This is a genomic window from Pseudomonas sp. LBUM1652 (assembly GCF_059716105.1).
In genome coordinates this window covers 3829245-3883688 of sequence record NZ_CP166804.1, presented here as the reverse complement: position 1 = coordinate 3883688, position 54444 = coordinate 3829245, and the positions used below count along the sequence as shown (strand labels likewise).

Here is a 54444-nt window from a genome sequence, read left to right as displayed (position 1 = left end):
AACGCCGACCCGCGTGCGCTGAGCCTGTGTCTGGCAGCGTGGGAAGTGCAGGAGCGCCTCGGCAGCCCGGAAGGCGAGTTGGCCGTGGCGCAGGCCATCACGTATCTGGCCTGCGCGCCAAAAAGCAACGCGGTGTACATGGGGTTCAAGACTGCATTGCGCGCCGCCGCAGAAAATGGCTCGCTAGAAGTCCCGCTGCACCTTCGCAACGCGCCGACCAAACTGATGAAACAACTGGGTTACGGCGACGAATACCGTTATGCCCACGATGAGCCGGATGCTTATGCTGCCGGCGAAGACTATTTCCCGGAAGAGCTCGAGCCGATTCCGTTCTATCAACCAGTGCCGCGCGGCCTGGAATTGAAGATCGGCGAGAAACTCAACCACCTCGCCCAACTTGACCGTTTAAGCCCTCGGCAGCGGAGAAAATAGTGATTCCATTGATCGTTGCGGTCTCCGTCGGCGGGATCGCCGGCACCTTGTTGCGCTTCGCCACCGGCAATTGGGTCAACGCCAATTGGCCTCGGCACTTCTATACGGCGACGCTGGCCGTTAATATCGTGGGCTGTCTGCTGATTGGCGTGTTGTACGGCCTGTTTTTGATACGCCCGGAAGTACCGATCGAGGTGCGTGCCGGGTTGATGGTCGGCTTCCTCGGGGGGCTGACAACTTTTTCATCCTTTTCACTGGATACGGTGCGTCTGCTGGAAAGCGGGCAAGTGTTGCTGGCCCTGGGCTATGCGGCACTCAGCGTATTCGGCGGGCTGCTCGCGACGTGGGCCGGCCTGTCCTTGACCAAACTTTGATAACGAGAAACCGACATGCTCGATTCCAAACTGTTACGTAGCAACCTTCAGGACGTAGCGGACCGCCTGGCTTCCCGTGGCTTTGCCCTGGATACCGCGCGCATCGAAGCGCTGGAAGAACAGCGCAAGACCGTCCAGACCCGCACCGAAGCACTGCAGGCTGAGCGTAACGCGCGTTCCAAATCCATCGGTCAGGCCAAGCAGCGCGGCGAAGACATCGCGCCGCTGATGGCGGACGTCGAGCGCATGGCGGGCGAATTGAGCGCCGGCAAAGTCGAGCTGGACGCGATCCAGACCGAACTGGACTCGATCCTGCTCGGCATCCCGAACCTGCCGCACGAATCCGTTCCGGTCGGCAAGGACGAAGATGACAACGTCGAAGTACGCCGCTGGGGCACGCCGACTGCTTTCGATTTCCCGGTACAGGATCACGTTGCACTGGGCGAGAAGTTCGGCTGGCTGGATTTTGAAACCGCCGCCAAGCTGTCCGGCGCACGTTTTGCCCTGCTGCGTGGCCCGATCGCCCGTCTGCACCGCGCCCTGGCGCAGTTCATGATCAACCTGCACGTCAACGAGCACGGTTACGAAGAGGCTTACACGCCTTATCTGGTTCAGGCGCCAGCACTGCAAGGCACCGGTCAACTGCCGAAGTTCGAAGAAGACCTGTTCAAGATCGCTCGCGAAGGCGAAGCCGATCTGTACCTGATCCCGACCGCTGAAGTGTCGCTGACCAACATCGTCGCTGGCGAAATCGTCGATTCGAAACTGCTGCCGATCAAGTTCGTTGCGCACACCCCGTGCTTCCGCAGTGAAGCCGGCGCGTCGGGTCGCGATACTCGCGGCATGATCCGCCAGCACCAGTTCGACAAGGTTGAAATGGTCCAGATCGTTGAGCCATCGACCTCGATGGAAGCGCTGGAAGGTCTGACCGCCAACGCCGAGAAAGTTCTGCAACTGCTTGGCCTGCCTTACCGCACCCTGGCACTGTGCACCGGCGACATGGGCTTCAGTGCGGTCAAGACTTACGACCTCGAAGTGTGGATTCCGAGCCAGGACAAATACCGCGAAATCTCGTCGTGCTCCAACTGTGGCGACTTCCAGGCCCGCCGCATGCAGGCGCGTTTCCGCAACCCGGAAACCGGCAAGCCTGAGTTGGTACACACCTTGAACGGTTCCGGCCTGGCGGTCGGTCGTACTCTGGTTGCGGTGCTGGAAAACTACCAGCAGGCGGACGGTTCGATCCGTGTGCCGGACGTGCTGAAGCCGTACATGGGTGGCCTTGAGGTCATCGGCTAAATGAAATATCTGCCGCTGTTTCACAACCTGCGCGGCAGTCGTGTGTTGGTCGTCGGTGGGGGGGAAATTGCCTTGCGCAAATCCCGCCTGCTGGCCGAAGCCGGTGCGCTGCTGCGGGTGGTCGCACCTGAAATCGAAACGCAACTGCGTGAATTGGTTGTCGCGAGTGGCGGCGAGTGCCTGTTGCGTGGTTACGTTGAGGCGGATATGGATGGTTGCGGGCTGATCATTGCCGCCACCGATGACGAAACGCTTAACGCACAAGTGTCCACCGATGCCCATCGGCGTTGCGTGCCGGTCAACGTGGTCGACGCACCTGCCCTGTGCAGCGTGATCTTCCCGGCGATCGTCGATCGCTCGCCTCTGATCGTCGCAATCTCCAGCGGCGGCGATGCGCCGGTGCTGGCGCGCTTGATTCGCGCCAAGATTGAAACCTGGATTCCTTCCACCTATGGCCAACTGGCTGGGCTGGCCGCGCGTTTCCGTAATCAGGTGAAAAGCCTGTTTCCGGATGTGCAGCAGCGTCGCGGGTTTTGGGAAGACGTCTTTCAAGGGCCGATTGCCGATCGACAACTGGCCGGGCAGGGCGCCGAGGCTGAGCGTCTGTTGCAAGCGAAGATTGATGGCGAAGCCGACATCACCACGGGTGAGGTGTATCTGGTGGGAGCAGGGCCGGGTGACCCGGATCTGCTGACCTTCCGTGCGCTGCGTCTGATGCAACAGGCCGATGTGGTGCTGTACGACCGTTTGGTCGCGCCGGCTATTCTTGACCTGTGCCGTCGCGACGCCGAGCGGGTTTACGTCGGCAAGCGTCGCGCCGATCACGCGGTGCCTCAGGATCAGATCAACCAGCAACTGGTCGATCTGGCCAAGGCCGGCAAGCGTGTGGTGCGGTTGAAGGGCGGTGATCCGTTCATCTTCGGCCGGGGCGGCGAAGAGATCGAAGAGCTGGCAGCCCACGGAATTCCATTCCAGGTGGTGCCGGGTATTACGGCAGCCAGCGGTTGTGCGGCGTATGCCGGGATTCCGCTGACCCACCGTGATTACGCGCAGTCAGTGCGCTTTGTCACCGGGCACTTGAAGGACGGTTCCACCGATCTGCCATGGGCCGACCTTGTCGCTCCGGCGCAGACGCTGGTGTTCTACATGGGACTGGTGGGTTTGCCGGTGATCTGTGAGCAGTTGATCAAGCATGGCCGTTCGGCGGATACCCCGGCGGCACTGATTCAGCAGGGCACCACGGTCAATCAGCGGGTCTTCACTGGCACGCTGGCCGATTTGCCGCGAATGGTGGCGGAGCATGAAGTGCATGCCCCGACGCTGGTGATCGTCGGCGAAGTGGTGAAACTGCGCGAGAAACTGGCGTGGTTTGAAGGGGCTCAGGCGCAGGTCTGAGCTAAATCAAAAGATCGTCCGATCGCGGCCCGAGCCTTCGGACGATCTTTTGCTTTTAGCTGTTAACTCCTCTGCCAAACTCCTTTGCCGCCCAGCCGCGCCCGATCATGAGCCACAGTGAAATCCTGCTCCGGCCCCTTCGGCACAACCCCCGTCGGATTGATGGTCTTGTGGCTGCCGTAGTAGTGATTTTTGATGTGCTGGAAATCCACCGTCTCGGCAATCCCCGGCCACTGATACAACTCACGCAGCCAGTTCGACAAGTTCGGATAATCGGCAATGCGCCGCAGGTTGCACTTGAAGTGCCCGTGATACACCGCGTCGAAGCGAATAATCGTGGTGAAAAGGCGAATATCCGCTTCAGTCAGGTATTCACCACTCAGATAACGGTTGGCACCCAGCATCCGCTCCAGATGATCCAGCTCGGCAAACACCTCATCGAACGCTTCCTCATACGCTTGTTGTGACGTGGCGAACCCGGCGCGATAGACGCCGTTGTTTACGGCTGGATAGATTCGCTCGTTCAGCGCATCAATCTCACCACGCAGCGGAGCAGGATAGAAGTCCAGATCATTGCCAGTCAGATCATCAAACGCGCTGTTGAACATGCGGATGATCTCCGCCGATTCGTTGCTGACAATGCGCTTGAGCTTTTTGTCCCACAGCACCGGGACGGTGACGCGGCCGGTGTAGTCGGGCGTGTCGGCGGTGTAGCGCTGGTGCATGAAGTCGAAGTGATCGAGCTTGTCGCCGGTCGAGCCGAGAGCCTTGTCGAAGGTCCAGCCGTTTTCCAGCATCAACCAACTGACCACGGAAACGTCGATCAGACTTTCCAGGCCTTTGAGTTTGCGCAGGATCAGCGTGCGATGCGCCCACGGACAGGCAAGCGAAACGTAGAGGTGATAGCGCCCGGCTTCGGCGGTAAAACCGCCTTCACCGCTAGAGCCAGGTTGGCCGTCAGCGGTGACCCAGTTGCGGCGTTGCGCCTGTTCGCGCTGGAACGCACCGTCCTTGCTGCTTTCGTACCACTTGTCCTGCCAGTGGCCATCGACTAACAAACCCATGTTCAAGACTCCTGAAACCAATAATCGTTGGAGTCGAGTCTATTCCGATGAGTTCGAACAAAAAGCGCAAAGATCGGGCGCGAATGATCGGTTAAATCGATTTATTCCGCGCGACCCAGTATTGTTCGGCGGTTTCGAAAGCCTGCTCGCGGCTCTGGCCGAGACCGCGCAGCGCCAGGGCCATGGTCGAAATCAGCGCCATTTGCGGGTAGCTGTCGACCACGTCGCCGCGCCAAACGGCTTTCAAGTGCTCGACGTCCAGCGAGGCCGGTTTGACGTGGCGCTGTGCCGACAACTGCGGCCATTCCTCGTCCCAACTCTCGCCGCCGCTGGTGCCGTAAAGATGGCTGTCGGCATCGGGGTTGATCTCGATTTCACCGCCGTCACCCTTGACCACAATCGCCGTGTCGCCGAGCAAACCGCTGGCATCGCGGTGTACGGCCTGATAGCCGGGGTGGAAGATGCTTTGCAACCCGCAACGCGCGCCCAGTGGATTGAGAATCCGCGCCAGCGAGTGGATCGGCGAGCGCAGGCCCATGGTATTGCGCAGGTCGATCATCTTTTGCAGTTGTGGCGCCCAGTCGATCAGCGGCATGAATGCCAGGCCACCGTTGTCCAGCGCCGTGCCGACCTGCTGCCAGTTACGGCACAGCGGGATATTAAGCTCGGCCAACAGCTGTTCGGTATACAAGCGCCCGGCGGTGTGTGCGCCGCCGCCGTGCATGAAGATGCGCACACCGTTTTGCGACAGACACTTGGCCGCCAGCAGATACCACGGCAGATGGCGCTTCTTGCCGGCATAGGTCGGCCAGTCCAGATCGACGTTCAAGGCTGGCGCCTGCAAACGTTCGCGCAGGGCTTCGGTGAAACCGGCCATCTCTTCGGCGCTTTCTTCTTTATGCCGCAGCAACATCAGAAAGGCGCCGAGTTGGGTGTCTTCGACTTCGTCGTCCAGCACCATGCCCATGGCTTGCCGGGCTTCTTCGCGAGTCAGATCGCGGGCGCCGCGCTTGCCTTTGCCGAGGATCCGGACGAATTGAGCGAACGGGTGCTCGGCAGGTGTTTCGAGGGTCAGCGCTGGGAAATCGGTCATAAGCAATTCGTCGGTTTGGGCAGGCCCGCCAGTTTCGCGGCGAGTTTGGCAGGGGTGCCTTTGAACAGTCGGTTCAGGTGCAGGCTGTTGCCTTTGTCCGGGCCGAGTTTCAGCGCGGTGTATTTGATCAGCGGTCGAGTGGCCGGGGACAGTTGGAACTCATCGTAGAAACTGCGCAGCAGTTCGAGCACCTCCCAGTGTTCGGGGGTCAACTCGATATCTTCGGCGGCGGCCAGGGCACTGGCGACGTCGTGTGACCAGTCGCTGAGGTCGACGAGGAAGCCGTCCTTGTCCAGTTCGATGGCGCGGGCGCCGACGGTCATGCAATTCATAGCCAGCTGTTGACCTTGTCGTGTTGGATCGACAGTTCGACGAAGGCCGGGTAGTCGATGGTTTCTGCCCAGTCTGGAACCAGTACAGCGCGGGCCTCTGCATCTTCGGCCAGCACGTACAGTTTCACCCGCCGAGTTTGCAGCGCGGTGAACGGCGCGGTGCCCGGTTGCAGGGCATATACGGCGTCGCCGGATAGCAGCAAAGCGTCGGCATGGCCGATCACTCGCAGGCAACTGGTCAGGCGATCGTCGCCGAACGGGGAATGAGACAACACATGCAAAGTCGACATCAGAGGGTGATCACCTGGTCGTAACGGTCAATAAGGGCGGTGATTTGCTCGGCGGCGAGCGGTTGTGCTTCGTCCAGCGACAGCGTGTTCAGGCCACGGCTGGTGGCGCTGTCGATGCAATAAAACAGCTCTTCAACGCCGAACATTGGCAGCGCTTGCAGGTTGGCGCTCAGGTCTTTCTGTTGCAGGGCCTTGGCCTTTTGCCCGGCGGCCAGTTGCAGCACGCCGTCATCGAGAAACAGCAGACCGATCGGCAGATCGAAGGCACCGCCGGCCAGCACGATGTCCAGCGCTTCGCGGGCACCGGGGCCGGACCATGGCGATTGGCGACTGATGATCAACAGGGATTTGGCCATGTCACGCGCCTCCGAAACAGATCAGGCGGTCAGCGTCTTGCACCGCGTCATGTAACTGGCCGAGGCCGGACAACTCCCACGGCGCGCTGACGGACACGGCGTCACGCTGATAGCGCTTGGCTTCTTCGCCATTCAGCACGCCCCTGCGCAGAGCGGCGGCGATGCACACCACGCCATCCAGTTGCTGTTCGTTGATGAAGGTCCGCCATTGCTTGGGCAGATCCAGTTCGTCCTGCGGAGTAACCACCGCGTCAGAGGCGTTGTAGACGCCATCCTGATAGAAAAACAGCCGGACAATCTCATGCCCACCGGCCAGTGCAGCCTGCGCAAACAGCAGGGCACGGCGCGAGGAGGGCGCATGGGCGGCGGAAAACAGTGCGATGGCGAACTTCATGACGGACTCGGTCAGCAAAACTGCGGCCATGATAAAGCTTTATCGAGGCGGTCGCGAAACCCAAGTTGCGTACCCGCCCACGGGGAGGCAGACATCGGTCAGCGCGGCATGTAACCCAACTGCCAGCGTCGGGGGATTTTAAGCGAGAGCAGCCCGATCAATGCCGCCAGCAAACCGCTGACAAACATCGCCTTCAGTCCCAGATGATGCTCCAGCACTGCGCCCAGAATGGCGCCGACGAACATCCCGCTCCACGGCACCAGTTGCACGCGCCAGCCACTGCGCCGCTCGCCGAGCATCCAGCGGCCCAGTCCTCGGCCGAACCGCGACAGTGCGCCAGTGACATACGTCAGCCCGACCGGCAGACCATTCACTTCCTCGACCGACGCGTTGAGCATGCCCATCGCAATGATCGCCGCCAGCAGTGCCGGCAGTTGCGAGTCATACGGCCAGGCTGCCGCCGCGCAGAGCAGGGTGGCGATACACAGGAGAAGCGGCAGCGCCCGTCGTCCGCCGAGACGCGCGACGAGAACGCCCAAGGCATTCCCGACAATAAAGGTTGCGACGAGAATCACCAGGCGCACGGTCAGCCCAAGATCGCCGTTACTGATCGCCACCGCCAGCCTCGTGGTGTTGCCGCTCATGAACGAGACGAAGTCGCCGCTGGCCATGAAACCGATGGCGTCCGTCATCCCCGCCAGCACCGAAAGGCTGGCCACCAGCGCCAGTCCCACGCGCCCACGCCATTTTTTCGAATGCAGATGGCCGGGACTGGCGCGGTGAGTCGAGGCGGAAGGCAGCATCGTCGATTGTTTCCTTGAGCGGCGGTTAAGGTTTTATTCCATACAAGTCGCAATACTCCAGCCAGTCCATGCCGGCCATTTCCGCCACCTCGCGATGAACGTTCAGACGCTGGGCCTGATATTCATCAGGCGTTGCTGCCGTCAGTTGCAAGGTCAGTTCCCAAGCAAACAACCCTAGGCTTTCCGCCTCGGCCTCGAACGCTTCATGCAGGCGTTCTTCGCGATACTGTGCCTGGGTTTCACCCTTGGCCTGAGCCAACAGCGGATTGAGATGGTCGAGGGTTTCGCGCAGTTCGGGGCGTGCGTCGAGAAACAGTTTCAGGGCGTGTTCATGTCGCTGCTCGGTAGGCGCCATGTGTTTTCCTTGTGAGGCTGATGACCTTAGGTTGCCGCAGCGGCTCGCGCGTGTCGCGCTATAAATGCAGTAAAGCAGAACGATTCGGGCTGCTGCGGTGATACAGTCCGCTTTTTTCTGAATGAGCGAATGCAATGCGAATTCTGATGGTGGCGCTGGCCGCGACGGTGCTGGCCGGTTGCGCGGGTTCGATGATGGACGATGCTCGCACTAAAACGCCCTACAAAACCCTGACCTCGAACAAGCCCGAGAAAGTCGTCGCCCAGTGTGTGCAATTTGCCTGGCAGGACGAAGCGGTGTTCGGAGTGGACGCCGGGGCTTATCTGCAACCGGGCAAAAAGTCCGGTTCGACGGTCTACACGCGTTCGGCAGAATCGTTTGTCGATGTCAGCACGGAGGCGTCGGGCACGGCATTGAGTTACTACGCGCAGAAGGACGATTTCGTGGCCAAGCGCCGGTTGGCGGCGTTGGCGACCTGTCTCTGATCATGTATTGAGGCGAGTGCCCCTTCGCGTGCAAGCTCGCTCCCACATTGGAATGCATTTCAAATGTGGGAGCGAGGCTGCTCGGGAAGGGGCTATCAAATTCAATCAATCAAGCGCTTCTGGAAAAAATGCCGCTTGTGCCCCAGCGGATAATCCAAAATCTCGCCACACTCGCTATAGCCGACTTTCCGGTAAAACTCAGGCGCCTGAAAAGAGAAGGTGTCGAGCCAAATCCCGACGCAATCTTTCTTGCGCGCAAACTCTTCGGCCATCTGCATCAATTTCGAGCCGATGCCCTGACCGCGCCCCTGCTCTGGTACCGCCAACAACTCAATGAACAACCACCGATAGAACGTGTGGCCGTACAGGCCGCCGAGGATCGCGTCGTGCTCGTCGCGAACCAAAAGGGCAATCGGCTCCAATGTCGAGGGGCCTGCTTTGGCTGCGTTGTGGGCACGCAGTGGCGCCAGAATGGCGTTGCGTTGTTCTTCGTTGGGGTTCTGCGATAACTCGATACGCAAGTTCATGGATGACTTCCTTGTGGTCTGAGGCGCCAGATTATCCTGCCCGGTGGTCGTGTTCCAAGCCCTGAAGCAACGCTGGTGGAACCGCCGTTCACGCGCTGCGGTCTAGCCTTAACAGCGTCATTCCAGCACGCGGTTGATGAGGACACCCCATGAACATTTTTGAAGCCCTTCGCGAAAGCCACGACCGCCAGCGCACCTACGCCAAAGCCCTGATCGAAACCAGTGGCGATACGCCGGAGCGCGTCGAGGCCTACAAGCAGCTCAAAGCCGAGCTGAAAGCCCACGAAACCGCCGAAGAGCGCCACTTCTATATCCCGCTGATGAAGTTCGACGACGGTGTCGACCTCAGCCGACATGCCATTTCCGAACATCACGAAATGGACGAAATGATGGAAGAGCTCGACGAGACCGAGATGTCCAGCCCGGCATGGCTGGCAACTGCGAAAAAGCTCTCGGACAAGGTTCATCACCACCTCAAGGAAGAGGAGCACAAATTCTTCCAGATGGCCGGCAAGTTACTCGACGAAAACCAGAAAGAACAGCTCGCCGGACAGTACGAAAAGGAGTTTCAGGCGCAGTTACCGTGAGTCACCCATGCGGGATTTCGTAACTTCGACGTGTACGCCTTTGGCTATGCGTCGAGTGCGATTCGCCACAATATACTGTGTTTATATCCAGTGTTTTCGCTGTTTTACTGATTGTGTCGGACAGATCTGCGACAAAACCGCCGATGGACAAAAAAATCACCTCCGTTAGCTTGAAGGCCTCTCCTCGGAAAGGAGAGTTCTTAAATCAACGGAGTGAAAAACATGAATCAACCACAAGCACAAACCCAACTGCGACACGGTCGCGTCACCTCCCCGGCGAGTCGTGGTGCGGTCGCTATTGAGCAAGGATTGCTCGGTGCCTGGCAGGTCAACGAAATGGAAGGCGGCAAGAATTTCCCGGCGCTGGTGGCCGGGCCGTTTCCAGCGCCCTACGAATCCGACTCTGCCAGTGTCGCGCCGCCGGCCGACGGCTACATTCTCAGTGGCGGCAAAACCGATCCGCGTGATTGCGTGAACTTCACCAATGAGGAGATGAGCCAAAAGCTCGGTCGTTCGTTCACCTGGCCGCTGCTCAATGTCACCCCGGGTCAGACCCTCGAAGTCAAATGGGAATACACCGCGCCGCACACCACCCGCGGCTATCGCTGGCTGATCACCAAGGATGGCTGGGACCCGAAACAACGCATCACCCGTGCGCAACTGGAAGCGCAGCCGTTCTTCGAGGACTTCTACACTCAGGTGCCTTACTACAGCCATTCAGCGGAGCTGAAGGCCAAGGTCAATCACTCGGTGAAACTTCCGGCGAACAAGCAAGGTCATCACGTTATCGTCTTGATGTGGATCGTCGCCAACACCGGCAACGCGTTCTATCAGGCCTTCGACGTCGACTTCAAATAACGACGCAGCGTCGTCAAAACCCACACGTTCTGAAGGATTAGAACATGTCAAATATCGACTTCTCTTTAATGCAAAACGCGGCGAGCGATGCGGCGTCATTGATGCCGAGCATTGCCGACAAAAAGATCCTCATGGGCTTCTGGCACAACTGGCCGGCGGGACCGAGCGACGGATATCGCCAAGGCCGCTTTGCCAACATCGCGCTGGAAGAGGTGCCCAAGGAGTACAACGTGGTCGCCGTGGCCTTCATGAAGGGCAGCGGGATTCCGACCTTTAAGCCGTTCAACGTGACCGATGCCGAGTTCCGCCGTCAGGTCGGCGTGCTCAACAGTCAGGGGCGGGCGGTGTTGATTTCCCTGGGTGGCGCGGATGCGCACATCGAGTTGCACAGCGGCCAGGAACAACCACTGGCCAATGAAATCATCCGTCTGGTGGAAACCTACGGCTTCGACGGCCTGGACATCGATCTTGAACAGAGCGCGATTGATTTCGCTGCCAACAAGACCGTCCTGCCGGCTGCGCTGAAACTGGTCAAGGATCACTACGCGGGCCAGGGCAAGCACTTCATCATCAGCATGGCCCCGGAGTTTCCGTACCTCACCAGCAGCGGCAAGTACGTCGGTTACTTGCAGGCACTGGAAGGCTACTACGACTTCATCGCCCCGCAGTTCTACAACCAGGGTGGCGACGGGGTCTGGGTGCCGGAGGCCAACAATGGTGCCGGCGCGTGGATCGCGCAGAACAACGATGAGCTGAAAGAGGATTTCCTCTATTACCTGACGGAAAGTCTGGTGACCGGCACGCGTGGTTTCACGAAGATCGCGGCGGACAAGTTCGTCATTGGTTTGCCCGCCAACGTCGACGCGGCTGCTACCGGTTATGTGATCGACAAGACCGTTGTAGGCAATGTGCTCAAACGGTTGGCGATCAAAGGACACCCGATCAAGGGCCTGATGACATGGTCGGTGAACTGGGACAACGGCGTCAGCAAGGATCGTGTGCCATACAACTGGGAGTTCAGTCGGCGTTATGGGCCGCTGATCACCGGAGTGCAGGCAAGCGCACAAGAGGTGGATGAAACGGTGCTGCACGTCGCCCGTTAGTTGTGAATAAAAAAGCCCGGTAGCGCTGCCGGGCTTTTTTTGTCGGTTCGATTAATCGACTATGAACGCTTTCTGATGACAAAAGGATGAGGCGTCATGGCTAACACAGCCGAACGGGTCAATATCATCGAGACTCAGGTGTTGTCCCACGACTGGTATCTCTTGAAGAAAATCACTTTTGACTACCACCGCAATAACGGCGAGTGGCAGCGCCAGACGCGCGAAGTGTATGACCGCGGCAATGGCGCGGCGATTCTGCTTTTCAATCGCGAGAAGCGCTCTGTGGTGCTGACCCGTCAGTTCCGCTTGCCGGTGTTCGTCAATGGTCATGACGGTCTGCTGATCGAAGTGGCGGCGGGGTTGTTGGAGGGGGCGGCGCCCGAGCAGCGCATTCGCGACGAAGCCGAAGAGGAAACCGGCTATCGCGTGCATGACGTGAAGAAAGTCTTCGAGGCCTATATGAGCCCCGGTTCGGTCACCGAGAAGCTGCACTTCTTTATTGCCGAGTACGACGCGGCGTCGAAGGTCAGCGAAGGCGGCGGTCTGGAAGAAGAGACCGAAGAGCTGGAAGTGTTGGAGTGGTCATTCGATGAAGCCTTGGCGGCCTTCCTGCGCGGCGAGATCTGCGACGCCAAGACCATCATGCTGTTGCAGTATGCGGCGATGAATAACCTGTTCGATCGATAAGGCTGCGATCTTTTGATCTTTAAAATAGCTCACCAGTTTTGCCAACCTCTGACCAGTCACCACCTTCCAACGTCAACAATCGCTCTTTAGCCTCAAGCCCCCCGGCAAACCCGGTCAATTTCCCCGATGCGCCAATCACCCGATGACACGGCGCAACGATTGAGATCGGGTTCCGCCCATTTGCCGCGCCCACCGCCCGCACGGCACTTGGATTGCCGATCTGCAGAGCGATCTGGCTATACGTGCGAGTCTCGCCGAACGGTATCGTCAGCAGCGCCGCCCAGACCTTTTTCTGAAAATCCGTGCCGGCAAAATCCAGCTCCAGGTCGAAGCGATCTCGCGTCCCGGCAAAATATTCTTCAAGTTGCCGCGCGGTTTTCAGCAGGATCGGATTGTCCGGCGCTTCACTCATCGGCCCAAGGCGCACCCGGTCGGGTTTATCGTTTTCCCAGAGGATGGCCGCCAGTCGTGAATCGTTCGCGACCAGCTTCAACTCGCCGACCGGCGAGGGCAGGGTGATGAACGTGTAGGGCATGGGGAAGAACTCCGGATCAGCACGGCAACAGCGCCCAGCATACTGCCTGACCGGGGAGGCGCAAACCGCAAACCCGACCATACTGCTTGTTGCTTTTGAAGCGTTCGCCTCTGTTTTGCACAGACCCTGAAAACAAAAAAGAGATCGACTCATGAAGTACGAACCTTTGGCCAAATCGCTGATAGCGACCTCACTGGCACTCAGCTGCCTTATGGCTCACGCCGCCTCGGTGGCGCCGGTTGCCGCAGAAAACGGCATGGTGGTCACCGCGCAACATCTGGCCACTCATGTCGGTGTCGATGTGTTGAAAAGCGGTGGTAACGCCGTCGACGCGGCGGTCGCGGTGGGTTATGCGCTGGCGGTGGTCTATCCCGCAGCGGGCAACCTGGGTGGCGGCGGCTTCATGACCATTCAACTGGCGGACGGGCGCAAGACTTTCCTGGATTTCCGCGAAAAGGCCCCTCTGGCCGCGACCGCCAACATGTACCTCGACAAGGATGGCAACGTCATTCCGGATCTGAGTACCCGTGGCCACTTGGCGGTCGGCGTGCCGGGCACTGTGTCCGGCATGGAGCTGGCGCTTAGCAAGTACGGCACCAAGCAGCGCAAGGAGATGATCGCCCCGGCGATCAAACTGGCTGAAGACGGATTCGAGTTGCAGCAGGGTGACGTGGAGTTGCTGGAGTACGCCACGGACGTGTTCAAGAAGGACATGCGCGATTCCGGTTCGATCTTCCTCAGCAACGGCGAGCCGATGCAGGTCGGGCAAAAACTGGTGCAGAAAGATCTCGGCAAAACCCTGCGGACCATTTCCGAAAAGGGCGCCGACGGTTTCTATAAAGGCTGGGTCGCCGATGCCATCGTCACCTCCAGTCAGGCCAACAAGGGCATCATCACCCAGGCCGACCTCGACAAATACAAGACCCGCGAACTGGCTCCGGTGGAGTGCGATTACCGTGGCTACCATGTCGTTTCGGCGCCACCACCAAGCTCCGGCGGGGTGGTGATCTGCCAGATCATGAACATTCTTGAAGGCTATCCGATGAAGGATCTGGGCTTCCATTCGGCCCAGGGCATGCACTACCAGATCGAAGCGATGCGCCACGGCTACGTTGATCGCAACAGTTACCTCGGCGACCCGGACTTCGTGAAGAACCCGATCGAGCACCTGCTGGACAAGAACTACGCGACCAAACTGCGTAACGCCATCCAGCCGCAAAAGGCTGGCGTCTCCGCTGAACTGAAACCCGGCGTTGCGCCCCATGAAGGCAGCAACACCACCCATTATTCGATTGTCGACAAGTGGGGCAACGCGGTCTCGGTTACCTACACGCTCAACGACTGGTTCGGTGCGGGTGTGATGGCGAGCAAGACCGGGGTGATTCTCAACGACGAAATGGATGACTTCACTTCGAAAGTTGGCGTGCCGAACATGTACGGTCTGGTGCAGGGCGAAGCCAACGCCATCGCGCCGGGCAAGGCGCCGCTGTCGTCGATGAGTCCGACCATCGTCACCAAGGACGGCAAAGTGGTGATGGTGGTCGGCACGCCGGGTGGCAGCCGGATTATCACGGCCACCTTGCTGACCATGCTCAACGTCATCGACTACGGCATGGGCTTGCAGGAAGCGGTGGATGCGCCGCGTTTTCACCAGCAGTGGATGCCGGAAGAAACCAATCTCGAAGACTTCGCCGCCAGCCCGGACACGAAGAAGCTCCTCGAGAGCTGGGGCCACAAGTTTGCCGGCCCGCAGGACGCCAACCATATCGCCGCGATTCTGGTCGGTGCGCCATCACTGGAGGGTAAGCCGGTAGGCAAAAACCGCTTCTACGGTGCCAACGATCCACGGCGCAACACCGGGTTGTCATTGGGTTACTGAGAGGCGTAAAAAGGGGGCGGGCGCACGTCCGCCCCTGTCTCAAGGATCGATCAAGGAAGGCCCACCATGACCACCGCATTACTGATCATCGACGTCCAACGCGCACTTTGCTCGGGCGAATACCAGTGCCACGACATCCAGCGCGTGATCGGCACCATCAACGACCTCAGCACCCGCGCCCGAAAGGCCGGGGTTCCGGTGGTTCTGATTCAGCATGAGGAAAAGGACAGCCCGCTGGCCCACGGCGCTGAAGGCTGGCAACTGGCCGAAGGGCTTGAGACGTCCGCCAAAGATCTTCGCGTACGCAAAACCACCCCGGACTCGTTCTACCAGACCGACCTGCGCAAACTGCTGCCGAGCGAAGACTTTGAAAAACTGGTGATCTGCGGCCTGCAAACCGACTATTGCGTCAACGCTACCGTGCGCCAGGCCCATCAACTGGGCTACGACGTGGTGCTCGTGTCAGATGCACATTCCACCGTCGACAACGGCAACATGAGCGCCGAAGACATCATTGCCGAACACAACAAGGATCTGGCACACCTGACCGGTTCCGTGGCGCGGATCGATGTAAAACCTGCCGCCGATATCGTGTTCTGATCACAAATCCTACAGGGGTCGCGTTTTGTGTGCACCGAGGATTTCCGGCAGCAGCACTGGCATACTGCCCGTCGCCTGAAGAATGGAATCTCTCGATGCTCGCTTTCACTCACCGTCATGCCCTGGCGCTGACCGTCCTCGCGTTTACCTCCGTTACCCACGCCAGCAGTTTTGATTGCGCCAGTGCCATCAGCAAGACTGAAAAAGCCATCTGTGGCAATCCGGATATTTCAGTCCTTGACGAGAAACTCGCAGAGCGTTGGCGCTCGACCCTGGCCAAAGTCCCCGATCCCAAAGCCCTAAAGACAGATCAACGGCAGTGGCTGAAAAGTCGCAACGCCTGTGGTGACTCGGCTGCCTGTCTACGCCGGGAGTATTTGATGCGTCTGTCCGAGCTCGAACACGCCACTCAGCCCTTCAGTTGGAATGCGACTTGGCAACTGATTCCGCCAAGTTCTTCGACATCGGCCACGGTGATGACTAAACGTATTGATGCCACGCACATCAACTTCGACATCACGGCGGGTGAAGGAGCCAACTCCGGTGATCTGGATGGAGTCGCCACACTCAATGGCAGTGAAGCCCTATATGAAGAAGGCGAGTGCAGGCTGAGTTTCACGCCCATCAATGGCGTGCTCGATATCTCGAACGTGAGTTCGGGTGGCGATTGCGGAGGTGGTATGGGCGTGTATTACACCGGCCGTTTTATTGCTTCGCAGCAACCGTTGGCACTGGATTACGACATGCTCAGCCTTGGCCTGGCACGAACGCCAGAGGAAAACCAGGCACTGCACACACTGCTCAAAGACGATTATCAGAGGCTGGTGGAAGTGTCCGGTTCTTTGATGACGGGCGAGCCTTCAACCGACGTGCCAGGTAGCGAGGTCGCGGAGATGTGGATGCGTGGTCTGGGCGGCACTGGCGTCGTGATGCGGGCAAGCGACGCGCGCTTCTGGGTATTGTTGGTGACTTACAATACAGGCCATGCGCGCCTGCGCTATTACACCAACGTGCGGCAATGGAAAAATGGTCTACCTGACGCATTGCAAGCCTGGAATGAGCGCATGAAAAACCAGCTCGAACTCCCCGTGGACTTCATGCCCTGAACTGCGACACAAATCACAAACAAACCCCCACTAATCTCTCCCATCTACCCGCCGGTGGTGGTCTAGGTGCGGTTTGCCGATCAGGCGAAAGCATCAAATGCTCAGGATCCACCGGGGCATATTCGACGGGCAGCGCTATGCTGGTTCGAGCATCGATGTGAAAGCAGGGTGTTGAAATGACTATTCATGTATCAAGAGCCAATGCCACGCATCTGGACGCGGTGGCAAAACTGTTCGACGCCTATCGCGGTTTCTATGAACAACCGTCGAACCTTGAGCAATCGCGAGCGTTCATTGCCGAGCGCATGGCCGGCAACGAATCAGCGATTTTTCTTGCTCAGGATGAGAGCAGCGAGGCGTTGGGTTTCGTCCAGTTGTACCCGACCTTTTCGTCCATCGACGCTCACCGCACCTGGCTGCTCAGCGATCTGTTCACTGTGCCGGCCGCCCGTGGACATGGTGTTGGCAGATTGCTGATGAACACTGCACGCGATTTCGCCGTGGAGACAGGCGCGAAAAGTCTGGTGCTGGAAACAGCAACGGATAACTTCACCGCACAAGGTTTGTACGAGTCACTGGGGTATGTGCGAGATACGGGTTACTACACCTATCTCCTCGATTTACGGCAGGGCTGAGCAAATATTTTTGTCATTTTCCCGAATTCGGTCTTTCCCCAGACGGTCACTGTCTCTAGAATCCGCCCGGCTTTCGACATGAAGGCTCATTGCCATCATTTGGCATTGTTCATATAGGGACGGACATCATGCAATTCGGGAAAATTCTGGCGCTGGGCCTGGTGCTCGCGCTGGGCGGTTGTGCCAGTTTCACCAAAGACGAAGTGGCGCCGGTGACATTGCCTTCGATGGCCAACTACGCCAACAAGCCAAACGTCTATGTCGATTTCGACTTCTATCAGGGCGAGCCGAAAAGTGCTTCCGCTGTGGAAGTACCGCAAGCGCGCGATCAACTGAAGCCACAGCTACAAAAAATACTCGCTGATTCCGGCCTGTTCGGCCGTGTCACCCTGGATGAATTCCAGAAGCAGCCGGGCGATTACAGCCTGCGCCTGAAGATGTACAACCATCCGCCGAACGCCGGCTCCATGGTGTTGGCGTTCATCAGTGGTTTCAGCATGGGGGTGATCCCGGCCTATGGCACCGATCAGTACACCCTGAGCCTGGAAAGCGTGGATGGACAAGGGCAGGCCCTGCCCACCGCAAGCAATCACGACGCGGTCGGTACCTGGATCGGCATCTGGTTTATCCCGCTGATGGCCAACACACCAAAAGAGGCGGTGAATGACACGTTCACCCGTCAGGTCAATGCGCTGCTCAAACAAATGGTTGATAACAAAAACCTGAAGTACTCGGCACTCGAAAGCCTTACTCCACGGGCCTGAAGCCAAAAAAAGAGCCGCGATTGCGGCTCTTTTTTTGTCTGTTACTTCAATGCCTGGATGAACTGCGGGTCGCTGTACAGATCCTTCAGCAGATCGCGCAACATCGGGTTGTAAGCGTTGACCGCGTTGGGGATCGCAATGAAACCGAAGAAGCTGCTGCTCCACTGGCTGCTGACATCCTTGGTCGCGTCGTACACGACATCGTTGCCATTAAGTAGGGTGAAACGCGCCGCCAGCTTGCCGGTACCCGTGCCCATTCCAGCGGTGAGTTCATTCTTCACCACCAGCACTTTCAGCTGACGCTGGGCTTGCGGATCGAGCAGGCCGGCCTTGCGCAATTCTTCGGTTATCGCGTCCTGAATGTGCGCCGGGATACTGCCGGACGGCGAACGGACAGGGTTGGCACGTACCACCAGCGAACCTTCACCGAATTCGGCGGTGACCTGAGGATTGCTGATCGCATGCAGTGGCGGAGTTTGCTTTAGCTTCTGGACGTTCTCAAAGCTCGGCTCGTAGCGGGTCATGGTCATGCCACAGCCTTGCAGCAACAGCGCCAACATCGGGATCAACAACAGCGACTTCTTCACGGCAGTTCCTTGCGTGGGAATAGAGGGGGGCGAATTATGGGCAGAGTGCCATCATTGATCAACCGTCTTTATTATCCCCGCCAATAACCTCTCCATCTGCGTCAATTCCCAAGTGCTCAGCAAACTCACCGGATCGGTGCCATAACGCTGCCACGTCTCAAGCGCACCCTCATGGCCATCGGGGCTGCGGGCGTATTCACAGTGATGCAACCGTTCACCCTCAAAATCCAGCAGTAGATGCCAGCCTTCGATATCCACTGCGACCAGCCCGGGCTCGGTGGATGTCTCGCAACGTTTGAATGCGAGCACGCCCAGTGCAGCCTCGCGCAAACGCTGGCAAACCTCACGGGCGGTCAGCAATGAAGACATGTTCGAACTCGATGAGTGCAGGAGCGCGCCAGCATAATGCGCGAGTCGATCGGTGTCAGCGATCACTGGCCCGATCCCGGACAATTCCGTAACATCCGCAGCCCTCTTTTTCCGCAAAACATTGCGGCCACACTCTTCGGCCGCTCAGTCAGGTACACCATGAAACCGATTCGTCTGCGCGCCGATGTCCTGGCCGGACTCACCACCTCGTTTGCCCTGTTGCCCGAATGCATTGCGTTTGCGCTGGTGGCCCACCTCAATCCGCTGATGGGCCTGTACGGCGCCTTCATCATTTGTACGCTGACCGCGCTGTTCGGTGGCCGGCCTGGGATGGTCTCCGGTGCGGCGGGTTCGATGGCGGTGGTGATCGTCGCGCTGGTGGTGCAACACGGTGTGCAATACCTGCTGGCGACCGTGTTGCTGGGCGGTTTGATCATGATGGCGTTCGGGTTGTTGCGTCTGGGCAAACTGGTGCGCATGGTGCCGCACCCGGTGATGCTCGGGTTCGTCAACGGTCTGGCGATTATTATTGCGCTGGCGCAACTGGAGCATTTCAAGAACGGTGAAGACTGGCTCAGCGGCACGCCGCTGTACCTGATGACCGGGCTGGTGCTGCTGACCATGGCCATCGTCTACATCCTGCCGCGCCTGACCCGCGCGGTGCCGCCGGCACTGGTGGCGATTCTTGGCGTGGGTCTGCTGGTCTACCTGTTCGGCCTGCCGACCCGCACCCTTGGCGACATGGCGCACATTGCCGGCGGCTTGCCGACTTTCGCCTTGCCGGACATTCCGTGGACGTTGGAAACCCTCGGCATCATCGCGCCTTACGCGATTCTGATGGCGCTGGTCGGTCTGCTGGAAACCCTGCTGACCCTCAACCTCACCGACGAAATCACCGAAACCCGTGGCTACCCTGATCGCGAGTGCGTGGCGCTCGGCGCGGCAAACATGGTCTGCGGCGCATTCGGCGGCATGGGCGGTTGCGCAATGATCGGCCAGACCGTGATCAACCTGAGTTCCGGCGGGCGCGGGCGTCTGTCCGGCGTGGTGGCTGGCGTGCTGATTCTGCTGTTCATCCTGTTTCTGTCACCGCTGATCGAGCGGATTCCGCTGGCGGCGCTGGTGGGTGTGATGTTTGTAGTGTCGCAACAGACCTTCGCCTGGGCCTCGTTGCGCGTGGTGAACAAAGTGCCGCTCAACGATGTGCTGGTGATCATCGCTGTGACCACCATCACCGTGTTCACCGATCTGGCCACCGCTGTGCTGTGCGGGATCATCATCGCTGCGTTGAATTTTGCCTGGCAACAGGCGCGTGAACTGTATGCCGATGAGCATCTGGAAGCCGACGGCAGCAAGCTCTATCGCCTGCACGGCACGTTGTTCTTCGCCTCGACCACGCCGTTTCTCAACCGGTTCGACCCGGCCAATGACCCGGCGCGGGTGACGTTGGATTGCCGGCATCTGAGCTTTGTCGATTATTCGGCGATTGCCGCGCTGAAAACCTTGCGTGAACGCTATGAGAAGGCTGGCAAGCATTTGCAGGTGTTTCATCTGTCGGAACGTTGCAAGAAGTTGTTAAAACGCGCGGGCGTTGATCACGATTAAACGCCTTTGCAGTAGCAACCTAATTCCTGTGGGAGCTGGCTTGCCAGCGATGAGGTTGGATCAGTCGACATCGATGTCGATTGACCTCCGCTATCGCTGGCAAGCCAGCTCCCACATTGGTTTTGTGTGTGGCCAGGTTTCAAATCGCCGGAAAGTCGATATCGGTCAGCGCCGCGTTGTTCAGGTAGTTGGTCAGCGACTGCACCGCCACCAGCGCTATCACCTCAATAATCTTCGTGTCATCGATCCCGGCAGCACGGGCGGCGGCGATCTGCTCGTCGCTCAAGTGGCCGCGGCTTTGGGTGATTTGCTGGGCAAGGGCGGCGTAGGCGTTGAGTTCGCCCTCACGTGCCGCGACGATGTCCTGCGCTGACAGCCCGGCCTTGCTTGCGAAGAACGTGTGGGCCGACAGGCAATAATCGCAACCGTTGACCTGCGACGTGGCGAGGTAAACCGCTTCTTTCTCCTTGGCGCTCAGCGACGTTTTGCCGAGTATCGTCGAGGCTTGCAGGTAGGTTTCAAGGGCGACCGGTGCCTTGGCCAGTGTGCTGAACACGTTCGGCAGGAAGCCGATTTTCTTCTTCACGCCTTCCAGCGCTGGGCGGGTGGCGTCGGTGGCGGATTCGAGGCTGATAGCGTTGATGCGGCTCATGGTGATTCTCCGAAAGACGGGCGCGAAGTGCGCCGGCGATGGAGTTGATGTTAATCAGCGCGTCTGGTGCTTTGGCTGCGGATCGTCGAGGATATGCGACAGATCGTCCAGATATTCGCTCGGGAGTCGCCCATGGATCGCCTTTCCACCTTGCTCAGCCATTTCGCTGTACATGCAGGCACTTTTCACAGCGGCGACTTTTGCGGCGTCAGCGTTCATGAGGGCGAGCAGAATGGTCATGTGCATCTGTTGCAAGCTGGCGAGTTGCTGCTCAAGCCGGGCAATCAGCGCGAGATCCGACTTGATGAGCCCGCACTGATTTTCTTCCCCAGACCCTTTGCCCATCGCATGGTGGCCGATGAGGCCATGAAGACGAAACTGGTCTGCGCATCGCTGACGTTTGATGGCGGTTCGGGCAATGCTCTGGCGGCGGCGCTGCCGGATTATCTGGTGCTCAAACTCAGCGAAATCCCGGAATTGAACAGCACGCTGGAATGGCTGTTCAAGGAAGCTTTCGAAGGTCATTGCGGGCGCGTGGCGGTGATGGATCGGCTGTTCGAATTGCTGGTGATTCTGCTGTTGCGTCACCTCATCAGCCGTCGTGATCAACAACCGGGAATGATGGCCGGGCTGGCCGATCCACGCCTGTCTCGCGCCTTGAATCTGATGCATGAACAACCGGCGAAAGCGTGGAGCGTGGCCGATCTGGCGACAGTGGCCAACCTTTCACGTGCCGGATTTGCCGAACAGTTTCGTCGCGTCGTCGGCCAGCCCCCGGCGGATTATCTGCTGAGCTGGCGGGTCAGCCTCGCGCAAAAACGCCTGCGCGAGGGCAAGCCGATTGCGCTGATCGCCGAAGAAGTCGGTTACGAAAGCCCTTCGGCGCTGGCCCGGGCATTTCGGCGCAAGACCGGGCTCAGTCCTCGGGAGTGGAAGGCAGGAGCCTGAGTTTTATTTGGCGAATTTCTTCGCTCCCGCCACACACAGAATTACCCCCAGCGTTACCGCGAGCATGCCGACGCTGACCTGTTCATGCAGCAACGTCGCCGCCAGTGCCAGGCCGAAAAACGGTTGCAGCAACTGCAGTTGCCCAACCGCCGCGATCCCGCCCTGCGCCAGCCCGCGATACCAGAACACAAACCCGATGAGCATGCTGAACAGCGACACATAAGCCAGGCACAGCCATGCCGACAGGCTGATGTGGCTGAACGAGGCGGGCGCCAGCCACAGGCTGAGCAGCGCCATCAGCGGCAGCGACAACACCAGCGCCCAGCAGATCACCTGCCAGCCACCAAGAGTGCGCGACAGTTTTGCGCCTTCGGCATAACCGAGGCCGCAGGCCACAATCGCCGCGAGCATCAGCAAGTCGCCGGTGGGCGAAGCGGTCAGCCCCTGCGACAAGGCGAACCCAACCACCAAAGCGCTACCCAGCACCGAAAAAAACCAGAACACCGCTCGCGGACGTTCACCGCCACGCAACACGCCAAAAATCGCCGTCGCCAGTGGCAGCAATCCTACAAACACAATCGAATGTGCCGACGTCACGTGTTGCAGCGCCAACGCCGTCAGCAATGGAAAACCCAGCACCACACCCATCGCGACGATGAACAACGACAGCCACTGGCCGCGCGCCGGACGCCGCTCACGAAACAGCCCTAACAGAATCACTGCCAACACCCCAGCGATGGCCGCGCGCGCAACGGTGAGAAACACCGGGTCGAACTCCAGCACCGCCAAGCGCGTGGCCGGCAGCGAGCCGCTGAAGATCACCACACCGATAAAGCCGTTGATCCAGCCGCTGGTTTTTTCGAGAGCCGGGTTTGTCAGGTTTGATGTCCGTTCCATACGAGGTCACGCTCAAAGGTGGGGTTGCGTTGCCGCCATCCTGCGGCCGAAAATCAGCACAATCAAAAAATTGTCATGGATACATACCGACATGCCTCGCTCCCGCTATAAGACCCTCGTTGATGCCTATGCGGCGGGCATTCGCTCTGGACGCCTGGCCCCCGGCACGCGACTGCCGACTCATCGAGAACTGGCAGCAAGGGAAGGGCTGGCGCTGGTCACCGCCTCGCGGGTGTACGCCGAGCTGGAGGCGATGGGCCTGGTCAGCGGCGAAACCGGGCGCGGCACGTTTGTGCGGGAAACCTCGTTGTCGCCAGGGCAGGGCATTGATCAGAAGGACGTGGCGGTCGGCATGATCGATCTCAATTTCAACTACCCGTCATTGCCCGGTCAGGCTGATCTATTGCGTACGGCGTTGCGGCAATTGGCGTTGTCCGGGGACCTGGAATCGCTGCTGCGTTATCAGCCCCACGCCGGCCGCCAGCATGAACGCGCTTCGGTCGCGCGTCATTTGCTGAGCCGCGGCGTTAGCGTCGAGGCCGAGCAAGTGCTCATCGTCAACGGCGCCCAGCAAGGGCTGGCGGTTGCGTTGATGGCGCTGCTCAAACCGGGTGATGTGATTGCGGCGGATGCGCTGACCTATTCCGGGTTCAAAGTGCTGGCCGAAGCGCTGCATCTGGAAGTGGTGGCGATCCCGATCAACGAGCAAGGGCCTGATCTGGCGGCGTTGGACAAACTCTGCTGCAGCCGCTCGGTGCGCGCCGTGTACAGCATGCCGACTCTGCACAATCCGCTGGGCTGGGTCATGCCTCTTGAGCAGCGCGAGCAACTGGTCTCGATTGCCCGTCGGCATGATCTGACGATTATCGAGGATGCGGCCTACGCCTTTCTGGTGGAAAACCCACCGCGAACGTTGGTCGACCTGGCGCCGGAGCGCACGGTTTACGTGTCGGGACTTTCCAAGAATATCGCCACTGGTCTGCGCGTCGGTTTCATCGCGGCGCCTGCGCCCATGGTGCCTGCGCTGGAGCGCATCATCCGCGCCACCACCTGGAACACTCCCGGAATAATGACGGCGATTGCTTGCGGTTGGCTCGATGATGGCACCGTCACTCAGCTTGAGGAGCAAAAACGTAATGATGCGCGAGCCCGTCAGACAATGGCCGCCGAATTGCTCCACGGATTGCCCTGCATCACTCACCCGTCCTCGTACTTTTTGTGGCTGCCGCTGCCGGAAGACGTACGCGCCGATCAGATTGTCGTGGAGTTGATGCAGCAACAGATTTCAGTCACCACCGCCGAACCGTTTTCGGTGGCGACGCACGTACCGCATGCGATTCGGCTGGCGCTGGGGTCGGTGGACATGGAGGTATTGCGCCAGGCCTTGATCACCGTCAGAAAGGTTGTCGGCGCTTACCTGTAAAAACAAAGTGCTACTCTTGCGCCGCCCGATTCCTGCCGTTCCGGAACCCTAAATGAAAAACACCGCTTCACTGTCCCTCGCCCTGATCCTCACTACTGGCCTGGTCAGCACCGCCGTGAACGCCGCAGGTGACCCTGAGGCTGGCGCAAAAATCTTTCCGCGTCTGTGTGGCGGCTGCCATCAAGTCGGCGAGTCCGCGCGTCCGGGGTTCGGCCCGCAACTCAACGGCATCATCGGTCGGCCAGCCGGGATCTCGGCGAACTACGTGTATTCCGATGCGATGAAGAATTCAGGAGTGACGTGGGATCACGAAACGCTGAAGGCTTACCTGAAAGATCCAAAAGGCGTGGTGCCGGGCACGCGGATGATTTTCTGGGGGCTGAGTGATGAGGAGAAACTCGAAAATCTGTTGGCGTATCTGCAAACGTTCCCGCAATAACAACCCGCTCGATCCCCTGCGGCAGCGCCTACAGGGCAATTGGGTTCATGGCCTGCTCGGCAAACCAGCGCATCACCAGTGTGCATTGCGGGTGCGATGCCGCCGAAGGCTGCGGACAAAACGAATAAATCCCGCCAGTTCTTAACGGCTCACCAAACGGCACCACCAACACCCCACGCTCAAGCGACTCCGCCGCCAGCGTCATGTCCGTCACCGCCACGCCCAATCCCCGCGCCGCCGCATCCAGCGCCAACTCATCGAGGTTGAACGGGATGTGCCGGTAATCCTCCAGCGGTTTGCCGTCATTCGCGGCCAGCCATTCGATCCATGCCTGGCGATCCGCCGAACGATGCAGCAAGGCAAAACGCAGCAACTCCTCTACCGAGCGCGGCGCGTTTGCCAGGTTGGGTGAACACACTGGCACCAGCGTTTCTTCGAACAGCGTCAGGCAGTCCGGGTCGGTCGACGGCTGCGGCAGATAAAGAATGTAGGCGTCACTGTCATTGCCCGGTTCGACGACTTCGGTGGCGACGGTTTCAATCGCCAGCGACACCTCGGGATGGCTCAGATAAAAGTCGCTGAGTTTCGGCAGCAGCCAACGCACCGCCAGTGACACATGCATGCGGATGCGGAATGGGCGCTTTTGGGGGGCGAGGCGTTCTTCAAGGGTTTTCAATTGATCAAGGATGCTGCGGGCGCTGGCCAGCACTTGTTCGCCTTCCGGGGTCAGGTGCAGGTTGCGGCTGGTGCGGATGAACAGAGCGACATTGAAGTGGCTTTCCAGTTGTTGGATCTGTCGGCTCACCGCGCTTTGGGTCAGGCATAGCTTTTGCGCGGCGGTGGTGAAGCTGCCGCAACCGGCGACTTCCACGAGCGCCTGCATGGCTTGCAGTGAGGGAACGTGGCGAATTTTATCCATGCGTTTTCAGAATGGCTCGATGATTTTATAGCGTTGGTCGGTCAAACGAAGACCTTATAGATTCTAGCTCTAGCGGCAGATTTCTCCATCGGCGCATGCGATTCACGCATGAACGCCAGGCAGAAGCAAGGCGCAGAACGACAGTCGAATGAGGTGGTGCATGGAAAACGTATGTGGCTGGATCGCGCAGGCTGGCAGCTCGCCGGAGCGCGGTCGCCTGAGTGGTGCGCAAAAAGCCGACTGGCTGATCATCGGCGCCGGGATCACCGGCCTCAGTGCCGCGCATACCCTCGCCGAAATGCATCCTCAGGCGCGCATTGTGGTGGTTGATCGGCAGCGGGCAGCTCAAGGTGCTTCGGCGCGCAATTCGGGTTTTGTCGTGGCCCATGAACATCCTGCACAAAGCGAGTTGATCGGCGCTCAGGGTTTCGCCGGGTTTGAAGTCGACACAATGATTTCCCGTGCGGCCAGCGAAGAAGTGCGCCAGCGGATCGCTCGTCATGCGATCGACTGCGATTTTCGCGACAGCGGCTACTACTTCGCCGTTAACGACCGGGCCAAGCTCGACCATGTCGATGCCAAATTGGCGACGCTGCGCGCCCTCGGCGCCCGCGCAGAGTTTGTGCAAGGCGCGGCCCTTGCGCAGAAACTTGGCACTCGCCACTACGAAGCGGCGATCTGGTGCGGCCACGGCAACGCATTGCTGCAACCGGCCAAATATGTGAAAGGTTTGCTCAACGCATTGCCGGACACCATCACGGTTTACGAAAACACGGACATCACCGGTATCGAGCGCCTGAGCCAGGGACGGCTGCGCGCCCATACGATGGATGGCAGCATCGAAGCCAAACAGATTCTGGTCTGCCTGAACGCGTTCATTCCCCGGGTCGGCATTGCCGACAGTGCGACGTTCCCGATGGAACTCAGCGCCAGTCTCACGCGGCCGCTCAGCGATCAGGAATTTCAGGCCATCGGCGCGGTGGAGCCTTGGGGTGTGTTGTCGACCCGGCCCCTCGGCGCCACGGTGCGGCTGACTCCGGATCGCCGGGTGATGATCCGCAACACCGCCGAATACCGCACTCGCGATCTTTCCAACAGCGAACTCGCGCTACGCCGTCAGCACCATGTTCGCGGACTGCAACGGCGTTTTCCGTTCCTCGGCGAGCAAGACATTCAGTACACCTGGACCGGCCATTTGAGCGCGAGCCGCAGCGGCCAGGCGTATTTCGACCGGGTCGAAGAGGGCGTGTTTGCCGTGGCGGGCTGCAATGGTTCCGGCGTGGCGCGCGGGACGTTGTGGGGCCGGTTGTTGGCGGAGCTGGCCTCGGGCGTCGATTCGCCATTGCTGCAATCGGTGATGCAGCGGGCCGAGCCCGGTTGGCTACCGCCGCGACCCTTCTTCGATATCGGTGCCATGCTTCGCATGCGCGTGGAGGCGGTCAGGGCCAGAACAGAAATCTGAAATTTCCGCATATCGCACAAGAACAAAAGCCACTCAACACAGGTGATAGAACATGCGCATCCATCCACTTTCTCTGACGGTCTTACTCGCGGCTACGTCGGCATCCGCTTATGCCGAAGAAACCATCAACATCTCCAACTGGAATAGCTACATCGCCCCGGACACGTTGGCCAACTTCACCCAGGCCACCGGCATCAAGACCACTTACGACATCCATGACAGTAACGAAGTGCTGGAGTCGAAGTTGATGACCGGCAATACCGGTTATGACGTGGTCAGTCCGTCGAACCACTTTCTCTCGCGCCTGATCAAGGCCGGAGCGATCCAGAAACTGGACAAGGCGCAGCTGCCGAACTGGAAAAACCTCGATCCGTTGTTGATGCAGAAACTTGAAGTCAACGACCCCGGCAATCAATACGGCTATCCCTACATGTGGGGCACCGCCGGCATTGGTTACAACGTCGAGAAGATCAAGGCGATTTTCGGCAACACTGATATCACCCGCTCGTGGAAGATGTTGTTCGATGAAGAGAACATCAAGAAGCTCAGTCAGTGTGGTGTGGCATTCATTGATAACCCGACCCAAGTGCTGCCGATCACCCTCAACTATCTGGGCCTGCCACCGCACAGCCACGAACCGGACGATTACAAAAAGGCTGAGCAGGCCTTACTGAAAATCCGTCCGTACATTCAGTACTTTCACGCTTCGAAATACATCAGCGATCTGGCCAACGGCAACGTCTGCGCGGTGATCGGCTTCAACGGCGATATCGTCCAGGCTGCGGCGAGTGCCAAAGAAGCGAAGAACGGCATCGATATCGCTTACTCGATCCCGGACGAAGGCACGACGTTGTGGTTCGACATGATGGTCATGCCAAAAAGCGCGCCCCATGAGAAGAACGGCTACGCCTACATGAACTACCTGCTCGAACCCAAGGTAATCGCCAACATCAGCAACAGCATCCACTACGCCAACCCTAACGCGGCGGCCAGTGAGTTCCTTAACCCGGACGTGAAGGGCGATTCGGCGATTTATCCGCCGAAAGCGGTGATGGAAAAGTTGTTCACCGTGGAAGAACTGCCGGCGAAGATTGCGCGGCTGACGACGCGGTTGTGGACCAAACTCAAAACCAACACCTGACGGTCCCTGAGCTGCCGAAGGCTCTGGCCGCGATCGGACGATCTTTTGACTTTGTTTTTTTAAATCAAGATCAAAACATCGTCCGATCGCGGCCCGAGCCTTCGACAGCTCCTACAGGGGGGGGCGGCGCTGCACGTTAAACGCTGCTAGCCACCTGATTACGACCCGCAGCTTTCGCCTGATACAGCTGCTGATCGGCACGTTTGATCAGTGCTGTCTGGTTGTTGTCCGCCGGATCCGCCAGGCCGACGCCGATGCTCACCGTCACCTGACCGATGGCAAGGAAGTTCGCATCGGCAACCGCTGAGCGAATCTTCTCGGCGACCACTTCCGGGGTATCCGGTTGGGCGATTTCCGGCAGCAGTACGGCGAACTCTTCACCGCCGTAGCGCGCCACGAAGTCGGTGGTGCGCAGGTTGGTTTGAATCAACTGCGCCAACTGTTGCAGTACATCATCACCCACCGCGTGACCGTGAGTGTCATTGATGCGTTTGAAGTGGTCGGCGTCGATCAGCAGCAGGGCAAAAGGGCGCCCCGTGCGCCGGGACAGCAGGCTGTATTCTGTGAGTTTTTCGTCGAAGCGACGGCGGTTGTAGACGCCGGTCAAGGCATCGTGAGTCGCCAGACTCAACAGTTCTGCGTTCGCCTGCATGAGCGCGGCGGTGCGTTGTGCCACAGTGGCCTCAAGCGAAGCATTGGCTTCTTGCAGTTCGCGTTCCTTGCCGAGCAGCGATTGCGTCATCGCATCAATCGACTGGCCGAGCTGAGCAATTTCCCGCACCGGATGCTGTAGCGGGAAGTGAGCGCCGGGCTGATTGTTCTGAACCTGCCTGGCCGAGCGGACGAGTTGTTCGATCGGACGGCTCAGGTACAGCGCCAGGTAATACCCCACCAAGGCGAATACCACCGCTGCGAACACGCCCAGGAACAGCAATTTGTAGAGCAGCAGGCGCGCCGGTTGCAGCGCGGTTTCCAGTGGCTGACGGACGGCAATCGACCACGATAGCGCGGTGCCCGATGGCGTTGGTACGGTCACCATGCTGGTCAGATAGCCGTTACCCACTGACCAGCCCGGCAACGCCGAATCACCAGCCGCCAGTTGCTGGCCCATCATTGCTTCCGGGTACAGCACCTTGCCGTCGTGATCGATGATCAGTGCCTCGATATCCGGCGAGGAGTTTTTATGTGAAAACGCTGCCGATTCGACAATGCGTGTCACCCAACTCCAGTGCGCGTGTGCGCCCAGCACACCGATCGCCTGACCTTCGGCGTCATGAATCGGTGCGGCAAAATCGATGAAACGCAACGGCTCGCCATTGGGCGTACCCGGCAACAACTTGGCCAGCAGCACGGCTTCATGGGGATCGCCGGTGTATTCGCCGCGCAATCCGGACTGAAATCAGGGGCGCGCTTGTACAGATTGACCAACCAGCAAACCATTCACCGCTTGATGCACCTGGCCTTTGGCATCGGTCACCCCCATCCACGCATACTCGTTGCGGGCCTGGGTGCGCAGTTGCATCGACTTCAGTATCGCCGGGTTATCCAGATCGCCACGCTCCAGATGTGGCGCCCGGCTGAGCATATAAACCTCAAGCTGCCGTTCACGTAACTGCTCGCCCAGTAGCGTCGCCGCCGACCGTGCGGTATTCAACAGCGCATTGCCGCTGGCCTGTTTCATCTGTTCGGTGGCGATATGCCCGACATAGAAGCCCACGCTCAATAGCGTCAGCAGGGACAAACCGGCGAACCACAGGGTCAGGTGGCTGCGCAGACTGGCTTTGAGCATGGGCGATGTCTGTCTTTATTTGAGTGGCGCCATGGTATGCGACATTGTCGATGGGCTGCCAGCGACGTAGTTCATGAAACGCGTCGAAACTGCGGGCGCAAAAAAGCCCGGCTGATCAGGCCGGGCTTTTCTGGGGGACTGCGGTAGAGCTATTGATTCATGCGACGCGGCGTTCGATCAGACGATCGGAGCCACCTTCGGCAACGCGGCGTTCGATCAGACGATCAGAGCCACCTTCGGCAACACGGCGTTCTTGCAGACGATCAGAGCCACCTTCGGCAACACGGCGTTCTTGCAGACGATCAGAGCCACCTTCAGCAACGCGGCGTTCGATCAGACGATCAGAGCCACCTTCGGCAACACGGCGTTCGATCAGACGATCCGAACCGCCCTCAGCCACACGACTTTCAATCAACCGATCCGAGCCGCCTTCAGCGACCATGGTGTGAGTCGGGGTTGCGGCAAAAGCGTTAACTGCGAAAACCGAGAAAGCGATGCTGAGAAGGGTTTGGCGTTTCATGATCGTGTGCTCCGGGGTGTTGTTGGTTGGTATGGAGCCGATCTTACGCCGCGGATTTTTTATGAGAACTTCATTGACGTGATGGTGACTATCGACGCCAGCAATGTTTGCCCGAACGCCGGATTACGGGGCCGTCGCGCGAACGCAAAGCTCACCGGTGGCGCGGGTCAAGGCCAGCTCATGCAACGCATCGTGGGTCAGACCCGTGCGCGCCTTCGCCAGCCAGACCGGGCAATTCGGGTCATGGCGATAAGGCAAGAAGTCGGCGTATTGCGCAAGCAACCGGGTTTGCAGCTCATCCAGACGCGGGCGGATCTGCTTGCCCAGATCAGGACGCTGCGTGTCGGGTGCGGCGCCCGCCGCTTGCCACTGCGCGAGCAAACCGTATTGCACCAGTTTGTTGGCCTCCATTTGCGCGGCGATCAATTGCGCTACATCTTCCGGGTCGAGCTTGCGCTCGGCGGCCAGCGTGCGGGCATTGGCGATGACTTGCGCCTCGCGGGGGCTGTCCTGGATCGGCTTGCCGCTGTCCCATTTGGTCAACGCGACGTGATCGCCGATGTTCAGGCGTTCGTTCAGTGTTTCCAGCAGCGGTTTCAGCGCCTCAGGTGCTGGAGGAGGCGAGGCGGCTTGAGCGGTGCAGGCGAACAAAGCAAGAAGGGTGCTGGTCAGTAGTTTTCGAGAGTGGGGCATGAACAGAGCCTCAATGGCTGAGATTGTAATGGGCTGTTGTTTACCACAGCTACGAACGGTCACCTACAGAACCATGGCCGTCACTCAGACGATGAACGCAACAATCAACACCCACCTGAAATGTTAATTGCACCCTGTCCCCAACTCACCGAAGCTATCCTTCATAAGCCCTCCCGCCGTCGAGATGGACCTCTATTCAATGCAAACCCCCAGCGTCAGCAAACCCCTCTGGCACACCTACCTGCTGTTCCTGGCGCCTATGGTGCTGTCCAACTTTCTGCAATCGATGTCGGGCACGGTCAACAGCATCTACATCGGCCAGATGCTTGGCACCCAGGCGCTGGCGGCGGTATCGGGGATGTTTCCCGTGGTGTTCTTTTTCATCGCCCTGGTGATTGGCCTCGGCGCGGGTGCAGGGGTGTTGATCGGTCAGGCGTGGGGCGCGCGCGAGCCGCACTTGGTCAAGGCGATTGCCGGGGCGACGCTGTTGCTGGGGGTATTGATCGGCTTGGCGGCGGCGGTATTGGGCAGTGTGTTCGCGCGACAGGCGTTGACGGGGTTGGGGACGCCGGCGGATGTTCTGGACGATGCGGTGGCCTATGCCCATGTGATGATGTGGATTCTGCCGTCGCTGCTGGTGTTTGTATTGTTCACGCAACTACTGCGCGGAGTGAGTGACACGCTGTCGCCGTTGCTGGCGCTGGTGGTGTCGACGTGCGTCGGGCTGGCACTGACGCCGGCACTGATTCGCGGCTGGTTCGGCCTGCCGCAACTGGGGATTCAGAGTGCGGCGTATGCGGGGCTCGCGGGTAACCTGGCGGCGATGGCGTGGCTTTCGTGGCGGCTGATTCGCAAGGGCCATCCGCTGGCGCCGGACCGGGAGTTTTTTGCGGCGCTGCGCTTCGACGGCGCGATTCTTGGCAAAGTGCTGCGCATCGGCCTGCCGACCGGCGTGCAGATGATTGTCTTGTCACTTTCAGAGCTGGTGATTCTGGCCCTGGTCAACCAGCACGGCTCGCAAGCGACAGCGGCGTATGGCGCGGTGACGCAGATCGTCAACTATGTGCAGTTCCCGGCGCTGTCGATTGCGATCACCGCTTCTATCCTCGGGGCGCAGGCCATCGGGGCAGGGAGGCTGGAACGGATGGGGCCGATTCTGCGCACCGGTCTGTTGATCAATGTGTGCCTCACTGGAGGCCTGATCGTGCTGGGCTATCTGTTGTCGCACTGGTTGCTCGGCCTGTTCCTGACCGAAGAATCGACCCGGGCGATGGCCGAGCATCTACTGCACATCATGTTGTGGAGTCTGTTGGTGTTCGGCTTCCAGGCGATCATCGGCGGGATCATGCGCGCCAGCGGCACGGTGTTGGTGCCGGTGGTGATTGCGATCATTTGTGTAGTCGGGGTGCAGTTGCCGGCTGCGTATTGGCTGGATGGCCAGTATGGTTTGCAGGGTGTGTGGATGGCGTTTCCGGTGGCGTATCTAGGGATGCTGGTGTTGCAGACCCTGTATTACAAACTGGTCTGGCAGCATCAGAAGATCGAGCGGTTGGTTTGATCCATGCGGGAGCAGAAAACTCTGTTTTCGCGGAGCAAAGCGTCGTAGGTTACGCAGCACAAATATAAGAACGTTCGAGGTTGTAGGTGGGAGCTTTTCGACTGCTGTTGGCCGTTCTGGTCGCCGTGTCTCATATGGGCAAGACCATCGCTGGGCTTAATCCCGGGGTGGTCGCCGTCATTTCTTTCCTGATCATCAGCGGTTTTGTGATGACTTCGCTGATTGAGCGCAATTACCACACGCCAGAGAAAATCAGCCTGTTTTATCTGGATAGAGCGCTCAGACTGTATCCCCAGTTCCTGTTGTATTTCGGCATGTCCTGCGCGGTCATTTACTGGCTCTTGCCCGGAACCGGGCAGGCGGCTGAACTGACGTTCTCGCGGATCGCCAGCAGTCTTGCCATCGTGCCACTGGGTTTCTATATGTTCGGAGTTGCCAGCACATGGATTCTGCCTCCAGCGTGGTCGTTGGGATTGGAGGTTTGTTTCTACCTGCTGATTCCGTTTCTGCTCATCTTCAGGCTGCGAGGCGTTGCGTTCGTCTTATCTGTCAGCGTTTTTCTAGTGGCGTGCCTCGGCTACATCGACACCGATATCTACGGCTATCGACTGTTGCCGGGCGCACTGTTCATGTTTCTCTGCGGTAGTTATTTGTATGGCGCGCGGGCCAGGGGCATGGTCATCGCTGCCAGCACCGCTGGGGTGGCCGCCCTGATATTCGTGGCCATCATGGCGGGAGTGATCGAGCGCCGACCCAACAACGCAGAGGTGACTCTGGGGATAGCGTTGGGTGTCCCGGCCGTTTACATGTTGAGCAGGCTCAAGTCCCGCTGGATGGACGAGTTTCTCGGCAACATCAGCTACGGCGTGTTTCTCAACCACTTTGTGGTGATGTACGCCCTGTATGCTCTCTGGCCGGCTGATTACGACGCTCAAAGGGTTATTACGGTGTTGATGCTGTCGTTGCTGTTGAGCTGCGTTTCGTATTACTACGTCGAGCGCCCGGTGCTGGCGCTTCGTCACCGGCTGCGACGCGGTGTCAGGTATGGCGCGACGTCCTCGCACGGCGGCGAGGTGGCGTAACCGCCGGTTGTTTGCTTAAGTCAACCAAGTCCCTCGACGGCAGCGCTGCCCGGAGAAATTCCATGTCGATCCGATTGCTGCTGGCTGTCGCGTTTTACCTGTGCGCCACCCCGGCCGTGCAGGCTGTCGAGTACAACCGCGTCAACACCACCGCCAGCCAGATCAGTTTCACCTACAACCAGATGGGCTCGCGGATGTATGGCACCTTCGGCAAGTTCGATGCGACGCTGGACTTTGACACCGATAACCTCGCCAGCGCCCGCACCACGTTGCGCATCGACCTCAGCAGCATCGACGCCGGCAGTGAAGACGCCAACACTGAATTGGTGAAACCGGCGTGGTTCGACACGCAGCAATTTCCCGTGGCGCTATTCGAATCCAGTCATTTCACGCAAGTGGCCGAAAACCGCTACCTGGTCGCCGGCCAGCTCACTCTCAAAGGCATCACCCGTGAGGTGCAAGTGCCGGTGGAGTTGAAGCCGGACAGCGCCATCGGCATTTTCGACGGTGAGTTGCTGCTCAAACGCGACGAGTTTGGCCTCGGCGCGGGGGAGTGGGCAGACACGGTGGTGTCCAAGGACATCGCCATCAAGTTTCGGGTCGTGGCACCCCAGCAGTGACTTCAGGTCATGCGCAGGATCAATGGCTGCCGAACAACTGGCGGATGAGATTCGGTGTGCTGCCGGTCCAGCGCTTGAAGGAGCGCCGGAAGTTCGCTGGATCACTGAAGCTCAGGTAATCGGCCACTTCCTCGTTGCTTAGTCCTTTGACCTGATACAGGTACAGCGCGACATGCTTGCGCACCAGATCCACTAGTTGTTGGAACCCGGTGTCGTGTTTTTGCAGTTTGCGTTTGAGGGTGGCCGGGCTCATGGCGAATGCCTGCGCGGCTTGTTCCAGACTCGGCGGCTGGCGGACTTGATCTTGCAAGTGGCGGTACAGGCAATCGGTGAAGCTTTCGGCAAACCCCAGTTGCTCGATCTGCCGCACGGCTTCCTGGCGGGCGACCTGGCCGGCAGTCGCCGAGGCGTCGGGCCAGGGCCGGGCGAGAAACTCGCGGGGAATGCGCATCAAGTCCAGCGGGCGTTTGAACTGAGTCTGCTCGCCCAGATGCACCCAATATTGTTCGACGTAACGCGGCTCGGCATGGCTGAAACTGCATTCCCATGGCAGACGTTCGCCGCTGAGCCACTGACTCATGGCCACCAGAGACGTCATGCCCGCTTCCAGCAAAAACCGCCATTGTTCGCCGGCAACGCAACTGTCCAGCCAATAGACGTACGCAAAGCGCTCATCCAGCAGCAGACGCGGCGTCATCAAGGGGCTGAGCAGGGCTTGTTGCTGGACCAGCGTATCGAGCGCCTGATGCAGGTTTTGCGCGTGACGCAAGGCGTGGCTGGCGGCGCCGTAGTGACCGGGCAGCAAGCGCTGGCCGAAGAGGAAGCTGCTGTCATCGGCGTCGAGCAAGCGGCGACTATTGTCGATCAGGCCGAGAAACTGCTGCGGGCTGAGGCGCGTCTGGCCGGCCAGAATGTCTTCATGGAACAGGCCTGTACCGCGCAAAAGACGATGGCTGTCGATATCGCGAGACAGGGCCAGATCGATCAATGTCGCGGGTTGGTAATGCCCGGGGATGAAGCGACTGTCGGCTTCGTACCAAGTGGATTTAACGGTCATGGTCGGCCTCAGGCGCTTTTGGCTAAGGGCGATTTGGCGCGGGCCAGTGCCAGGTTTAGGCGTTTGAGCAGCACTTCGGGCGTCTCGTCCAGGGCCATGACCGCCGCCGTGCTGGCCGCCAGTTGCAGGCGTTCGCCATGCTGTCGGGTCTTGTGCGCCAAGGCGTGTACGGCGGCTTGCAGCTCTTGCGCGAGCAGTTGCGCCTGACGCTCGCCGGTGTTTGGCAGCAACACCACAAAGCGATCACCGGCCAATCGGCAGAGCAAATCCTGACGGCGCAGATTGAGCAGCAGCAAATGGCTGAGGGCCTGCAACACCGCGTCCCCCTCGGCATGTCCGTAGGCCTGATTGATCGCGGCAAAGTTGTCCAGATCCAGCACCAGCAATGACAGCGGTTGCTGGTGCGCGATGCTCTCGCCAAGGCTGTCGGCCAGGTGCCGCTTGAGATAGTCGGCACCGCCCAGCGGGGTGAGCTTGTCGAACAGCCGATGCTCGCGGAACAGCCGCTCGCGTTTTTCCATTTGCGCGCTGATCGCCAGTTGCTCGCGGTGCCAGTGATAGATACCGATGGTCAGCAGAATCATGCCCACCGGCATCGGCCCCGACTCCAGCCAGTGATCCCAGGTGATGCTGTCAGGCAGGCGGATGAACTCGTCGAGGCTGTCGATCCACCAGGAAAAGAAGATGCAGCTCAGGCCCAGCGCCAGATAATTGGTCACGCGCCCGGCCGGACGACTTTTCAGTACCAGCCCCAGCCAGACCAGTGCCAACAGCGCCGAGCCGCCTTCGCCGATGATGTCCAGCCAGACCCATTCGCTGAATGACTTCAGGTCGCCGCAGGCCAGATGCAGAAGCAGACCGAGGTTGGCCGCCAGCAGCAGTGCAGCGAGTTTCCAACGGTGAGGTTTGAGCACTGAGAACATGGCCGCGATCCTTTGGCGAAGAAGCAATGCGCGTCAGCACAGCAGATGTTTGTGACAGCCGGGTGACGGCGTGGGGAGGTCGAATCAGCTCATCGAGGCGGGTGATTTTTTTCGCAAAATACCACCGCCCCTGTGGGAGTGAGCCTGCTCGCGAAGGCGGTGGGTCAGCAAACGCATTGTGTAATGACACACCGCCTTCGCGAGCAGGCTCGCTCCCACAGGAGACGATGGTGGGTTGAAGAGGTCATTTCAGCTCATTTGTCCCCGCAGTACCCGCGAAACCCCGGGTTTACGGGCTCTGCCGCCACGTCCTGTCACAGAAGCGTCATCCGTCGCCCCTAGCTTGCCCTCTCAGTTGCCGGGCCGTTTGCCTGGCCTGACCGGACTCTTTGGGGGAGAACAATCATGTACCAGCGCAGCAGTCATCCGCGCAGCGGCACCGTCGGGCTCTTCAGTTTCGCCCTGACCGCATTGGCCATGGCGATGGCCAGTGAGCGCCTGCACGCCGCCGACGCCACCGCCAATGTCGAGCACGTCGAAGTCGTCGGCCAGGCCGCCAGCATTGACTCGGCGCTCAAGCAGCAGCGCCGCTCCGACAGCATCGAAAGCGTGGTGCATGCCGACGGCGTGGCGCAGTTGCCGGACGAAAACGTCGCTGAAGCGGCGCAGCGTTTGCCGGGCATCAGCGTTGAACGTGATCAGGGTGAAGGACGTTTTGTCAGCGTGCGCGGCCTGGGGCCGGACCTGAACAGCGTGACCATCAACGGCACGCTGGTGCCGTCGCCGGAAAGCGAACGCCGCGCCGTAGCCCTCGATGTGTTGCCCTCGGAGCTGGTGCAGTCGCTGTCGGTGATCAAAACCCTGACCCCGGACATGGACGCCAACTCGCTGGGTGGCACGGTCGACGTCAGAAGCCTCTCGGCCTTCGATCACAAAGGCCTGTTCTATACCGGCGGCACCGAAGCCAGCTACGACAAGAACAGCCACCAGACCAGCCCGAAATTTTCCGGCGCAATCAGTGACCGTTTCAGCCTCGGCGACGGCATCGACAACTTCGGTGTGGCTGCCGCGCTGAGCTGGCAGAAGCGCGATTTCGGTTCCGACAATGTCGAAACCGGCGGCGCCTGGGATTTCCAGCGCGGTGCGCAATTGGAAGAGTTCGAACAGCGTGACTACGACATCAGCCGCGAACGCACCGGTGGCGGCCTGAACTTCGATTACAAGCCCGACGACCTGAGCAGCTATTATCTGCGCACTCTCTACAGCCGCTACAAGGACAGCGAAACCCGCAACTCCACCAGCCTCGAATTCGCCGAGCCGCAAGCCGCCGGTGTACTGGGCGACGCGGAAGGCTCACGCAAACTGAAGCAGCGCGAAGAAACCCAGGAAATTCAGTCCTACGTGTTCGGCGGCGAGCGCATGTTCGGTCTGTGGACCCTCAGCGGCCAGGCCGGTTACAGCCGCTCCAGCGAAGACAGCCCCGGCCACATCGCCAATGCGGCGTTCGCGGGCAATGACGATTTCAGCGACAGCGGTTTCTACAGCAACGACAAGCCACGGCCGATCATTGGCCAAGGCTTCTACGACGCCAACAACTTCAGCCTCGACAAGGTCGACTGGGAAAAGCAGAACACCAAGGACACCGAGAAAAACCTGCGCCTGGATCTGGCCCGTGACTATGACTTGAGCGGCTATGCGTCTCAGGTCAAGTTCGGCGGCAAAGTCAGCCGCCGCAACAAGGACAACGACCTCGACGCCTGGGTCTACGAGGACTTCGATGACCTCGGCTTTAGCGACGATCAACTCAACCTCAGCCGCTTCGCCAAGGGCTCGGTGGATTACCGTCTCGGCCAGTTCGGGCCGGGCATCAGCGGCAGCGCGATCAAGAACCTGATCGGCGGGCTCAACCGCGACGACTTCTATGACGAGACCGAATCGACCGTCAACGACTTCAAGATGCGTGAGGACATCAACGCCGGCTACCTGATGAACACGATCGACATCGACGACTGGCGCTTCATCGCAGGTCTGCGTTACGAGGGCACCGAGTTCGAAGCCAAAGGCACTGGCGCCACTGACGGCGACTTCGAGGCGACCGAAACCAAGCGTCGTTACCACCACTGGCTGCCGGGCCTGCACGCACGCTATCAACTGGACAAAAACACCCAGGTTCGCGCGGCGTGGACAAAATCCGTGGTGCGCCCGACCTTCGGTCAACTGGCGCCGGGATTTGTCATCGATGACGATGAAGCGACGTTCGGCAACCCGGACCTCAAACCGCTGGAGTCGAGCAACCTCGACCTCGGTATCGAACACTACATGGGGCATGCCGGTACGGTGTCGGCGTTCGTGTTCTACAAAGACATCAAGAACTTCGTCTACAACACCGACCTGGCCGGCACGGGCGCCTGGACCGATTTCTCCGAAGCGAACACCTTTGCCAACGGCGACAGCGCCAAACTCTATGGCCTGGAGTTGGCCTACTCACAGAAATTCGACTGGCTGCCGGCGCCGTGGAACGGCTTGCTGCTGGGTGCCAACACCACCTTCAGCCGCTCTGACGCCGAGATCGAAGGCTTCGACGCGGCCAGCGGGCGCAACCGCAAACGCAGCATTGATCTGCCGAGCCAGTCCGACACCGTGGGCAACCTGATGCTCGGCTGGGAGAACGACAAGGTCAGCCTGCGCCTGTCGGCCAACTACAAATCCGACTACCTCTACGAGTTGGCCTCGATCAACGACAAGGCCCACGACCTGCATGTCGATGCGCAAACCTTTGTCGATTTCAGCGCGCGCTATTCGCTGAGCAAAAACCTGCAACTGAGCTTCGAGGCGCAAAACCTCACTGACGAGCCGTACTTCGTATCCACCGGCCACCGCTCCTACAACGGCCAGTACGAAGAGTACGGCCCGACCTACAAGCTCGGCCTGACCTTCACCCACTTCTAAGCCTCGGAGGGCGGCCGGGTGCCGCCGTCGATCCATGCACGACAAGGATTCTGCCGGTTCATGAGTATTTCTTTGCGACATAAAAATTGGCTGTTGGGCGCACTGATCGCGCTGGCTGCCGGCCAGACGCTGGCCGCCACACCAAGCCTGACGCTCACCCCTTGGGCGCCGAAACTGAAGCTTGAAGAACTGAGTTTTTTACCGGGTGACCTGCGCCTTGGCGTCAGTCCCGTCAACGGCCTGTTGTTACTTGATGACCAAGGCGCGGAGCTGGCGCACCTGAAGGGCTCTTTCAGCAGTCTGGACAGCCGCGCCGATGATCGCCGGGTGTGGGTGGCCAGCCTCGACAACGCCAACCAGCAGGCACTGGTGGTCGGACTTGATCCGGTCAAGCGCACCTGGGGCACGCCGCTGCATTTGCCCGCGCGGGATTTTGCGGTCAACGGCGTGTGCCTGTATCGCGATGACGCCGACAACCTGTTCGTGTTTCTGGTGGGCGAGGAGGGCAAGGGCGAGCAATGGCTGGTGGGCAAGGGCGCGAAGCTGAACGCGCAGGCGCAACGGGTGCGCGGTTTGCCGCTGCCACCGTCGGCGAAGTTCTGCCGGGTCGATGACGCCGCGCATCAGCTGGTGGTCAATGAAGAGAATGTCGGCTGGTGGACTTACCCGGCGCAGGCTGAAGGCGATGTAACGCGTTCGCCAGTGGCCATGCGTGAACCGTTCGGCCAGATCAAAGGCGAGGCGGGCGCCGTCGCGCTGGTGCCTGGCGGCATTGTCGGCCTCGATCCGAAAGCCGCGCAATTGCATCTGTTTCAGCAACAGGGTGAGCGCTGGACGGTGCAGGCAACGTTGCCTTTGTCGGGTCTGAAAGAGCCGGAAAATCTTGCCCTTCGCGAAACCGCCAAAGGTCTGCAAGTGTTGATCCGCGACGATGATGATGGCCGTGTCTATCAAGGCGACCTCGACTGGCGCGCGACACCGTTGGCATTGCCGCCAGTGCTGCCGAGCGTCGCGGCGCAGGTGCAGAGCGACCCGGTGGCGCGTCAGGGCGATGCGGCGGACGATCCGGCGATCTGGGTGCATCCGCAGCAGCCATCCCTCAGCCGCGTGCTCGGCACCAACAAGAAGCAAGGTCTGCTGGTGTATGACCTGCAAGGCAAATTGGTGCAGGAGTTGCCGGTCGGGCGTTTGAACAACGTCGACGTGCGACCGAACTTCAAACTCGGCGAGCAGACCGTCGATCTGGCGGTGGCCAGCCATCGCGATCACAACAGCCTCAGCCTGTTCGCCATCGACCGCCGCAGTGGCGAGTTACGCGACATCGGCGAAGTGCCGACGCCGCTCAAAGACATCTACGGCATTTGCCTGTTCCAGCCCGCCAGCGGCGAGATCTATGCGATCGCCAACGACAAGGACGGCACCTTCCTGCAATACCGCCTCGCTGCGCCGAACGGCAAGTTACAGGGTGAGTTGGTGCGCCAGTTCAAGGTCGACAGCCAGCCCGAAGGGTGTGTCGCCGACGACCAGCGTCAGCGCCTGTTTCTTGGTGAAGAGGACGTCGGCGTCTGGGCCGTGGATGCCCGCGCCGATCAGCCAGCGACCCTCGCCAGTGTGATCAAGGTCGGTGGCCCGTTGCATGCCGATGTTGAAGGTCTGGCGCTGTATCAGAGCGCGGCGCGCGACTATCTGGTGGTATCCAGCCAGGGCAACGACAGCTATCTGGTGCTGGATGCCGAACCGCCATTCGCCGTGCGCGGTGCGTTCCGGGTTGGCCTCAACGCGGATGCAGGGATAGACGGTGCCTCGGAAACCGACGGTCTGGAAGTCACTTCAGCCAACCTCGGCGGGCCGTGGGGCAAAGGCTTGCTGGTGGTGCAGGACGGCCGCAAGCGTATGCCCGAGCAAAGTCAGAACTTCAAGTTCGTGCCGTGGGATGAAGTCACCCAGGCGCTGAAGTTGCCCTGAGCTGTCATCAATCGGTCATTTGTTTTTCATCGAATAGCGACGCGGTCGACGTCTCTAGCGACGACCGCCATTGCCCACAAGGAGTTTCACCATGCAGGCCACACTCGAACACATGACAATCTGGGGGCTGATCAGCGATGCGAGCCTGTTGGTCAAGGCCGTGATGCTCATTCTGCTGCTGGCGTCGATGCTCAGTTGGTATCTGATCGTGCTGCGCAGTCGCGTGCTGCAACAACGCGAGCGACGCCTGAATGATTTCGTCCAGCGTTTCCGCCACACCCCGGAGTTGTTGCCGCTGTATCGCGAGTCGGCGCAGGTGTCGGTGGCCGAGGCCGGGATCGAGCCGATCTTCAATGCCGGATTTGCCGAGTTCAATCACCTGAACCGGCACGCTGACGGCAACGCCGATGCGGTGCAGGAAGGTGTCGAACGCGCGCTGCACGTCGCCATCAGCGAACAGGAAGTGCAACTGGAAAAGGGCCTGCAGTTTCTCGCCACGGTCGGTTCGGTCAGCCCTTACATCGGCCTGTTCGGCACCGTGTGGGGGATCATGAACTCGTTCCTCGGTTTGTCTCAGGTGCAACAAGCGACGCTGTCGACGGTGGCGCCGGGCATTGCCGAAGCGTTGATCGCCACGGCCATCGGCCTGTTCGCGGCGATCCCGGCGGTCATCGCCTACAACCGCTTTTCGGCACGCAGCCAGACTTTGCTCACCCGTTACTACGCCTTTGGCAACGAGCTGCAAGTGCGCCTGCATCGGCAATTGCACGGCTCGCCGTTGAACCTCGCCGCTGCGGCCTGAAAGGAGAAACACGATGCTAGTCAGGCCGCAACGCAAGCACGGGCCAAAGGCCGAAATGAACGTGGTGCCGTATATCGACGTGATGCTGGTACTGCTGGTGATTTTCATGGTCACCGCGCCGATGCTCACCCAAGGCGTGAAAGTCGAACTGCCGAAGATCGCCAGCGAAGCCCTGGCTACCGACACGCGCCAGCAAATCCTGACGTTGTCGGTGAAAGCCGAGGGTGGTTATTACTGGAATCTGGGCGGCGAACTCGACACCCAACATCAGACCGACAGCGCCGTGGCCCTTGATGAAATGCGCGCCAAGGTCGAGCAGATCGTCGCGCAGCGTGCTGACACGCAGGTGTACATCCGCGCCGACAAGGACGCCGGTTACGGCAGTGTTGTGGCGGCCATGGCGGCGTTGCAACAGGGTGGTGTCACTAACCTCGGGCTGGTGACCGAGGCCCCGCAATGACGGCGATGATCATGCACAGTCCTGCAACGATTTGCGCGCCGATGCCGCGCAACCCTTTCTGGCAACACAGCCTCGCGGCGACGCTGGCGGTGGCCTTGCACGTCGTGGTGCTAGTGCTGCTGATCAACGCCTGGTCGCCGCCGATCCCGCAGGTTCCGCCACCTCGGGTGCTGACCACGCAATTAGTGATGGTGGCACCGCCCGTCGCGCAACCTCCCGCGCCTGAACCGACGCCTGCACCGGTCATCGAGCCGGTGGCGGCGGCGCCGGTCGAACCCGTCAAGCCAAAGGTCGAGCCAGCACCGCAAACGCAAAAAATCGAACAAGCGGCCTTGGCGCGCAAGCGAGTGGAAGAGCGCAAACGCGAGCAACTGGCCGAGCAACAACGCGAGCAAGCGCGCAAGCGTGAAGACGACGCCGCCCGGCAACGTCTGGCGCAGCAACAGGCTGCGCAGCAACAGGCCGCCCAGGCCCAACAGCAGGCGCAGCAGGCCGAACGTGCGCGCCAGCAAGCGCTGGCCGACAGCCGCCAATACCTGCCGCTGAGCAAAGAAGCGCCGGAATATCCGGAGCGGGCACTGGATAAAAACATCGAAGGTGATTGCTCCGTGGAATACACGGTCAACCCGCAAGGCCGGGTCGAAAACCCCAAGGTGCTGGACGGCTGCCATCCATTGTTTATTCGCCCATCGATGGCCGCGGCGCAAACCTTCCGTTATCAGCCGCGGATCATCGACGGCGTCGCCGTGTCAGTGCCGGCGGTGCGCAATACCTTTCACTATCGGATCAAGTGAATGCGGCGGCGCCACCGCGGTGACGCCAGTCCTCAACGATCAATACGCCCGCCAGTGCCCCGGTACCCAGCGCCATTGATCACCGGCCCAGCGGTGGTGACCGGCGACCCAGTGATAACCCGGTGCAGGCATGACCGGCACGACTTCCACCAGCGGCGGTGGCCGATGCGGCCGGGCCGGCGCGACGACGCAGCCGGACAGGGTGATGGCGACCAGCGTGGCGGCGAGCAGAGATTTAACGGCTTTCGACATGATGGTGTTCCCGCAAAGTGATCAGTGCAGGCGCGTTGCAATCAACGCACCCAGTGCCCTTCAACCCAGAACCAGTTCGGCCCTCGTGCCTGCCAGTGCCCCGGTTTCCAGTGCGCGTTGTACCGCACCGGTTGCCAGTGACCGGGCATCCACACATAACCACGTCCTTGCCAGCGCCAATGGCCCTGGTCCCAGACATAGCCGTGACGCGGGCCGGGCATCACTTCCATGCGCATAGGCGGTGGGGCTTGCTGGACGATCACCACTTGTTGGGCAAACACCGGGCCGCTGGCCAGCGCTGCGAGGGTCAACGGCACCAGCAGCCAGGTTTTTCGCCATTTGGACAGGGAACGCAAAACGCTCATGACAACTCCTCAAGGCCTGCGTCGGAAAGTGAACGCAGCTGAAGAATTGGATGCCAAATCCGCGAAAAATCCTGTTTGCCGTAGATGAAATTTTTTTCAGGCACAACCCTGCGGGAACGTAAGGGCTCGGCCACATTCGATTTGTCGTTGCCGATACAGGCGAAGTCAGCCCACAAGGTATGATGTCGCGGTTTTCCGCCGGAGGTCGCTCGTCATGCCACGCATCACCCACTACAAAACCCCATGCCCCGAAGGCGTCAACAGCCAGATTCTGCAAATGGTCGTCGACTACCTGACCGACATCAGCGCCGTGGGGCTCGGCCCGAGCAACCTGTTGTACAACGTCTATCAGTACGCGGTCGGCTATGAGGTGCATCTGTATCTGGAAGCGTTGAATGGCGAGAAGGGCACTGATGTGGAATTGCTGGTTGCCACCGATGACGACGACCCGGAGCAAGTCATCGGTTTCCTGTTGTACCTGCCGGTGCAGGGCGATTGGGAGGCGTGCAGCGTCGCTTACATGGCCGTGCGCGAAGGGCATCGGCGTCAAGGCGTGGCGCGGGCAATGATCAGTGAAATGGTCGGGCGTTATCCCCACGCCGAACTGGCATGCACTGTCGGCAAAGTCCCGTATTTCGAGGCACTGGGCTTTGAGGTGATCGGCCAGCGCGAGACGCAAGTGCTGATGAGTACGCGGCATTACCGCAGCAACGGCTTGCATGGGTTCATCGACACCATGCCGATCTACCGTTCGCTGGAGGTGCAGCAGATCCACACCTATCTGCTACAGAAAAACGGCAAGCGCGCCATGCTCGATGCCGAGAAGCAGCGCGACAGGCATCTCGATCAAACCACCCGTCACACCGAGGAATTTGTCCGCCAACGGCTGACCGTTCACTGATCAGCCATAGGCATCCCGAAAGCCCTTGTTGCGAGTCCGGCAGCAGGGGCTTTTTTGTGGCCGCAGTGTTCAGGCAAGTTTCACGTTCATGGTGATCCGCGCCGTGAACACGTGTTTGCCCTCGGTATCGTGAATGTCCACGGTGACGATCTTGTCGCCTTCGCTCTGCCAATCGACGCCGTCGCCAGTGGCCACGGCCGTCACATCAGTTTTCGCCTTGGCCAGGTATTCCACGGTCATGCCTTTGGGAATCCAGCGGGCGCCTGCTGGGATCGAGACGTCAGTCATCATCCCGGCCGCGAGCTCCGCCGCGTTGCACATGGCGATCGCATGCACAGTGCCCAAATGATTGGTGATCTCGCGGCGAAACGGCACTTGCACTGTCGCGGCATTCGCGCGCAACTCGGTCACCAGCGGGTTGATGCTGCTGAAGTACGGCGCAACCTGGCAGGCCATCTGGCTGAAGGCCTGAGGGCCTGCGCTATTGAACATGCTGAGAAACTGGCTCATGGAGAAACCTCAATGGAAGCGTTTTACGGAATTATGTTCCGTTACAGAATATTGTTCTGTAACTGAACGGTATTCTGTCTGTGGGAAATCTGTCAACCTAGGCGCGTTTTTGCCATAGGCACGGCGTGCCTTTTCAACTCCATATTTCAGGCTTGAGCCGCATGGACACCGCAGATTTACTTGAACGCAGCTACCCGGGCCGCCGGGCCGAACTCAAGCGCGATATTTTTCGCAAGGCCCTGAGCCTGTTCAACGAGCAGGGCATCGAAGCCACCACCATCGACATGATCCGCGCCGAATGCGATACCAGCGTCGGTGCGATCTACCACCATTTCGGCAACAAGGAAGGCCTGGTGGCGGCGCTGTTCTTTACCGCCCTTGAGGATCAGGCGCGCCTGCGTGACGCCTATCTGGACGCGGCAAACACCACGGAAGAAGGCGTGCAGGCGCTGGTGTTCAGCTATGTCGATTGGGTCGAGCGCCAACCGGAATGGGCGCGGTTTCAGTACCACGCGCGGTTTGCCGTGACCAAGGGCCCGTTCAAGGAAGAATTGGCCGAGCGCAACAAGACGCGCAATGTGCGTCTGCGTGAGTGGCTGGCCGAGTCCGGGCGCGCCGCCGAACTCAAGGCGCTGCCTGCCGAACTGTTGCCGTCGCTGATCATCGGCCAGGCCGACAGTTATTGCCGAGCCTGGTTGGCAGGAAGGGTGAAGGGCAGTCCAACGGCGTATCGCGAGTTGCTGGCGCAAGCGGTGTGGCAGTCTATTCGCAGTGACAACGAACCTTCGCGCTGATTTACGCAGACAAAAAAAGAGCCGCAAAGCTCTTTGATGGGGAGGAAGTGGAGCCCGTGAGGCTCAAGCGCCGGGGGGCTCAAGTTCCAATAGTCGCGCGGGCGGCCGCTCTTTCGACCAGCGCAATGATCGTTGCGAAAAGCTCGTTGCTGGCTTCTTCGGCGCTGATTTCGCGGTTGGCTGCCGCTTGGGAAAGCGCTTCGGCGGCGCCGAGCATTGCCCGCAGTCCCGCTTGGGTGATCTGCCCGCCACTGGCAAAAGGCGCAAGGACGCTCCGACATTTTTCAAGGAAGATCGCCTCGTACTCACGCTTGATCTTCTCAAGTTCCGGCGTGCTGGCCAGCGCGGCAATCACCCCGGGAATTTCGTTGCCTTGCAGCAATACGCAATCGACATACGCACTTGCGATCACTGACGCGGTGCCGACCAACGACGGCTCGCAGTTAGCAATAGCGGCATCCATCACCACGGTCTGACGGGCATCGAAATCCCGGTACAGCGCCGCCAGCAATCCTGCACGCGTGACGAAGTGGTCGTAGACCACCGGCTTGGTCACGCCAGCCTTCTCGGCCAAGTAACCGAGGGTCAGGGCATCGGTGCCTTCGACTCGGATGATCTGCCAGGCAACGTCGAGCAACTGGCGCAGGCGGTCTTCACGGGACAGACGCCGGCGCGGTTGGGGGGGGGAATTCTCTTCGGACATTTCGTGGGTTGACATCGCTATATACCAAACGTAACTTACTTTCCGTAACTTACCAAGAGTATATAAGCCTTGGTCTGTCTTCACCAACAGGAGATTTCCCATGCACGCATTGATTGTTATCGCGCATCACGATCCTCGCTCATTGACTCATGGCGTGGCGGCGCAGATCGCCGAAGGCCTGACACTGGCTGATCCATCCAACACCGTCGAATTCGCCGACCTATACGCTGAAGGCTTCGAACCACGCTTCGGCGCTGCGGATTTTGCCGTGCATCACCGCGAGGCTCAGCCGCCTGCAGATGTGCTGGCCGAACAGACACGCATTGATCGCGCCGACACATTGGTGCTGGTGTACCCGGTGTATTGGTGGTCGATGCCGGCGCTGCTCAAGGGCTGGATCGACCGGGTTTTCAGCAATGGCTGGGCGTTTGATTTCGGCGGTGACCTCAGCCATGTGAAGCTGCTTCAGCGCATGCGCGTGCATCTGGTCCAACTCGCCGGGGCGGATGCGCGCACCTATGAGCGTCATGGCTATGGCGCGGCGATGAAGGCGCAGATCGAACACGGGATTTTCGATTACAGCGGGGCGACGGTTCTGAGTTCGACGTTGCTGCCGGAGTCGGAGTTGCGTGATCCCGGGCAGCAACTGAATGTCGCCCGAGAACTCGGCACTCAAATGGCCAAGTAACCTCTGTAAAAGCTGCCGAAGGCTCGGGCCGCGATCGGCTCCTACAGAGTCGATCAATCTGGCATCGAGCGAATGATGTCGGCCAAATCATCCTTGGTTATTTCATTGGCTTTGATAGCGGCGGCGATGTCTTTTTTGGAAAGCGGGAAACGCTTGAAAATGTCTTTCAAATTGTCCGCATCAACATTGGCCAACCAGAGCGGATCAATAAAGGAACCGCCATACTCAGGTTTCATCGGTACGTCTTCGTGAGCAATAGCACCTTTATGGTTGAGATACACCACATAACGATCATGCCCTTCAGGAAAACTTTTATCGTGATATAGCGTGGTACCCAGAGGCAGGACATAGTAATTCTCGTCGCCATTTGGACCTTCGATCATCAACGGTTCTTTCGTTTTGATCATTTTCATATCGTGGCGGTTCGAAATATCGCCAAGCATCAGAAAAGCCATAAAGATCGCACTGACCGATAGAACTGCCACCACCCACAGACTAAGTTGCCTGTTCGTAAAAAATTTCCTTATCACTTTGCGCCTCGGTATTCCCTTCGAGCATGGCTGGTAAATCAGCGGGCATGAAAACGCTTGCGGTGTATTGATCATGCCGACGCTCTGCGTAGGAATGATCGAAAACAGATTATCCATGCAGTTTGCGGATTGATATAAAAAACGCGACCCCTGATTTTGGGTCGCGTTTTCCTGGATTGGCTTGGAAAAACTGTGGTGAGGGAGTTGCCTAAGGTTGCAGTTCTACGTGATCGAGGGCCTGGTTGACTGCCAGTTCACCCAGCATCACGATTTGGGCGATGCCCAGAGCGGTTTTGCGATGTGAGGGCGGTAGTGAAGCGGCGAAGTTGTTGAGCATTTCGCTGGCCGAGCCGAGGGTTTCGCTGGCGTTGGCCAGCAGGGATTCGGTGTTGTACCTGGGGTTGGCGAAGTACATGGACTCCGGCTCGTTGGCGTTGGACATGATGCCGGCACCGGGATTGAGGTAGTAATCAAGGGCGCGGTCGGCGGCTTCGTGGAGTTTTTTGCTGTCGACTGAGGCGTAGGGGGATGTGGTGTCGGTGGTGGCTTTTGATTCTGGCGGGTTGGGTGTTGGTTTTTTCATGGTGTTCTTCTCTCTCTAAGCTGTGGAGCTGGTCCATTCGGCTTCCGGTCGAATGGGTGGCAGCTGTACGCAAGGCTGGAAACCCGGGGAGCAGAGAAACCCGGACGACCCGAAGGTCCCCCACGCACAGCCGCCATAACAAAGTGCACACCAAAAAGGTGCGCAATCATACGTCATGAATGGCGCTTTTGCGTTCTGCAGTCCCACGGGGTTTCCAGTCCCGGTCGCTGAATTGGCAGCGACGAGCACAGGCTAGAGACCTGACGTCCGGCGGACAACCTGAAAACATTGTGGGAAGGTTCTGCAAATTCGAAACAACTTTTAAACATCCCGAATTGAAATACGCAGGAAGCTGCGGTGGGTTGCGATCTTTTGATCTGGTTTTTAAAGGGGCAAGATCAAAAGATCGTCCGATCGCGGCCCGAGCCTGCGGCAGCTCCACAGGGGATATTGTTGTGTCAGTGAGTGCGTTGGAAGACCAGGGCCTTCAGGCCGCTTTCGGGATCTATGTCAGGAAACTCCGGCGGGTTCTCCAACCGCTGCTCAAAGTGCAGACTCGGCGCTTCCTGCGTCACGCCATCAATCAAGAAGTCTGAACCGAACGCCGGGTCATTCATGCACGCCAGCACCACACCGTCAGCAGTCAGCAGTTCCGGCAAACGGCGCAGTACGCGCTGGTAATCCTTGGTCAGCAGAAAACTGCCTTTCTGGAACGACGGCGGGTCGATGATCACCAGGTCATACGGGCCGCTGTTGATCACCTTGCCCCAGGACTTGAACAGGTCGTGGCCAAGGAAGCTGACTTTGCTCAGGTCATGCCCGTTCAACCGATGATTGTCGCGTCCACGGCTCAACGCTGCGCGCGACATGTCCAGGTTGACCACATGGCTGGCGCCCCCCTCGATAGCCGCGACGGAAAAACCGCAGGTGTAGGCAAACAGGTTCAGCACGCGCTTGCCGTCTGCCTGTTCGCGCACCCAATTGCGCCCGTAACGCATGTCGAGAAACAGCCCGGCGTTCTGCTTGCGACCGAGATCGACGCGGTATTGCAAGCCGCCTTCGACGACGGTCATTTCGTCGATCTCTTCACCGACCAGCCATTGTGCGGTGCTCTGCGGCAGGTAACGGTGCTGGATCAACAAGGTATGCGCGCCGGCCTGTTGCCACTCATTCGAACCACTGATGTCCAGCAGCAAGCGCTTGAGGTCTTCAAGCTGTTCAGGCGCCGGCTCCTTGAACAACGACACCAGCACCACGCCTTGCAGCCAGTCCACGGTCAACTGCTCCAGCCCCGGCCAGCAACGTCCGCGGCCGTGGAACAGGCGGCGGGTCTCGCTCGGTGCCGCCGCGAGCGCGGGCAGCAAATGGGCGTGGAGGGTGGCGAGGGCTTCAGGGTTCATCGGTCACGGTCGGCAAGCAAAAGGGCGGGCATTTTAACCACAATTACGCCCTCGCGAACGCCTGTCGCCAATGGACAAAAACGACTATTCGGAAAACACCTGTATCAAAAATGAATTTCTGCAGAACCCGCCGCTCATACCAGATAAGCAGCGGATTCAAGCCGCTAAATCGTTAATGCAATTCAGGGAGTGCAGTTCCATGTGCCCAACACCGACGGCGGACACGCACCTTCCTGACGGATTGATTCTGGTGGTTGAGGATGATCCGTTGATTCTGGAGTTTCTCTGCGAAATTCTTCAGGAGGAAGGTTTCAGGGTTGCGCCGCAGACCAGTGCTGACGCCGCATCACAATATTTGGAGGAGCATGCGCCGGAAGTGGCGTTGCTGCTGACTGATATCACCATGCCCGGCACCCTCAATGGTGCGGATCTGGCCAATCTGGTTGGCGACCGCTGGCCGGACAAACCGGTGATGGTCATGTCCGGCTATGAAACGCCGGAGACGTCCGGGGTCAAGTACCCCGTGGCGTTTATCAAAAAGCCCTGGGCCATCGGTCAATTGCTCGACTGCGTGGTAGGTGCGCTGAAGTCCAAGGCGCCGCTTCTGCACTGAAGCACTGGGTTCGTCGGTCAGGCAGATGCTACATTGCCCGACCAACCTGACTGCCATTGCCAGAGGATGCGACCCTTTGTCTGCTCACGATTGTGTTTTTGACCGCGCGTTCGGCGCGTTCCTGTTCGACATGGACGGCACCGTTCTCAATTCCATCGCCGCCGCCGAGCGGATCTGGTCAGCCTGGGCCGTGCGGCATGGCGTGGACGTCGAATCGTTTTTGCCGACCATTCATGGCGCGCGAGCCATCGACACCATCAATCGCCTGAACTTGCCGGGGGTGAATGCCGAAGAACAAGCGGCGTTCATCACCGAGGCGGAAATCGGCGACGTTGAAGGCATTGTCGAGATTCCCGGTGCGGCAGCGTTTCTCAAGCGCCTGCCCGCCGAGCGCTGGGCCATGGTCACTTCGGCGCCGCGGGATCTGGCCTTGCGGCGGATGACAGCGGCGGGCATTCCCGAGCCTGCGGTGATGATCACTGCCGAGGATGTGAAGGCCGGCAAACCCGATCCGTCCGGTTATATTCTGGCCGCCAAACGCCTGGGACTTGAGCCCCGCGACTGCCTGATTTTCGAAGACGCTACCGTCGGCATCCAGGCCGCCGAAGCCGCCGGCGCGCCGCTGATGATCATCACCACGACGCACCAGCATCCACTCGAAACGTCTCATGCGACATTGGCCAGTTATGACTCGGTCAGCGTCAGAGTCGACAGCGCCGGTCAGCTTCACCTGCACAATACCTGACACACCACGATTGCTGTGGGGTAGATCGTGACCGACGATCAGGCCCCACGGCGCCCGCGCCAACTCGGGCTATCCTAGGCTCAGCCTTTTTGTGCCTGCGGAGCCTAATGATGATCAACCTGGCCACTGCCCACCTGTTCGCTGATTACAAATCCTGGGCCAATCAACGCCTGTTCGACAGCCTCCAAGCACTGCCTCCTGAGGAAATCACCAAGGAGCGCAAAACGATCTTCAAGAACCTGATCGGCACCTTGAACCACATCTACGTGGTTGACCGCATCTGGCAGGCGCACCTTGAGGGGCGAGACCATGGCTTTCAGTCTTCCCATGATCTGGTGCACGCCGATCTCGGCGAATTGCGCCAGGCCCAGCAGGACGTCGATCGCTGGTATAGCACCTGGAGCCAGCAACAGACCGAGGCTTCACTCAATCGCGAGATCGATTTCAAGTTCGTCTCCGGCGACGGCGGCAGCATGAACGCCGGGGCGATTTTCCTGCATGTGATCAACCACAACAGCTATCACCGTGGCTGGGTGATCCAGATGTATTTCGAGATTCCGCAGATGCCGCCGATGACCGATCTGCCGGTGTATCTGCGCGAGGTCGACCCGAATTTCAAAGCGTTCAGTGCGCCTCCAGCGGCAGCGGAGCCGACATGTGATGGGGAATCAGCGAGCGCAACCAACGTTCCGCAGGGTCGTTGTCGTTAACACCGTTCCAGACCATCGACAGCTCCGAGGGGACGATGTCGAACGGCGGGTCGTCGGCACGCAAACCGTTGCTGCCTTCAACCAGTGCACACGCCGCAAAGTCCGGCACGGTGGCGAGCATGTCGGTGCCGGCGAGAATCGCCCGTAACCCGGCGAATTGCGGCACTGCCAGCACCACGCGACGGCTGCGATTGACCCGCGCCAGATCGTTGTCGATGGCCCCGCCCAGATCCCCGGAAAACGACACCAGCGCATGCGGGCGCTCGCAGTAATCGTCGAGGGTCAGCGCACCGGGACGGTCGTCGGCACGGAGGATCTTGCAGCGTAAATCGCGCAGCTTTTTCCGCTTGGCGTTGGCCGGCAGTTCGGTGGTGTAACTGACGCCCACGGAGATTTCCCCGGTGGCGAGCATTGACGACATCAACAGAAAATTCACCCGGCGGATCACCACCACCACGTTCGGTGCTTCTTCGCGCAGCTGTTTGAGCAGCGGCGGCAGCAGGCCGAATTCCGCGTCGTCGGACAGACCGATGCGAAACACGTCACGGCTGGCCAGCGGGTCGAAATCCTTGGCGCGGCTGACGGCACCCGAGATGGTGTCCATCGCCGGTTGCAGCTCCTTGAGGATCGCCAGCGCCCGTTGCGTGGGTTCGAGGGTGCGGCCGTTGCGCACCAGCAGCGGATCGTCGAACAGATCGCGCAGACGGGCGAGGGAAGCGCTGACCGCCGGTTGGCCGAGGAACAGTTTTTCCCCGGCGCGGGTCAGGTTCTTTTCGAACATCAGCGTTTCGAAAATCACCAACAGGTTCATGTCGACGCGGCGCAGGTCGTTACGGTTCATGCCCAAAGCCTCCGATGTGCGGATTCTTCAGTGTAGTGAAACCAGTCATTCCTGAAGTCAGGGGGCGGTGCCTGTCAGCACTTTGCGAAACGTCTCCACCAACGGCCGCAAATTGATCCGGTGCCACGCCGCCCACAGCGGTGTAGTAAACGCCAGCCACGGCACCTCGCGCAGCACCACCCCCGGTGGGGCGTTATGGCTCAAACCCTTCTGGATCATGGCAATCCCCAACCCCGACGCCACCAGCCCCAGTGCGGTAAACGGCTCGGTCGCCTGCATCCGCACATCCGGGGTAAAGCCTGCACGGATGCACGCGCTGACGAACTCATCGCTCGCATCCTGCCGTGGCTGCACGCCGATCCATTCCTGATCGGCCAGATCCTCTGGACTCAATGAGGCTTTGCCAGCCAACGGATGCTGTTCCGGCAACGCCAACAGCATCGGATCATCGAGTACCTGAAATCCGAGCAGATCCGGATCGTCATCGGTCGGCGGCTCACTCACCAAGGCAATATCGAGACTACGCTGTCGCAAGCCTTCCAGTTGCTCGGTGGAACTGAGGTTGTACAGCGCGACATGTACGTTCGGCCGGTCCACCCGCAGCACGCGCAAGGCATTGGGCAGGACGCCGGCGTGCATGGCGTTTTCGATGTAGCCGATGCACAACCCGCCTTCTTCGCCCCGGCCCAGTCGCTTGCCGAGGGATTCCAGGCGATTGGCGTGGGTCAGCAGGGCGCGGGTTTCAGCGAGGAAGGTCTGGCCATCGCGGGTCAGACGAATGCGTTGCTGGCTGCGCTCGAACAGCGTCAGGCCCAGGCGCTCTTCGAGCTGGGCGATCTGCCGGCTCAGCGGTGACTGGGAAATATGCAGCCGCTCGGCAGCACGGCCGACGTGCTCTTCCTCGGCGACGGCGACGAAGTAGCGCAATTGGCGAATGTCGATCATGTCAGACCTCTAGGGACTCAAGTGCTGCGCATTATGTCTTGGACGGTCTCGGTGTCGCAATCTAGGATCTGCTCAACGGTCACGCAGACCACGCAACGAATGAGGACAATCCAATGAGCTTGAAAGACAAACTGCCCGGCCAACTGGGCTTCGGCACCGCCCCACTGGGCAACATGTTCCGCGCCATCCCCGAAGCAGAAGCGCAGGCCACCGTGCATGCCGCATGGGATGCCGGTGTGCGCTACTTCGACACCGCGCCG

General features: G+C 59.7%; 62 protein-coding genes and 2 pseudogenes (2 of these 64 running past the window's edge). 35 read left to right on the top strand and 29 right to left on the bottom strand.

From position 1 onward, the window contains the following. The 4 genes in view from ACA069_RS17540 to cysG are tightly spaced (at most 15 nt apart) and all read left to right on the top strand, a layout consistent with a single transcriptional unit that may run on beyond the window. A protein-coding gene (locus ACA069_RS17540; protein WP_110719382.1) for a replication-associated recombination protein A crosses the window boundary here: on the top strand, positions 1-432 show its end. The gene continues 891 nt to the left of window position 1, outside the view; the window shows 432 of its 1323 coding nt (coding positions 892-1323); its start codon lies beyond the left edge, outside the window; the stop codon is at positions 430-432. Continuing rightward, the gene (gene crcB / locus ACA069_RS17535; RefSeq protein WP_187678461.1) at positions 432-806 is read left to right on the top strand and encodes a fluoride efflux transporter CrcB; all 375 of its coding nucleotides are present in this window, start codon (positions 432-434) and stop codon (positions 804-806) included. The genes ACA069_RS17540 and crcB overlap by 1 nt, the downstream gene beginning before the upstream one ends. Positions 807-821: 15 nt before the next feature. Beyond that, positions 822-2102, top strand: coding sequence for a serine--tRNA ligase (gene serS, locus ACA069_RS17530; RefSeq protein ID WP_187678460.1), 1281 nt, complete (start codon positions 822-824; stop codon positions 2100-2102). Then, entirely contained in the window at positions 2103-3497 is a 1395-nt protein-coding gene (cysG, locus tag ACA069_RS17525; protein ID WP_497614611.1) for a siroheme synthase CysG, read from the top strand. It abuts the gene before it with no gap. Positions 3498-3559: 62 nt separating this feature from the next. Here cysG and ACA069_RS17520 read toward each other — a convergent pair whose 3' ends face one another. The 8 genes from ACA069_RS17520 to ACA069_RS17485 all read right to left on the bottom strand — a co-directional run bounded on the left by ACA069_RS17520 (position 3560) and on the right by ACA069_RS17485 (position 8184). After that, positions 3560-4561, bottom strand: a complete 1002-nt coding sequence (locus ACA069_RS17520) for a glutathione S-transferase family protein (RefSeq protein ID WP_497614609.1) — start codon at positions 4559-4561, stop codon at positions 3560-3562. Positions 4562-4652: 91 nt separating this feature from the next. Beyond that, complete coding sequence (locus tag ACA069_RS17515; RefSeq protein ID WP_497614607.1) at positions 4653-5654, bottom strand: glycosyl transferase family protein; 1002 nt, start codon at positions 5652-5654, stop codon at positions 4653-4655. After that, positions 5651-5986 (bottom strand): TusE/DsrC/DsvC family sulfur relay protein, encoded by a 336-nt coding sequence (locus tag ACA069_RS17510; RefSeq protein WP_497614605.1) that lies wholly within the window; start codon positions 5984-5986, stop codon positions 5651-5653. Before ACA069_RS17510 ends, ACA069_RS17515 begins: the two co-directional genes overlap by 4 nt. After that, complete coding sequence (gene tusB, locus ACA069_RS17505; protein ID WP_497614603.1) at positions 5983-6276, bottom strand: sulfurtransferase complex subunit TusB; 294 nt, start codon at positions 6274-6276, stop codon at positions 5983-5985. The genes ACA069_RS17510 and tusB overlap by 4 nt, the downstream gene beginning before the upstream one ends. After that, positions 6276-6632 (bottom strand): sulfurtransferase complex subunit TusC, encoded by a 357-nt coding sequence (gene tusC / locus ACA069_RS17500; protein ID WP_187678454.1) that lies wholly within the window; start codon positions 6630-6632, stop codon positions 6276-6278. The genes tusB and tusC overlap by 1 nt, the downstream gene beginning before the upstream one ends. 1 nt (position 6633) lies before the next feature. Further along, complete coding sequence (tusD, locus tag ACA069_RS17495) at positions 6634-7026, bottom strand: sulfurtransferase complex subunit TusD (RefSeq protein ID WP_489880246.1); 393 nt, start codon at positions 7024-7026, stop codon at positions 6634-6636. Between the two features lie 98 nt (positions 7027-7124). Further along, positions 7125-7829, bottom strand: coding sequence for a YoaK family protein (locus tag ACA069_RS17490; protein ID WP_497614601.1), 705 nt, complete (start codon positions 7827-7829; stop codon positions 7125-7127). 25 nt (positions 7830-7854) lie between these two features. Then, positions 7855-8184: a DUF6388 family protein gene (locus ACA069_RS17485; RefSeq protein ID WP_187678451.1), complete on the bottom strand. Its 330-nt coding sequence runs from the start codon at positions 8182-8184 to the stop codon at positions 7855-7857. A gap of 134 nt (positions 8185-8318) precedes the next feature. On the opposite strand from ACA069_RS17485, the gene ACA069_RS17480 reads away from it, so the two are divergent. Beyond that, positions 8319-8669, top strand: coding sequence for a hypothetical protein (locus tag ACA069_RS17480; RefSeq protein ID WP_187678450.1), 351 nt, complete (start codon positions 8319-8321; stop codon positions 8667-8669). 101 nt (positions 8670-8770) lie between these two features. Here the strand turns inward: ACA069_RS17480 and ACA069_RS17475 are convergent, their stop codons facing one another. Beyond that, the gene (locus ACA069_RS17475) at positions 8771-9196 is read right to left on the bottom strand and encodes a GNAT family N-acetyltransferase (protein WP_497614599.1); all 426 of its coding nucleotides are present in this window, start codon (positions 9194-9196) and stop codon (positions 8771-8773) included. 149 nt (positions 9197-9345) lie between these two features. Here ACA069_RS17475 and ACA069_RS17470 point away from each other — a divergent pair, with 149 nt between their 5' ends. The 4 genes and pseudogenes from ACA069_RS17470 (at position 9346) to ACA069_RS17455 (ending at position 12431) form a co-directional block, all read left to right on the top strand. Next, a complete protein-coding gene (locus tag ACA069_RS17470) occupies positions 9346-9783 on the top strand; it encodes a hemerythrin domain-containing protein (protein WP_187678448.1) in 438 nt (145 codons plus the stop codon). Between the two features lie 222 nt (positions 9784-10005). Then, positions 10006-10641, top strand: coding sequence for a lytic polysaccharide monooxygenase auxiliary activity family 9 protein (locus ACA069_RS17465; protein ID WP_497614598.1), 636 nt, complete (start codon positions 10006-10008; stop codon positions 10639-10641). A gap of 44 nt (positions 10642-10685) precedes the next feature. Further along, positions 10686-11684: pseudogene (locus ACA069_RS17460) on the top strand (chitinase); the annotation flags it as partial. Between the two features lie 156 nt (positions 11685-11840). Further along, positions 11841-12431 carry an NUDIX domain-containing protein gene (locus tag ACA069_RS17455; protein ID WP_489880241.1) on the top strand — a complete coding sequence of 197 codons (591 nt, stop codon included), beginning with the start codon at positions 11841-11843 and terminating at the stop codon, positions 12429-12431. A 19-nt stretch (positions 12432-12450) separates the two neighbouring features. On the opposite strand, the gene ACA069_RS17450 is transcribed toward ACA069_RS17455, so the two are convergent. After that, on the bottom strand, positions 12451-12966 hold the full coding sequence (locus tag ACA069_RS17450; protein ID WP_497614596.1) for a methylated-DNA--[protein]-cysteine S-methyltransferase: 516 nt from the start codon (positions 12964-12966) through the stop codon (positions 12451-12453). Positions 12967-13117: 151 nt separating this feature from the next. On the opposite strand from ACA069_RS17450, the gene ggt reads away from it, so the two are divergent. From ggt to ACA069_RS17425, 5 genes are all read left to right on the top strand, one after another. After that, positions 13118-14845: a gamma-glutamyltransferase gene (gene ggt / locus ACA069_RS17445; protein WP_497614594.1), complete on the top strand. Its 1728-nt coding sequence runs from the start codon at positions 13118-13120 to the stop codon at positions 14843-14845. Positions 14846-14911: 66 nt separating this feature from the next. Further along, complete coding sequence (locus tag ACA069_RS17440; protein WP_489880239.1) at positions 14912-15445, top strand: cysteine hydrolase family protein; 534 nt, start codon at positions 14912-14914, stop codon at positions 15443-15445. 95 nt (positions 15446-15540) lie between these two features. Then, positions 15541-16551 (top strand): lysozyme inhibitor LprI family protein, encoded by a 1011-nt coding sequence (locus ACA069_RS17435; RefSeq protein WP_497614592.1) that lies wholly within the window; start codon positions 15541-15543, stop codon positions 16549-16551. A gap of 176 nt (positions 16552-16727) precedes the next feature. Next, on the top strand, positions 16728-17186 hold the full coding sequence (locus tag ACA069_RS17430; protein ID WP_497614590.1) for a GNAT family N-acetyltransferase: 459 nt from the start codon (positions 16728-16730) through the stop codon (positions 17184-17186). 128 nt (positions 17187-17314) lie between these two features. Next, positions 17315-17950, top strand: coding sequence for a hypothetical protein (locus tag ACA069_RS17425; RefSeq protein WP_497614588.1), 636 nt, complete (start codon positions 17315-17317; stop codon positions 17948-17950). A gap of 41 nt (positions 17951-17991) precedes the next feature. On the opposite strand, the gene ACA069_RS17420 is transcribed toward ACA069_RS17425, so the two are convergent. Continuing rightward, the gene (locus ACA069_RS17420; RefSeq protein WP_401267514.1) at positions 17992-18537 is read right to left on the bottom strand and encodes a hypothetical protein; all 546 of its coding nucleotides are present in this window, start codon (positions 18535-18537) and stop codon (positions 17992-17994) included. A gap of 51 nt (positions 18538-18588) precedes the next feature. Continuing rightward, positions 18589-18906, bottom strand: a complete 318-nt coding sequence (locus ACA069_RS17415) for a DUF7693 family protein (protein WP_497614586.1) — start codon at positions 18904-18906, stop codon at positions 18589-18591. Between the two features lie 159 nt (positions 18907-19065). On the opposite strand from ACA069_RS17415, the gene ACA069_RS17410 reads away from it, so the two are divergent. Continuing rightward, positions 19066-20511, top strand: coding sequence for a SulP family inorganic anion transporter (locus tag ACA069_RS17410; RefSeq protein ID WP_401267519.1), 1446 nt, complete (start codon positions 19066-19068; stop codon positions 20509-20511). Between the two features lie 139 nt (positions 20512-20650). Here the strand turns inward: ACA069_RS17410 and ACA069_RS17405 are convergent, their stop codons facing one another. After that, complete coding sequence (locus ACA069_RS17405) at positions 20651-21163, bottom strand: carboxymuconolactone decarboxylase family protein (RefSeq protein ID WP_497614584.1); 513 nt, start codon at positions 21161-21163, stop codon at positions 20651-20653. A gap of 132 nt (positions 21164-21295) precedes the next feature. On the opposite strand from ACA069_RS17405, the gene ACA069_RS17400 reads away from it, so the two are divergent. Next, a complete protein-coding gene (locus ACA069_RS17400) occupies positions 21296-22111 on the top strand; it encodes an AraC family transcriptional regulator (RefSeq protein ID WP_497614582.1) in 816 nt (271 codons plus the stop codon). A gap of 3 nt (positions 22112-22114) precedes the next feature. Here ACA069_RS17400 and ACA069_RS17395 read toward each other — a convergent pair whose 3' ends face one another. Continuing rightward, complete coding sequence (locus tag ACA069_RS17395; protein WP_497614580.1) at positions 22115-23008, bottom strand: DMT family transporter; 894 nt, start codon at positions 23006-23008, stop codon at positions 22115-22117. Between the two features lie 91 nt (positions 23009-23099). On the opposite strand from ACA069_RS17395, the gene ACA069_RS17390 reads away from it, so the two are divergent. Both ACA069_RS17390 and ACA069_RS17385 read left to right on the top strand, forming a co-directional pair. Then, positions 23100-24431 carry an aminotransferase-like domain-containing protein gene (locus tag ACA069_RS17390; RefSeq protein ID WP_497614578.1) on the top strand — a complete coding sequence of 444 codons (1332 nt, stop codon included), beginning with the start codon at positions 23100-23102 and terminating at the stop codon, positions 24429-24431. Positions 24432-24483: 52 nt separating this feature from the next. After that, positions 24484-24870: a c-type cytochrome gene (locus tag ACA069_RS17385; RefSeq protein WP_489880227.1), complete on the top strand. Its 387-nt coding sequence runs from the start codon at positions 24484-24486 to the stop codon at positions 24868-24870. A gap of 28 nt (positions 24871-24898) precedes the next feature. On the opposite strand, the gene ACA069_RS17380 is transcribed toward ACA069_RS17385, so the two are convergent. Then, complete coding sequence (locus ACA069_RS17380; RefSeq protein ID WP_497614576.1) at positions 24899-25789, bottom strand: LysR substrate-binding domain-containing protein; 891 nt, start codon at positions 25787-25789, stop codon at positions 24899-24901. 160 nt (positions 25790-25949) lie between these two features. On the opposite strand from ACA069_RS17380, the gene ACA069_RS17375 reads away from it, so the two are divergent. Further along, positions 25950-27251, top strand: coding sequence for an NAD(P)/FAD-dependent oxidoreductase (locus ACA069_RS17375; protein WP_401267534.1), 1302 nt, complete (start codon positions 25950-25952; stop codon positions 27249-27251). A 52-nt stretch (positions 27252-27303) separates the two neighbouring features. Next, positions 27304-28392, top strand: a complete 1089-nt coding sequence (locus tag ACA069_RS17370; protein WP_497614574.1) for a polyamine ABC transporter substrate-binding protein — start codon at positions 27304-27306, stop codon at positions 28390-28392. 136 nt (positions 28393-28528) lie between these two features. On the opposite strand, the pseudogene ACA069_RS17365 reads toward ACA069_RS17370, so the two are convergent. The 3 genes and pseudogenes from ACA069_RS17365 to ACA069_RS17355 form a co-directional block, all read right to left on the bottom strand. After that, positions 28529-30181: pseudogene (locus ACA069_RS17365) on the bottom strand (sensor domain-containing diguanylate cyclase). 157 nt (positions 30182-30338) lie between these two features. Next, a complete protein-coding gene (locus ACA069_RS17360; protein ID WP_497614572.1) occupies positions 30339-30701 on the bottom strand; it encodes a hypothetical protein in 363 nt (120 codons plus the stop codon). Positions 30702-30824: 123 nt separating this feature from the next. Further along, the gene (locus ACA069_RS17355; protein WP_497614570.1) at positions 30825-31394 is read right to left on the bottom strand and encodes a chorismate mutase; all 570 of its coding nucleotides are present in this window, start codon (positions 31392-31394) and stop codon (positions 30825-30827) included. A gap of 199 nt (positions 31395-31593) precedes the next feature. Here ACA069_RS17355 and ACA069_RS17350 point away from each other — a divergent pair, with 199 nt between their 5' ends. From ACA069_RS17350 to ACA069_RS17340, 3 genes are all read left to right on the top strand, one after another. Beyond that, positions 31594-32952 carry an MATE family efflux transporter gene (locus tag ACA069_RS17350; RefSeq protein WP_489881016.1) on the top strand — a complete coding sequence of 453 codons (1359 nt, stop codon included), beginning with the start codon at positions 31594-31596 and terminating at the stop codon, positions 32950-32952. Between the two features lie 86 nt (positions 32953-33038). Next, on the top strand, positions 33039-34034 hold the full coding sequence (locus tag ACA069_RS17345) for an acyltransferase family protein (protein WP_489881015.1): 996 nt from the start codon (positions 33039-33041) through the stop codon (positions 34032-34034). 62 nt (positions 34035-34096) lie between these two features. Further along, positions 34097-34654 carry a YceI family protein gene (locus ACA069_RS17340; protein ID WP_187678423.1) on the top strand — a complete coding sequence of 186 codons (558 nt, stop codon included), beginning with the start codon at positions 34097-34099 and terminating at the stop codon, positions 34652-34654. 19 nt (positions 34655-34673) lie between these two features. Here the strand turns inward: ACA069_RS17340 and ACA069_RS17335 are convergent, their stop codons facing one another. Further along, entirely contained in the window at positions 34674-35711 is a 1038-nt protein-coding gene (locus ACA069_RS17335) for an AraC family transcriptional regulator ligand-binding domain-containing protein (RefSeq protein ID WP_497614567.1), read from the bottom strand. A gap of 8 nt (positions 35712-35719) precedes the next feature. Further along, positions 35720-36634, bottom strand: a complete 915-nt coding sequence (locus tag ACA069_RS17330) for a GGDEF domain-containing protein (RefSeq protein WP_497614566.1) — start codon at positions 36632-36634, stop codon at positions 35720-35722. A gap of 405 nt (positions 36635-37039) precedes the next feature. On the opposite strand from ACA069_RS17330, the gene ACA069_RS17325 reads away from it, so the two are divergent. From ACA069_RS17325 to ACA069_RS17305, 5 genes are all read left to right on the top strand, one after another. After that, positions 37040-39583, top strand: coding sequence for a TonB-dependent receptor (locus tag ACA069_RS17325; RefSeq protein WP_497614564.1), 2544 nt, complete (start codon positions 37040-37042; stop codon positions 39581-39583). A 60-nt stretch (positions 39584-39643) separates the two neighbouring features. Continuing rightward, positions 39644-41548 (top strand): phytase, encoded by a 1905-nt coding sequence (locus ACA069_RS17320; RefSeq protein WP_497614562.1) that lies wholly within the window; start codon positions 39644-39646, stop codon positions 41546-41548. A 91-nt stretch (positions 41549-41639) separates the two neighbouring features. Further along, complete coding sequence (gene tolQ / locus ACA069_RS17315) at positions 41640-42350, top strand: protein TolQ (protein WP_497614560.1); 711 nt, start codon at positions 41640-41642, stop codon at positions 42348-42350. A 13-nt stretch (positions 42351-42363) separates the two neighbouring features. Continuing rightward, positions 42364-42810, top strand: coding sequence for a protein TolR (tolR, locus tag ACA069_RS17310; RefSeq protein WP_187678417.1), 447 nt, complete (start codon positions 42364-42366; stop codon positions 42808-42810). Then, entirely contained in the window at positions 42807-43604 is a 798-nt protein-coding gene (locus tag ACA069_RS17305) for an energy transducer TonB (protein ID WP_497614558.1), read from the top strand. The genes tolR and ACA069_RS17305 overlap by 4 nt, the downstream gene beginning before the upstream one ends. 39 nt (positions 43605-43643) lie before the next feature. Here the strand turns inward: ACA069_RS17305 and ACA069_RS17300 are convergent, their stop codons facing one another. Both ACA069_RS17300 and ACA069_RS17295 read right to left on the bottom strand, forming a co-directional pair. Then, positions 43644-43856 (bottom strand): YXWGXW repeat-containing protein, encoded by a 213-nt coding sequence (locus ACA069_RS17300; protein WP_497614556.1) that lies wholly within the window; start codon positions 43854-43856, stop codon positions 43644-43646. Positions 43857-43897: 41 nt separating this feature from the next. Continuing rightward, complete coding sequence (locus ACA069_RS17295; protein ID WP_187678414.1) at positions 43898-44221, bottom strand: YXWGXW repeat-containing protein; 324 nt, start codon at positions 44219-44221, stop codon at positions 43898-43900. A 214-nt stretch (positions 44222-44435) separates the two neighbouring features. On the opposite strand from ACA069_RS17295, the gene ACA069_RS17290 reads away from it, so the two are divergent. Continuing rightward, positions 44436-45122: a GNAT family N-acetyltransferase gene (locus ACA069_RS17290; protein ID WP_489881008.1), complete on the top strand. Its 687-nt coding sequence runs from the start codon at positions 44436-44438 to the stop codon at positions 45120-45122. Positions 45123-45191: 69 nt separating this feature from the next. Here the strand turns inward: ACA069_RS17290 and ACA069_RS17285 are convergent, their stop codons facing one another. Further along, on the bottom strand, positions 45192-45632 hold the full coding sequence (locus ACA069_RS17285) for a hotdog fold domain-containing protein (protein ID WP_401267565.1): 441 nt from the start codon (positions 45630-45632) through the stop codon (positions 45192-45194). 161 nt (positions 45633-45793) lie between these two features. Here ACA069_RS17285 and ACA069_RS17280 point away from each other — a divergent pair, with 161 nt between their 5' ends. Next, positions 45794-46426 (top strand): TetR/AcrR family transcriptional regulator, encoded by a 633-nt coding sequence (locus tag ACA069_RS17280; RefSeq protein ID WP_497614553.1) that lies wholly within the window; start codon positions 45794-45796, stop codon positions 46424-46426. 79 nt (positions 46427-46505) lie between these two features. Here the strand turns inward: ACA069_RS17280 and ACA069_RS17275 are convergent, their stop codons facing one another. Further along, complete coding sequence (locus tag ACA069_RS17275) at positions 46506-47144, bottom strand: TetR/AcrR family transcriptional regulator (protein WP_497614551.1); 639 nt, start codon at positions 47142-47144, stop codon at positions 46506-46508. An 85-nt stretch (positions 47145-47229) separates the two neighbouring features. On the opposite strand from ACA069_RS17275, the gene ACA069_RS17270 reads away from it, so the two are divergent. Continuing rightward, positions 47230-47817, top strand: a complete 588-nt coding sequence (locus ACA069_RS17270; RefSeq protein WP_497614549.1) for an NAD(P)H-dependent oxidoreductase — start codon at positions 47230-47232, stop codon at positions 47815-47817. A 53-nt stretch (positions 47818-47870) separates the two neighbouring features. Here ACA069_RS17270 and ACA069_RS17265 read toward each other — a convergent pair whose 3' ends face one another. From ACA069_RS17265 to ACA069_RS17255, 3 genes are all read right to left on the bottom strand, one after another. Then, positions 47871-48464, bottom strand: coding sequence for a hypothetical protein (locus ACA069_RS17265; protein ID WP_497614547.1), 594 nt, complete (start codon positions 48462-48464; stop codon positions 47871-47873). Positions 48465-48555: 91 nt separating this feature from the next. Continuing rightward, a complete protein-coding gene (locus ACA069_RS17260) occupies positions 48556-48930 on the bottom strand; it encodes a DUF6124 family protein (RefSeq protein ID WP_497614545.1) in 375 nt (124 codons plus the stop codon). A gap of 458 nt (positions 48931-49388) precedes the next feature. After that, complete coding sequence (locus ACA069_RS17255; protein ID WP_497614543.1) at positions 49389-50330, bottom strand: class I SAM-dependent methyltransferase; 942 nt, start codon at positions 50328-50330, stop codon at positions 49389-49391. A gap of 199 nt (positions 50331-50529) precedes the next feature. Here ACA069_RS17255 and ACA069_RS17250 point away from each other — a divergent pair, with 199 nt between their 5' ends. The 3 genes from ACA069_RS17250 (at position 50530) to ACA069_RS17240 (ending at position 52398) form a co-directional block, all read left to right on the top strand. Next, complete coding sequence (locus ACA069_RS17250) at positions 50530-50943, top strand: response regulator (RefSeq protein WP_401267657.1); 414 nt, start codon at positions 50530-50532, stop codon at positions 50941-50943. Between the two features lie 76 nt (positions 50944-51019). Continuing rightward, on the top strand, positions 51020-51688 hold the full coding sequence (locus ACA069_RS17245) for an HAD family hydrolase (protein ID WP_497614541.1): 669 nt from the start codon (positions 51020-51022) through the stop codon (positions 51686-51688). A 110-nt stretch (positions 51689-51798) separates the two neighbouring features. Continuing rightward, on the top strand, positions 51799-52398 hold the full coding sequence (locus ACA069_RS17240) for a DinB family protein (RefSeq protein WP_497618261.1): 600 nt from the start codon (positions 51799-51801) through the stop codon (positions 52396-52398). Here ACA069_RS17240 and ACA069_RS17235 read toward each other — a convergent pair. After that, positions 52313-53239: a LysR substrate-binding domain-containing protein gene (locus tag ACA069_RS17235; RefSeq protein WP_497614539.1), complete on the bottom strand. Its 927-nt coding sequence runs from the start codon at positions 53237-53239 to the stop codon at positions 52313-52315. The two genes, ACA069_RS17240 and ACA069_RS17235, sit on opposite strands and share 86 nt — an antisense overlap. Before the next feature lie 57 nt (positions 53240-53296). Next, positions 53297-54184, bottom strand: a complete 888-nt coding sequence (locus tag ACA069_RS17230; RefSeq protein WP_497614537.1) for a LysR substrate-binding domain-containing protein — start codon at positions 54182-54184, stop codon at positions 53297-53299. Positions 54185-54297: 113 nt separating this feature from the next. On the opposite strand from ACA069_RS17230, the gene ACA069_RS17225 reads away from it, so the two are divergent. Continuing rightward, positions 54298-54444, top strand: partial view of an aldo/keto reductase gene (locus ACA069_RS17225; RefSeq protein WP_497614535.1) — the 5' portion only. Its footprint extends 876 nt past the window's final position; 147 of the gene's 1023 nt are visible here — the first part of the coding sequence; its start codon is at positions 54298-54300; its stop codon lies beyond the right edge, outside the window.

Coding starts and splice junctions, on each gene's coding strand:
- serS (WP_187678460.1), top strand. CDS start 822: ATGCTCGATTCCAAACTGTTACGTAGCAACCTTCAGGACGTAGCGGAC.
- cysG (WP_497614611.1), top strand. CDS start 2,103: ATGAAATATCTGCCGCTGTTTCACAACCTGCGCGGCAGTCGTGTGTTG.
- ACA069_RS17520 (WP_497614609.1), bottom strand. CDS start 4,561: ATGGGTTTGTTAGTCGATGGCCACTGGCAGGACAAGTGGTACGAAAGC.
- ACA069_RS17515 (WP_497614607.1), bottom strand. CDS start 5,654: ATGACCGATTTCCCAGCGCTGACCCTCGAAACACCTGCCGAGCACCCG.
- ACA069_RS17510 (WP_497614605.1), bottom strand. CDS start 5,986: ATGAATTGCATGACCGTCGGCGCCCGCGCCATCGAACTGGACAAGGAC.
- tusB (WP_497614603.1), bottom strand. CDS start 6,276: ATGTCGACTTTGCATGTGTTGTCTCATTCCCCGTTCGGCGACGATCGC.
- tusC (WP_187678454.1), bottom strand. CDS start 6,632: ATGGCCAAATCCCTGTTGATCATCAGTCGCCAATCGCCATGGTCCGGC.
- tusD (WP_489880246.1), bottom strand. CDS start 7,026: ATGAAGTTCGCCATCGCACTGTTTTCCGCCGCCCATGCGCCCTCCTCG.
- ACA069_RS17490 (WP_497614601.1), bottom strand. CDS start 7,829: ATGCTGCCTTCCGCCTCGACTCACCGCGCCAGTCCCGGCCATCTGCAT.
- ACA069_RS17485 (WP_187678451.1), bottom strand. CDS start 8,184: ATGGCGCCTACCGAGCAGCGACATGAACACGCCCTGAAACTGTTTCTC.
- ACA069_RS17480 (WP_187678450.1), top strand. CDS start 8,319: ATGCGAATTCTGATGGTGGCGCTGGCCGCGACGGTGCTGGCCGGTTGC.
- ACA069_RS17475 (WP_497614599.1), bottom strand. CDS start 9,196: ATGAACTTGCGTATCGAGTTATCGCAGAACCCCAACGAAGAACAACGC.
- ACA069_RS17470 (WP_187678448.1), top strand. CDS start 9,346: ATGAACATTTTTGAAGCCCTTCGCGAAAGCCACGACCGCCAGCGCACC.
- ACA069_RS17465 (WP_497614598.1), top strand. CDS start 10,006: ATGAATCAACCACAAGCACAAACCCAACTGCGACACGGTCGCGTCACC.
- ACA069_RS17455 (WP_489880241.1), top strand. CDS start 11,841: ATGGCTAACACAGCCGAACGGGTCAATATCATCGAGACTCAGGTGTTG.
- ACA069_RS17450 (WP_497614596.1), bottom strand. CDS start 12,966: ATGCCCTACACGTTCATCACCCTGCCCTCGCCGGTCGGCGAGTTGAAG.
- ggt (WP_497614594.1), top strand. CDS start 13,118: ATGAAGTACGAACCTTTGGCCAAATCGCTGATAGCGACCTCACTGGCA.
- ACA069_RS17440 (WP_489880239.1), top strand. CDS start 14,912: ATGACCACCGCATTACTGATCATCGACGTCCAACGCGCACTTTGCTCG.
- ACA069_RS17435 (WP_497614592.1), top strand. CDS start 15,541: ATGCTCGCTTTCACTCACCGTCATGCCCTGGCGCTGACCGTCCTCGCG.
- ACA069_RS17430 (WP_497614590.1), top strand. CDS start 16,728: ATGACTATTCATGTATCAAGAGCCAATGCCACGCATCTGGACGCGGTG.
- ACA069_RS17425 (WP_497614588.1), top strand. CDS start 17,315: ATGCAATTCGGGAAAATTCTGGCGCTGGGCCTGGTGCTCGCGCTGGGC.
- ACA069_RS17415 (WP_497614586.1), bottom strand. CDS start 18,906: ATGTCTTCATTGCTGACCGCCCGTGAGGTTTGCCAGCGTTTGCGCGAG.
- ACA069_RS17410 (WP_401267519.1), top strand. CDS start 19,066: ATGAAACCGATTCGTCTGCGCGCCGATGTCCTGGCCGGACTCACCACC.
- ACA069_RS17405 (WP_497614584.1), bottom strand. CDS start 21,163: ATGAGCCGCATCAACGCTATCAGCCTCGAATCCGCCACCGACGCCACC.
- ACA069_RS17400 (WP_497614582.1), top strand. CDS start 21,296: ATGGATCGCCTTTCCACCTTGCTCAGCCATTTCGCTGTACATGCAGGC.
- ACA069_RS17395 (WP_497614580.1), bottom strand. CDS start 23,008: ATGGAACGGACATCAAACCTGACAAACCCGGCTCTCGAAAAAACCAGC.
- ACA069_RS17390 (WP_497614578.1), top strand. CDS start 23,100: ATGCCTCGCTCCCGCTATAAGACCCTCGTTGATGCCTATGCGGCGGGC.
- ACA069_RS17385 (WP_489880227.1), top strand. CDS start 24,484: ATGAAAAACACCGCTTCACTGTCCCTCGCCCTGATCCTCACTACTGGC.
- ACA069_RS17380 (WP_497614576.1), bottom strand. CDS start 25,789: ATGGATAAAATTCGCCACGTTCCCTCACTGCAAGCCATGCAGGCGCTC.
- ACA069_RS17375 (WP_401267534.1), top strand. CDS start 25,950: ATGGAAAACGTATGTGGCTGGATCGCGCAGGCTGGCAGCTCGCCGGAG.
- ACA069_RS17370 (WP_497614574.1), top strand. CDS start 27,304: ATGCGCATCCATCCACTTTCTCTGACGGTCTTACTCGCGGCTACGTCG.
- ACA069_RS17360 (WP_497614572.1), bottom strand. CDS start 30,701: ATGAAACGCCAAACCCTTCTCAGCATCGCTTTCTCGGTTTTCGCAGTT.
- ACA069_RS17355 (WP_497614570.1), bottom strand. CDS start 31,394: ATGCCCCACTCTCGAAAACTACTGACCAGCACCCTTCTTGCTTTGTTC.
- ACA069_RS17350 (WP_489881016.1), top strand. CDS start 31,594: ATGCAAACCCCCAGCGTCAGCAAACCCCTCTGGCACACCTACCTGCTG.
- ACA069_RS17340 (WP_187678423.1), top strand. CDS start 34,097: ATGTCGATCCGATTGCTGCTGGCTGTCGCGTTTTACCTGTGCGCCACC.
- ACA069_RS17335 (WP_497614567.1), bottom strand. CDS start 35,711: ATGACCGTTAAATCCACTTGGTACGAAGCCGACAGTCGCTTCATCCCC.
- ACA069_RS17330 (WP_497614566.1), bottom strand. CDS start 36,634: ATGTTCTCAGTGCTCAAACCTCACCGTTGGAAACTCGCTGCACTGCTG.
- ACA069_RS17325 (WP_497614564.1), top strand. CDS start 37,040: ATGTACCAGCGCAGCAGTCATCCGCGCAGCGGCACCGTCGGGCTCTTC.
- ACA069_RS17320 (WP_497614562.1), top strand. CDS start 39,644: ATGAGTATTTCTTTGCGACATAAAAATTGGCTGTTGGGCGCACTGATC.
- tolQ (WP_497614560.1), top strand. CDS start 41,640: ATGCAGGCCACACTCGAACACATGACAATCTGGGGGCTGATCAGCGAT.
- tolR (WP_187678417.1), top strand. CDS start 42,364: ATGCTAGTCAGGCCGCAACGCAAGCACGGGCCAAAGGCCGAAATGAAC.
- ACA069_RS17305 (WP_497614558.1), top strand. CDS start 42,807: ATGACGGCGATGATCATGCACAGTCCTGCAACGATTTGCGCGCCGATG.
- ACA069_RS17300 (WP_497614556.1), bottom strand. CDS start 43,856: ATGTCGAAAGCCGTTAAATCTCTGCTCGCCGCCACGCTGGTCGCCATC.
- ACA069_RS17295 (WP_187678414.1), bottom strand. CDS start 44,221: ATGAGCGTTTTGCGTTCCCTGTCCAAATGGCGAAAAACCTGGCTGCTG.
- ACA069_RS17290 (WP_489881008.1), top strand. CDS start 44,436: ATGCCACGCATCACCCACTACAAAACCCCATGCCCCGAAGGCGTCAAC.
- ACA069_RS17285 (WP_401267565.1), bottom strand. CDS start 45,632: ATGAGCCAGTTTCTCAGCATGTTCAATAGCGCAGGCCCTCAGGCCTTC.
- ACA069_RS17280 (WP_497614553.1), top strand. CDS start 45,794: ATGGACACCGCAGATTTACTTGAACGCAGCTACCCGGGCCGCCGGGCC.
- ACA069_RS17275 (WP_497614551.1), bottom strand. CDS start 47,144: ATGTCAACCCACGAAATGTCCGAAGAGAATTCCCCCCCCCAACCGCGC.
- ACA069_RS17270 (WP_497614549.1), top strand. CDS start 47,230: ATGCACGCATTGATTGTTATCGCGCATCACGATCCTCGCTCATTGACT.
- ACA069_RS17265 (WP_497614547.1), bottom strand. CDS start 48,464: ATGGATAATCTGTTTTCGATCATTCCTACGCAGAGCGTCGGCATGATC.
- ACA069_RS17260 (WP_497614545.1), bottom strand. CDS start 48,930: ATGAAAAAACCAACACCCAACCCGCCAGAATCAAAAGCCACCACCGAC.
- ACA069_RS17255 (WP_497614543.1), bottom strand. CDS start 50,330: ATGAACCCTGAAGCCCTCGCCACCCTCCACGCCCATTTGCTGCCCGCG.
- ACA069_RS17250 (WP_401267657.1), top strand. CDS start 50,530: ATGTGCCCAACACCGACGGCGGACACGCACCTTCCTGACGGATTGATT.
- ACA069_RS17240 (WP_497618261.1), top strand. CDS start 51,799: ATGATCAACCTGGCCACTGCCCACCTGTTCGCTGATTACAAATCCTGG.
- ACA069_RS17235 (WP_497614539.1), bottom strand. CDS start 53,239: ATGAACCGTAACGACCTGCGCCGCGTCGACATGAACCTGTTGGTGATT.
- ACA069_RS17230 (WP_497614537.1), bottom strand. CDS start 54,184: ATGATCGACATTCGCCAATTGCGCTACTTCGTCGCCGTCGCCGAGGAA.